General features: G+C 50.4%; 72 protein-coding genes, 1 rRNA gene and 1 other annotated feature (2 of these 74 cut by a window edge). Of the genes, 68 read left to right on the top strand and 5 right to left on the bottom strand.

Annotated elements, in window-relative coordinates:
• The 26 genes from HH215_RS19335 to tuf all read left to right on the top strand — a co-directional run.
• Positions 1-892, top strand: the 3' portion of a protein-coding gene (locus HH215_RS19335) for a PIN/TRAM domain-containing protein (RefSeq protein WP_375140452.1). The gene continues 194 nt to the left of window position 1, outside the view; the window shows 892 of its 1,086 coding nt (coding positions 195-1,086); its start codon lies off the left edge, out of view; its stop codon occupies positions 890-892.
• Positions 893-994: 102 nt separating this feature from the next.
• Positions 995-1,693, top strand: a complete 699-nt coding sequence (ispD, locus tag HH215_RS19330; RefSeq protein WP_169281376.1) for a 2-C-methyl-D-erythritol 4-phosphate cytidylyltransferase — start codon at positions 995-997, stop codon at positions 1,691-1,693.
• Positions 1,690-2,166, top strand: coding sequence for a 2-C-methyl-D-erythritol 2,4-cyclodiphosphate synthase (ispF, locus tag HH215_RS19325; RefSeq protein WP_169281375.1), 477 nt, complete (start codon positions 1,690-1,692; stop codon positions 2,164-2,166). Before ispD ends, ispF begins: the two co-directional genes overlap by 4 nt.
• Before the next feature lie 80 nt (positions 2,167-2,246).
• Positions 2,247-3,719, top strand: a complete 1,473-nt coding sequence (gene gltX / locus HH215_RS19320) for a glutamate--tRNA ligase (protein ID WP_169281374.1) — start codon at positions 2,247-2,249, stop codon at positions 3,717-3,719.
• 634 nt (positions 3,720-4,353) lie between these two features.
• A complete protein-coding gene (gene cysE / locus HH215_RS19315; protein ID WP_169284477.1) occupies positions 4,354-5,085 on the top strand; it encodes a serine O-acetyltransferase in 732 nt (243 codons plus the stop codon).
• 6 nt (positions 5,086-5,091) lie between these two features.
• Entirely contained in the window at positions 5,092-6,504 is a 1,413-nt protein-coding gene (gene cysS, locus HH215_RS19310; RefSeq protein WP_169281373.1) for a cysteine--tRNA ligase, read from the top strand.
• Positions 6,501-6,938, top strand: coding sequence for a Mini-ribonuclease 3 (locus tag HH215_RS19305; protein WP_169281372.1), 438 nt, complete (start codon positions 6,501-6,503; stop codon positions 6,936-6,938). The genes cysS and HH215_RS19305 overlap by 4 nt, the downstream gene beginning before the upstream one ends.
• A gap of 228 nt (positions 6,939-7,166) precedes the next feature.
• Entirely contained in the window at positions 7,167-7,961 is a 795-nt protein-coding gene (gene rlmB, locus HH215_RS19300) for a 23S rRNA (guanosine(2251)-2'-O)-methyltransferase RlmB (protein ID WP_256376743.1), read from the top strand.
• Positions 7,962-7,968: 7 nt separating this feature from the next.
• On the top strand, positions 7,969-8,502 hold the full coding sequence (locus HH215_RS19295) for an NYN domain-containing protein (protein WP_169284476.1): 534 nt from the start codon (positions 7,969-7,971) through the stop codon (positions 8,500-8,502).
• 165 nt (positions 8,503-8,667) lie between these two features.
• Positions 8,668-9,318: an RNA polymerase sporulation sigma factor SigH gene (gene sigH, locus HH215_RS19290; RefSeq protein WP_169281370.1), complete on the top strand. Its 651-nt coding sequence runs from the start codon at positions 8,668-8,670 to the stop codon at positions 9,316-9,318.
• Positions 9,319-9,760: 442 nt separating this feature from the next.
• A complete protein-coding gene (gene rpmG, locus HH215_RS19285; protein WP_115995294.1) occupies positions 9,761-9,910 on the top strand; it encodes a 50S ribosomal protein L33 in 150 nt (49 codons plus the stop codon).
• Between the two features lie 18 nt (positions 9,911-9,928).
• Positions 9,929-10,138 carry a preprotein translocase subunit SecE gene (secE, locus tag HH215_RS19280; RefSeq protein ID WP_169281369.1) on the top strand — a complete coding sequence of 70 codons (210 nt, stop codon included), beginning with the start codon at positions 9,929-9,931 and terminating at the stop codon, positions 10,136-10,138.
• A gap of 25 nt (positions 10,139-10,163) precedes the next feature.
• Positions 10,164-10,697: a transcription termination/antitermination protein NusG gene (nusG, locus tag HH215_RS19275; RefSeq protein WP_169281368.1), complete on the top strand. Its 534-nt coding sequence runs from the start codon at positions 10,164-10,166 to the stop codon at positions 10,695-10,697.
• A gap of 88 nt (positions 10,698-10,785) precedes the next feature.
• Positions 10,786-11,211: a 50S ribosomal protein L11 gene (gene rplK, locus HH215_RS19270; RefSeq protein ID WP_169281367.1), complete on the top strand. Its 426-nt coding sequence runs from the start codon at positions 10,786-10,788 to the stop codon at positions 11,209-11,211.
• 124 nt (positions 11,212-11,335) lie between these two features.
• Positions 11,336-12,031, top strand: coding sequence for a 50S ribosomal protein L1 (gene rplA / locus HH215_RS19265; RefSeq protein WP_169281366.1), 696 nt, complete (start codon positions 11,336-11,338; stop codon positions 12,029-12,031).
• A gap of 76 nt (positions 12,032-12,107) precedes the next feature.
• Positions 12,108-12,291 (top strand) — a sequence feature (ribosomal protein L10 leader region).
• A 53-nt stretch (positions 12,292-12,344) separates the two neighbouring features.
• A complete protein-coding gene (gene rplJ / locus HH215_RS19260) occupies positions 12,345-12,845 on the top strand; it encodes a 50S ribosomal protein L10 (RefSeq protein ID WP_169281365.1) in 501 nt (166 codons plus the stop codon).
• Between the two features lie 58 nt (positions 12,846-12,903).
• Positions 12,904-13,266 carry a 50S ribosomal protein L7/L12 gene (rplL, locus tag HH215_RS19255; protein ID WP_169281364.1) on the top strand — a complete coding sequence of 121 codons (363 nt, stop codon included), beginning with the start codon at positions 12,904-12,906 and terminating at the stop codon, positions 13,264-13,266.
• A gap of 137 nt (positions 13,267-13,403) precedes the next feature.
• On the top strand, positions 13,404-14,009 hold the full coding sequence (locus HH215_RS19250; protein WP_169281363.1) for a class I SAM-dependent methyltransferase: 606 nt from the start codon (positions 13,404-13,406) through the stop codon (positions 14,007-14,009).
• Positions 14,010-14,263: 254 nt separating this feature from the next.
• Positions 14,264-17,809 carry a DNA-directed RNA polymerase subunit beta gene (gene rpoB / locus HH215_RS19245; RefSeq protein WP_169281362.1) on the top strand — a complete coding sequence of 1,182 codons (3,546 nt, stop codon included), beginning with the start codon at positions 14,264-14,266 and terminating at the stop codon, positions 17,807-17,809.
• A 110-nt stretch (positions 17,810-17,919) separates the two neighbouring features.
• A complete protein-coding gene (gene rpoC, locus HH215_RS19240; protein ID WP_169281361.1) occupies positions 17,920-21,543 on the top strand; it encodes a DNA-directed RNA polymerase subunit beta' in 3,624 nt (1,207 codons plus the stop codon).
• 81 nt (positions 21,544-21,624) lie between these two features.
• Positions 21,625-22,518: an ATP-binding cassette domain-containing protein gene (locus HH215_RS19235; protein ID WP_169281360.1), complete on the top strand. Its 894-nt coding sequence runs from the start codon at positions 21,625-21,627 to the stop codon at positions 22,516-22,518.
• Positions 22,515-23,219, top strand: coding sequence for a hypothetical protein (locus HH215_RS19230; RefSeq protein WP_169281359.1), 705 nt, complete (start codon positions 22,515-22,517; stop codon positions 23,217-23,219). The genes HH215_RS19235 and HH215_RS19230 overlap by 4 nt, the downstream gene beginning before the upstream one ends.
• Before the next feature lie 352 nt (positions 23,220-23,571).
• Complete coding sequence (gene rpsL, locus HH215_RS19225) at positions 23,572-23,994, top strand: 30S ribosomal protein S12 (protein ID WP_169281358.1); 423 nt, start codon at positions 23,572-23,574, stop codon at positions 23,992-23,994.
• 63 nt (positions 23,995-24,057) lie between these two features.
• Positions 24,058-24,528 carry a 30S ribosomal protein S7 gene (gene rpsG / locus HH215_RS19220; protein ID WP_169281357.1) on the top strand — a complete coding sequence of 157 codons (471 nt, stop codon included), beginning with the start codon at positions 24,058-24,060 and terminating at the stop codon, positions 24,526-24,528.
• 39 nt (positions 24,529-24,567) lie between these two features.
• Positions 24,568-26,643: an elongation factor G gene (fusA, locus tag HH215_RS19215; RefSeq protein WP_169281356.1), complete on the top strand. Its 2,076-nt coding sequence runs from the start codon at positions 24,568-24,570 to the stop codon at positions 26,641-26,643.
• Positions 26,644-26,739: 96 nt separating this feature from the next.
• Positions 26,740-27,933: an elongation factor Tu gene (gene tuf / locus HH215_RS19210; protein WP_169281355.1), complete on the top strand. Its 1,194-nt coding sequence runs from the start codon at positions 26,740-26,742 to the stop codon at positions 27,931-27,933.
• An 85-nt stretch (positions 27,934-28,018) separates the two neighbouring features.
• Here the strand turns inward: tuf and HH215_RS19205 are convergent, their stop codons facing one another.
• A complete protein-coding gene (locus tag HH215_RS19205) occupies positions 28,019-28,606 on the bottom strand; it encodes a YitT family protein (RefSeq protein WP_169281354.1) in 588 nt (195 codons plus the stop codon).
• Between the two features lie 85 nt (positions 28,607-28,691).
• Positions 28,692-29,387, bottom strand: a complete 696-nt coding sequence (locus tag HH215_RS19200; RefSeq protein ID WP_169281353.1) for a DUF421 domain-containing protein — start codon at positions 29,385-29,387, stop codon at positions 28,692-28,694.
• 314 nt (positions 29,388-29,701) lie between these two features.
• On the opposite strand from HH215_RS19200, the gene rpsJ reads away from it, so the two are divergent.
• From rpsJ to infA, 26 genes are all read left to right on the top strand, one after another.
• Positions 29,702-30,010, top strand: a complete 309-nt coding sequence (gene rpsJ / locus HH215_RS19195) for a 30S ribosomal protein S10 (RefSeq protein ID WP_027087350.1) — start codon at positions 29,702-29,704, stop codon at positions 30,008-30,010.
• 45 nt (positions 30,011-30,055) lie between these two features.
• The gene (gene rplC / locus HH215_RS19190; protein WP_169281352.1) at positions 30,056-30,682 is read left to right on the top strand and encodes a 50S ribosomal protein L3; all 627 of its coding nucleotides are present in this window, start codon (positions 30,056-30,058) and stop codon (positions 30,680-30,682) included.
• Between the two features lie 31 nt (positions 30,683-30,713).
• Complete coding sequence (gene rplD, locus HH215_RS19185; protein ID WP_169281351.1) at positions 30,714-31,337, top strand: 50S ribosomal protein L4; 624 nt, start codon at positions 30,714-30,716, stop codon at positions 31,335-31,337.
• Positions 31,337-31,630 carry a 50S ribosomal protein L23 gene (gene rplW, locus HH215_RS19180; protein WP_169281350.1) on the top strand — a complete coding sequence of 98 codons (294 nt, stop codon included), beginning with the start codon at positions 31,337-31,339 and terminating at the stop codon, positions 31,628-31,630. Before rplD ends, rplW begins: the two co-directional genes overlap by 1 nt.
• A 29-nt stretch (positions 31,631-31,659) precedes the next feature.
• Positions 31,660-32,490 carry a 50S ribosomal protein L2 gene (rplB, locus tag HH215_RS19175; protein ID WP_169281349.1) on the top strand — a complete coding sequence of 277 codons (831 nt, stop codon included), beginning with the start codon at positions 31,660-31,662 and terminating at the stop codon, positions 32,488-32,490.
• A gap of 67 nt (positions 32,491-32,557) precedes the next feature.
• Positions 32,558-32,839, top strand: a complete 282-nt coding sequence (gene rpsS / locus HH215_RS19170) for a 30S ribosomal protein S19 (protein ID WP_135153599.1) — start codon at positions 32,558-32,560, stop codon at positions 32,837-32,839.
• 90 nt (positions 32,840-32,929) lie between these two features.
• A complete protein-coding gene (gene rplV, locus HH215_RS19165) occupies positions 32,930-33,268 on the top strand; it encodes a 50S ribosomal protein L22 (protein ID WP_169281348.1) in 339 nt (112 codons plus the stop codon).
• A gap of 13 nt (positions 33,269-33,281) precedes the next feature.
• Positions 33,282-33,944, top strand: a complete 663-nt coding sequence (gene rpsC, locus HH215_RS19160) for a 30S ribosomal protein S3 (RefSeq protein WP_169281347.1) — start codon at positions 33,282-33,284, stop codon at positions 33,942-33,944.
• Between the two features lie 2 nt (positions 33,945-33,946).
• Positions 33,947-34,384, top strand: coding sequence for a 50S ribosomal protein L16 (rplP, locus tag HH215_RS19155; RefSeq protein WP_169281346.1), 438 nt, complete (start codon positions 33,947-33,949; stop codon positions 34,382-34,384).
• Positions 34,371-34,568, top strand: coding sequence for a 50S ribosomal protein L29 (rpmC, locus tag HH215_RS19150; protein WP_041066918.1), 198 nt, complete (start codon positions 34,371-34,373; stop codon positions 34,566-34,568). Before rplP ends, rpmC begins: the two co-directional genes overlap by 14 nt.
• Positions 34,569-34,591: 23 nt before the next feature.
• Complete coding sequence (rpsQ, locus tag HH215_RS19145) at positions 34,592-34,858, top strand: 30S ribosomal protein S17 (RefSeq protein ID WP_169281345.1); 267 nt, start codon at positions 34,592-34,594, stop codon at positions 34,856-34,858.
• Between the two features lie 36 nt (positions 34,859-34,894).
• Positions 34,895-35,263, top strand: a complete 369-nt coding sequence (gene rplN / locus HH215_RS19140) for a 50S ribosomal protein L14 (RefSeq protein WP_169281344.1) — start codon at positions 34,895-34,897, stop codon at positions 35,261-35,263.
• Positions 35,264-35,308: 45 nt separating this feature from the next.
• Entirely contained in the window at positions 35,309-35,662 is a 354-nt protein-coding gene (rplX, locus tag HH215_RS19135; RefSeq protein ID WP_217362225.1) for a 50S ribosomal protein L24, read from the top strand.
• A gap of 35 nt (positions 35,663-35,697) precedes the next feature.
• Positions 35,698-36,240, top strand: a complete 543-nt coding sequence (gene rplE, locus HH215_RS19130) for a 50S ribosomal protein L5 (protein WP_169281343.1) — start codon at positions 35,698-35,700, stop codon at positions 36,238-36,240.
• Between the two features lie 51 nt (positions 36,241-36,291).
• Complete coding sequence (locus HH215_RS19125) at positions 36,292-36,477, top strand: type Z 30S ribosomal protein S14 (protein ID WP_169281342.1); 186 nt, start codon at positions 36,292-36,294, stop codon at positions 36,475-36,477.
• 30 nt (positions 36,478-36,507) lie between these two features.
• Positions 36,508-36,906 (top strand): 30S ribosomal protein S8, encoded by a 399-nt coding sequence (gene rpsH, locus HH215_RS19120; protein WP_169281341.1) that lies wholly within the window; start codon positions 36,508-36,510, stop codon positions 36,904-36,906.
• A gap of 30 nt (positions 36,907-36,936) precedes the next feature.
• On the top strand, positions 36,937-37,479 hold the full coding sequence (gene rplF / locus HH215_RS19115; RefSeq protein WP_169281340.1) for a 50S ribosomal protein L6: 543 nt from the start codon (positions 36,937-36,939) through the stop codon (positions 37,477-37,479).
• A 102-nt stretch (positions 37,480-37,581) separates the two neighbouring features.
• Positions 37,582-37,947 carry a 50S ribosomal protein L18 gene (gene rplR, locus HH215_RS19110; RefSeq protein WP_169281339.1) on the top strand — a complete coding sequence of 122 codons (366 nt, stop codon included), beginning with the start codon at positions 37,582-37,584 and terminating at the stop codon, positions 37,945-37,947.
• A gap of 27 nt (positions 37,948-37,974) precedes the next feature.
• Positions 37,975-38,472, top strand: coding sequence for a 30S ribosomal protein S5 (gene rpsE / locus HH215_RS19105; RefSeq protein ID WP_094050613.1), 498 nt, complete (start codon positions 37,975-37,977; stop codon positions 38,470-38,472).
• Positions 38,473-38,485: 13 nt separating this feature from the next.
• Positions 38,486-38,665 (top strand): 50S ribosomal protein L30, encoded by a 180-nt coding sequence (gene rpmD, locus HH215_RS19100; protein WP_169281338.1) that lies wholly within the window; start codon positions 38,486-38,488, stop codon positions 38,663-38,665.
• A 38-nt stretch (positions 38,666-38,703) separates the two neighbouring features.
• Positions 38,704-39,147 carry a 50S ribosomal protein L15 gene (rplO, locus tag HH215_RS19095; protein ID WP_169281337.1) on the top strand — a complete coding sequence of 148 codons (444 nt, stop codon included), beginning with the start codon at positions 38,704-38,706 and terminating at the stop codon, positions 39,145-39,147.
• The gene (gene secY, locus HH215_RS19090) at positions 39,147-40,445 is read left to right on the top strand and encodes a preprotein translocase subunit SecY (protein WP_169281336.1); all 1,299 of its coding nucleotides are present in this window, start codon (positions 39,147-39,149) and stop codon (positions 40,443-40,445) included. The genes rplO and secY overlap by 1 nt, the downstream gene beginning before the upstream one ends.
• Before the next feature lie 27 nt (positions 40,446-40,472).
• Entirely contained in the window at positions 40,473-41,117 is a 645-nt protein-coding gene (locus HH215_RS19085) for an adenylate kinase (protein ID WP_169281335.1), read from the top strand.
• Positions 41,118-41,123: 6 nt separating this feature from the next.
• Positions 41,124-41,870 carry a type I methionyl aminopeptidase gene (gene map / locus HH215_RS19080; protein WP_169281334.1) on the top strand — a complete coding sequence of 249 codons (747 nt, stop codon included), beginning with the start codon at positions 41,124-41,126 and terminating at the stop codon, positions 41,868-41,870.
• A gap of 15 nt (positions 41,871-41,885) precedes the next feature.
• Positions 41,886-42,194: a KOW domain-containing RNA-binding protein gene (locus HH215_RS19075; RefSeq protein ID WP_169281333.1), complete on the top strand. Its 309-nt coding sequence runs from the start codon at positions 41,886-41,888 to the stop codon at positions 42,192-42,194.
• 2 nt (positions 42,195-42,196) lie between these two features.
• Positions 42,197-42,412 carry a translation initiation factor IF-1 gene (gene infA / locus HH215_RS19070; RefSeq protein WP_035121186.1) on the top strand — a complete coding sequence of 72 codons (216 nt, stop codon included), beginning with the start codon at positions 42,197-42,199 and terminating at the stop codon, positions 42,410-42,412.
• Positions 42,413-42,423: 11 nt separating this feature from the next.
• Here infA and HH215_RS36730 read toward each other — a convergent pair whose 3' ends face one another.
• On the bottom strand, positions 42,424-42,546 hold the full coding sequence (locus HH215_RS36730; RefSeq protein WP_256376615.1) for a hypothetical protein: 123 nt from the start codon (positions 42,544-42,546) through the stop codon (positions 42,424-42,426).
• Positions 42,547-42,643: 97 nt separating this feature from the next.
• On the opposite strand from HH215_RS36730, the gene rpmJ reads away from it, so the two are divergent.
• The 12 genes from rpmJ (at position 42,644) to salA (ending at position 51,309) form a co-directional block, all read left to right on the top strand.
• Positions 42,644-42,757: a 50S ribosomal protein L36 gene (gene rpmJ, locus HH215_RS19065; RefSeq protein ID WP_003333770.1), complete on the top strand. Its 114-nt coding sequence runs from the start codon at positions 42,644-42,646 to the stop codon at positions 42,755-42,757.
• 23 nt (positions 42,758-42,780) lie between these two features.
• Positions 42,781-43,149, top strand: coding sequence for a 30S ribosomal protein S13 (rpsM, locus tag HH215_RS19060; protein ID WP_135153613.1), 369 nt, complete (start codon positions 42,781-42,783; stop codon positions 43,147-43,149).
• Positions 43,150-43,167: 18 nt separating this feature from the next.
• Positions 43,168-43,566, top strand: coding sequence for a 30S ribosomal protein S11 (rpsK, locus tag HH215_RS19055; RefSeq protein ID WP_130615150.1), 399 nt, complete (start codon positions 43,168-43,170; stop codon positions 43,564-43,566).
• 169 nt (positions 43,567-43,735) lie between these two features.
• Positions 43,736-44,680, top strand: a complete 945-nt coding sequence (locus HH215_RS19050) for a DNA-directed RNA polymerase subunit alpha (protein ID WP_169281332.1) — start codon at positions 43,736-43,738, stop codon at positions 44,678-44,680.
• A gap of 87 nt (positions 44,681-44,767) precedes the next feature.
• Positions 44,768-45,133: a 50S ribosomal protein L17 gene (gene rplQ / locus HH215_RS19045; RefSeq protein ID WP_169281331.1), complete on the top strand. Its 366-nt coding sequence runs from the start codon at positions 44,768-44,770 to the stop codon at positions 45,131-45,133.
• Positions 45,134-45,253: 120 nt separating this feature from the next.
• Entirely contained in the window at positions 45,254-46,114 is an 861-nt protein-coding gene (gene truA / locus HH215_RS19040; RefSeq protein ID WP_169284474.1) for a tRNA pseudouridine(38-40) synthase TruA, read from the top strand.
• A 228-nt stretch (positions 46,115-46,342) separates the two neighbouring features.
• Complete coding sequence (rplM, locus tag HH215_RS19035; protein ID WP_169281330.1) at positions 46,343-46,780, top strand: 50S ribosomal protein L13; 438 nt, start codon at positions 46,343-46,345, stop codon at positions 46,778-46,780.
• Between the two features lie 18 nt (positions 46,781-46,798).
• Entirely contained in the window at positions 46,799-47,191 is a 393-nt protein-coding gene (rpsI, locus tag HH215_RS19030; RefSeq protein ID WP_169281329.1) for a 30S ribosomal protein S9, read from the top strand.
• Positions 47,192-47,366: 175 nt separating this feature from the next.
• The gene (locus HH215_RS19025) at positions 47,367-48,059 is read left to right on the top strand and encodes a phosphoadenylyl-sulfate reductase (RefSeq protein WP_169281328.1); all 693 of its coding nucleotides are present in this window, start codon (positions 47,367-47,369) and stop codon (positions 48,057-48,059) included.
• A 49-nt stretch (positions 48,060-48,108) separates the two neighbouring features.
• The gene (sat, locus tag HH215_RS19020) at positions 48,109-49,287 is read left to right on the top strand and encodes a sulfate adenylyltransferase (RefSeq protein ID WP_169281327.1); all 1,179 of its coding nucleotides are present in this window, start codon (positions 48,109-48,111) and stop codon (positions 49,285-49,287) included.
• A gap of 100 nt (positions 49,288-49,387) precedes the next feature.
• Positions 49,388-50,143, top strand: a complete 756-nt coding sequence (gene cwlD, locus HH215_RS19015; protein ID WP_169284473.1) for an N-acetylmuramoyl-L-alanine amidase CwlD — start codon at positions 49,388-49,390, stop codon at positions 50,141-50,143.
• Between the two features lie 35 nt (positions 50,144-50,178).
• Positions 50,179-51,309: an iron-sulfur carrier protein/transcriptional regulator SalA gene (gene salA / locus HH215_RS19010; protein WP_254450149.1), complete on the top strand. Its 1,131-nt coding sequence runs from the start codon at positions 50,179-50,181 to the stop codon at positions 51,307-51,309.
• A gap of 56 nt (positions 51,310-51,365) precedes the next feature.
• On the opposite strand, the gene gerD is transcribed toward salA, so the two are convergent.
• Positions 51,366-52,058 (bottom strand): spore germination lipoprotein GerD, encoded by a 693-nt coding sequence (gene gerD / locus HH215_RS19005; protein ID WP_169281325.1) that lies wholly within the window; start codon positions 52,056-52,058, stop codon positions 51,366-51,368.
• Between the two features lie 134 nt (positions 52,059-52,192).
• Here gerD and HH215_RS19000 point away from each other — a divergent pair, with 134 nt between their 5' ends.
• Positions 52,193-52,813: a KinB-signaling pathway activation protein gene (locus HH215_RS19000; protein ID WP_169281324.1), complete on the top strand. Its 621-nt coding sequence runs from the start codon at positions 52,193-52,195 to the stop codon at positions 52,811-52,813.
• On the opposite strand, the gene pdaB is transcribed toward HH215_RS19000, so the two are convergent.
• Positions 52,806-53,606, bottom strand: a complete 801-nt coding sequence (pdaB, locus tag HH215_RS18995; protein ID WP_169281323.1) for a polysaccharide deacetylase family sporulation protein PdaB — start codon at positions 53,604-53,606, stop codon at positions 52,806-52,808. The two genes, HH215_RS19000 and pdaB, sit on opposite strands and share 8 nt — an antisense overlap.
• Before the next feature lie 173 nt (positions 53,607-53,779).
• Here pdaB and HH215_RS18990 point away from each other — a divergent pair, with 173 nt between their 5' ends.
• From HH215_RS18990 to HH215_RS18980, 3 genes are all read left to right on the top strand, one after another.
• Complete coding sequence (locus HH215_RS18990) at positions 53,780-54,388, top strand: stage II sporulation protein M (protein ID WP_169281322.1); 609 nt, start codon at positions 53,780-53,782, stop codon at positions 54,386-54,388.
• Positions 54,389-54,524: 136 nt separating this feature from the next.
• On the top strand, positions 54,525-54,746 hold the full coding sequence (locus HH215_RS18985) for a hypothetical protein (protein WP_169281321.1): 222 nt from the start codon (positions 54,525-54,527) through the stop codon (positions 54,744-54,746).
• 367 nt (positions 54,747-55,113) lie between these two features.
• A 16S ribosomal RNA gene (locus HH215_RS18980) occupies positions 55,114-55,222 on the top strand (it continues 1,445 nt past the right edge of the window).

Raw genomic sequence — 55,222 nt, 5'->3', positions numbered from 1 at the left:
GTTATCCCGTTCTTTGCAACGGGGAATCGATAAGTTATCCAGTTATCCCATGTCGGAGTTATTGTCCGGCGTAGTCGGCCTCACTTTCGGACTCGCACTTTCTTCATTTCTGTATCCTTATGTGACGGATATTCCGTATGTGGGACAAGTATTGGCGGCGGGAACGGCGCTTGCGCTCGGATATGCGGGACTGCGGATCGGTACGCAGAAGAAGGACGAATTCGGCGATTGGATCCGTACGCGTCCGACGTCGGAGGCGCCTCGTAAAGACGGGCCTAGATTCGAGGAACATAAAATACTGGATACGAGCGTGATCATCGACGGTCGGATCGCGGACATTTGCAAGACGGGTTTTATCGAAGGGACGTTGGTCATACCTGAATTCGTACTGGAGGAGCTTCAGCATATCGCGGATTCTTCCGACTTGCTTAAGCGCAATCGGGGACGGAGGGGATTGGATATCCTTAATAAAATTCAGAAGGAATTAGACGTCAGGGTACTTATATACGAAGATGCGAACGAAGAACCCGGGGAAGTCGACAGCAAGCTCGTTAAGCTCGCCAAGGCGATGCAGGGCAAAGTGGTCACGAACGATTTCAACCTGAACAAGGTGTGCGAGCTGCAAGGCGTATCCGTACTTAATATCAATGACTTGGCCAACGCGGTGAAGCCGGTCGTTCTTCCGGGCGAAGAAATCGTCGTGCAGGTGATCAAGGACGGCAAGGAGCACGGCCAAGGCGTGGCTTATCTGGACGACGGTACGATGATCGTGGTCGAAGGCGGAAGGGAATTCATCGGAACGACGATGGAAGTACTCGTCACGAGCGTCCTTCAGACGTCCGCGGGCCGGATGATCTTCGCCAAGCCGAAGCTATTGGAAAAAGCGCTCTAACAAGGTATGATAATAGAATTACGGGCGGGACGCGCTCTAGTGTCCCGTCTTTCGTTTGTAATCATGCCAACCTACGTTGCGCTCATAAGGGGAATACGTTCAATGGAATGGGGAGCTGTCGTGGTAGCGGCGGGGCGCGGCACTCGCATGGGAGCCGCGGATAACAAGCCCTACCTGAAGCTGGCGGGACGCGCGGTGCTGGCACATACGCTCGAGGCTTTCGAACGAAGCGATTCCGTGAAGTCGATCGTCTTGGTCGTTACGTCCGGCGAGCAGAAGAAAGCGGCCGAGATTATCGGGAACGAAGGATTCGGCAAGGTAAAGCTCATTATACCTGGCGGGGCCGAGCGGCAGGATAGCGTATATGCCGGGTTAACCGCATTGGATACGGAAGGCGTGCTCGTGCATGACGCGGCAAGACCGCTGATTACCTCGGCGCAGATCGAAGCTTGCTGCAGGGCGGCGGAAGAGCATGGCTCATCCGCGATCGCCGTTCCGGTTAAAGATACGATCAAGGTTTCGGACGGCAACGGATTTATCGTTGCGACGCCGGAACGGAGAACGCTGTGGAGCGTGCAAACTCCTCAGGCTTTTTTGCGTACGGAGCTGATGCAGGCGCACCGGCAAGCGCAAGAGGAGGGGGCGATAGCAACGGACGACGCCATGCTTCTTGAACGGCTGGGACGCAAGGTCGCGATTGTCGAAGGGGATTACGCGAACTTGAAGATTACGACGCCCGAGGATCTGCCGATCGCGGAGTTGCTGTTGGCAAGACGTAAAGAGAAGGGGGAACCGAATTGATTAGAGTAGGACAAGGATTCGACGTACATCAACTGGTGGAGGGACGGCCTTGCATTATCGGAGGCGTTACCATCCCTTACGAGAAAGGGCTATTGGGGCATTCCGACGCGGATGTGCTGTTACATACGATCAGCGATGCGATTCTCGGCGCACTCGCTCTCGGAGATATCGGCAAGCACTTTCCCGATACCGATCCGGCATTCAAGGATGCCGACAGCGTGGTGCTGCTGGAGCGCGTGTGGGGGCTAGCTAAGGAACGCGGCTACAAGATAGGCAACGCGGATGCGACGATCATCGCCCAAGCGCCTAAAATGGCGCCTTACATCCCTGCGATGGTTTCGGTCATCGCGCGGGTGCTGGAGTGCGAGGAGTCCCAGGTTAACGTCAAGGCGACCACGACCGAGCGTCTGGGATTCCCAGGACGCGGAGAAGGTATCGCTTCGCAGGCGGTCGTTCTATTGGTTCGCGGTTAAGACGCGGTAATAGCTACAGAGCTACAGAGCTACAGAGTTACAGAGTTGCAGAGTTGCTGAGTTACTAAGGAGGAAGAAATATGTCGACGAAAGTCCGCGTACGTTATGCGCCAAGCCCTACGGGCCATCTGCATATCGGCAACGCACGAACCGCTATTTTCAACTATTTATTCGCACGCCACCACGGCGGCGACTTTATCATTCGGATCGAAGACACGGACGTTAAACGCAATGTAGCCGGGGGAGAAGAGAGCCAGCTCACTTATCTGAAATGGCTTGGCGTCGACTGGGACGAAAGCGTAGACCGCCCTGGGGAGTACGGCCCTTATCGACAAACTGAACGATTGGATATCTATAGCTCGCACACGCAGCAATTGCTGGATCGTCAGCTTGCTTATCCTTGTTATTGCAACGAGGAGGAGCTGGAGCGGGAACGCGAGGAGCAATCCGCACGCGGCGAAACTCCGAAATATTCCGGTAAATGCCGTCATCTTAACGCGGAGGAACGGGCAAAACTCGCGGCGGAAGGCCGGGTTCCGAGCGTTCGTTTTACCGTTCCCGCGGATCGCGTATACACGTTTAACGATACGGTGAAGGGCGAAATCTCTTTCCGCTCCGACGATTTCGGAGATTTCGTTATCGTGAAGAAAGACGGGATACCTACGTATAACTATGCCGTAGCCGTCGATGACCATCTGATGGAGATTTCCCACGTGCTGCGCGGGGAAGACCATATCACGAACACGCCGCGACAGCTCATGATCTATGAAGCGTTCGATTGGGCTCCGCCCGAATTCGGACATATGACGCTGATCGTGAACGATCAACGCAAGAAGCTGTCCAAACGCGACGAGTCCATCGTGCAATTCATCCAACAGTACGACGAACTCGGTTATTTGCCCGAGGCGTTGTTTAACTTCATTACGCTGCTCGGCTGGTCTCCGGAAGGCGAAGAGGAAGTATACGGTCGCGAGCAACTGATCGAAATCTTCAACGCGAGCCGGTTATCCAAAAGTCCGGCGGTGTTCGATACCGCGAAGCTTAGCTGGCTAAACCAGCATTATCTGAAGCAAGCCGAACCGGAACGCGTCATCGAGCTATGCCTGCCCCACTTGAAGTCGTCGGGCCGTCTTCCGGCGGAGCCGAACGCGCAAGAGCTGGAGTGGGCAACCGCGTTGGTGACTTTGTTCCGCGACCATCTGCGTTTCGGCGCGGAGATCGTGTCGTTGTCGGATCTCTTTTTCCAAGAGTCGCTTGAGTTCAACGACGAGGCGACGGCCGTGTTGGCTGAAGAGACGGTTCCGGCCGTATTGGCTTCTTTCCTCGCGGGATTGGAAGAAGCGGGCGAAGCGGGCTTCACGATCGAGAACATGAAGAGCTTGATCAAAGGCGTTCAGACGGCTACCGGCGTTAAAGGCAAAGGGTTGTTCATGCCGATTCGCGTAGCGCTTACCGGACAGACGCACGGACCGGACTTGAACGGCACCATCTGGCTTCTAGGACGCGATCAAGTGCTTAAGCGTCTCCGGCATCAGCTGGCCACCCGGGGATAAACCTAGGCGCTGCGCAAGGGCAGGGCAATGTCTCTTGTCACCCGCGTAGGGTTGGGATATACTTGGAGCATATCGAAAATGTGCGACGAACAGGAAAGTACGTTTTGTTAGACGAATGTCCAGAGAAGGCGGTCTAGGCTGGGAGCCGCCCATTCGCGCGAAACCGAAATGCGCCTGGGAGCTGTGCCGCTGATCGGACAACCGACAGTACTGCGATGATCTTATCGCATACTCCTTGGCTTGAACCGGGTGAGCGGTGCCGGGGGGATCTCGTTATCGATCCAATGAGGAGCGGGGTTCTTTCGGGAGTCAAGCTCAAGCAGAGTGGGACCACGTCATGACGTCTCTGCAGCGATAAGCTGCAGGGGCTTTTTTTATTTCCGCGGGCCGCGCGGCAGGGCTGCCTCCTTGGAACCTGCAGAATAACTGTAGAAATCCATTTATTTAACCTAATTGCGATGTTCTCGGCGGAAATAACTGTACATATCCAGTTATTTCGAGAAATTGGGCAGAACGAGCGCAACAAGATCTTAGCTAGGTGCCGAAGCAGATTTACATGCGTCGCGCTTGGCCGGGCGGAGTCGCAATGCATCAATATTATAGACAGAAGCACGAGGGGGGAACGGAAATGGGGATGTGGCGGACTGTCAAATCGGATATCGATGCGGTATTCGAAAATGATCCTGCGGCCCGAAGCTGGTTTGAGGTGGTTTTTACTTATGCGGGGTTACACGCGATTTGGGCTCATCGCTTCGCGCATTTCTTTTTCCGCCGTCGGTGGTATTCCGTTGCCCGCATGATCTCGCAGATCAGCCGATTTTTTACGGGAATCGAAATTCACCCCGGAGCACGGATCGGCAGTAAACTGTTTATAGACCACGGCATGGGAGTGGTCATAGGAGAAACGTGCGAGATCGGTGACGAGGTCGTCATTTACCAAGGGGTTACGCTGGGAGGAACGGGGAAAGAAAAAGGCAAACGACACCCTACGATCGGCAACCGGGTCGTTATCGCTTCCGGCGCGAAAGTGCTTGGATCGTTCACGGTCGGAGATCACTCTAATATCGGGGCGAATTCCGTCGTTCTTCGCGAAGTCCCGCCCCATAGCACGGTCGTCGGCATCCCCGGCAGAATCGTGAAACGAGACGGGAAGAAAATCGGCGATCGCCTGGATCATACGAACCTCCCCGACCCGCTCATCGAAACCTTCCGGTTCATGCAGAAAGAAATCAATGAGCTGAAGTCGGAAGTCGAACGTCTGAAAGCCGAGAGCGCAAAAGGGAACATTAAACCTATCGAATCCGAGGAATCGGCGGAAACCAAAGAGCCCGTAAACGTATCGGCATTCGATCATAAAAGGAGCTAAAGCAACGTGAACCTCAAAATATACGATAGCATGACAAGGGAACCTCAAACGTTCGTCCCGCGCGAGCCTGGGAAAGTGAACATGTACGTATGCGGGCCGACCGTATACGACTACATCCATATCGGCAACGCGCGTCCGGTCATTTTCTTCGATGTCGTACGCCGGTATCTGGAAGCGATCGGCTTGGAAGTCAACTACATCGTGAATTACACGGACGTCGACGACAAAATGATCCGGAAAGCCGCCGAACTGGGAATCACGGTACCCGAATTGGCCGAGAAATTCATTGCGGCATTCAAGGAGGACAGGGAGGCGTTAGGCGCGATTCCGCCTACCGTTGCGCCGCGGGTAACGGAAACGATCGTCGAAATCGTGGATTTCATCCAAGGTTTAGTCGATCAAGGGGCCGCTTACGAGAGCGCCGGGGACGTGTACTTCCGCACGAGCTCTTTTCCGGATTACGGCAAGCTATCCCATAAAAATCTCGACGAACTACAATACGGAATCCGGATCGACGTGGACGAAAGGAAGGAAAACCCTCAGGATTTCGTGCTGTGGAAAGCCGCGAAACCAGGGGAGATCCACTGGCCGAGTCCATGGGGCGAAGGCCGTCCGGGCTGGCACATCGAGTGCTCCGCGATGGTGCGCAAATACGCGGGGGATACGCTGGACATTCACGGGGGCGGGCATGATCTGCAATTCCCCCACCATGAGTGCGAAATCGCCCAATCCGAATCTTTGACCGGACAGCCGTTGTCCAAGTACTGGATGCATAATGGCTTCGTGAACATCAATAACGAGAAAATGTCCAAATCTCTCGGCAATGGAATCAACGTTAGACAACTTCTCAAGATGACGAGCAAATACGCGATTCGATATTTGATGTTGGCGACCCATTACCGCAGTCCGCTTAACTTCAGCGACGAGACGATTCGCCAAGCGGCCAACAGCATCGAACGCTTGACCAATTGCCGGGATAACGCGAAGCATAGACTCTCTTCCGTCGCCAAAGGCAATCTTTCCTTGGCAAGCGACGAAATCTTAATAGCTCGGTTGAAGCAGCTTAACGAAGAGTTTCATTCCCGCATGCAGGACGACTTCAGCACGCCGGACGCGATCACGGCATGGTTCGGCCTCGTATCCGAAGTCAACGCGTATTTGCAAAGGGAAGTCGTAAGCGAAACGGATTTGCTATTTATTTTGTCGCAAATCGGCGAGATGAACGGCATTCTCGGTTTGTTGCCGGAGAGCGAGGAAGCGGGCTTACTGGACGAAGAGGTCGACGCCTTAATCGCCGAGCGGACGACGGCTCGGGCGAACCGTAATTTCGCCCGCGCGGACGAGATCCGCGATTTATTGGCGGAGCGGGGAATTCTACTGGAAGATACGCCGCAAGGCATTCGTTGGCGGCGCAAATGACGGAGCGGGTAAGTCGGCCTTTAGCTCCCGTCATTGCGCCGGTGGTCCCTGCCGACGTGCCGCCGCACTTGCTCTCGCCCGTAGTGCTGGCCTACATCGGAGATGCCGTATTCGAGATCTATATCAGACAGAAACTCATTGCTTGCTCTAGCCGTAAGCCTCATGAACTTCACCGCGCGGCAACGACATACGTATCCGCGGCAGCGCAAGCCAAGCTATTGCAAAGATGGATGCCGTTGCTTACGGAAGAGGAGGCGGACATCGTCCGCAGAGGCCGCAATACGAAATCCGGACAGCCGCCGAAGAACGCGGATCCCGCGGATTATCGCCATGCAACCGCATTGGAGTGTCTTGTCGGGCATCTGTACTATCATGGGGCGAAGGATCGCCTGGAACAGCTCGTGGAATTAGCGTTCGAATCTCAATCGCTATAGACGGTACGCAATAAACGATAAAGGAAGATGACAATGAGCAATCAATATCCGAAAGCTTCGGGGAACCGTCAAGCAGGCGGCGGCGCAAGGCCGTCCGGTCAAGGCGAGCGCAAGGGCGGATGGAATTCCGCCGGCGGCGGACGCAAGGAGAAGGATAAGCGTTATGCCGCAGCGCCGGCGAATAAGGAATCGACACAGGATAATGAGCAGTGGGTCGAGGAAAGCGCCTTGAAGGGTGACGACGAATATTTAGCTGGCAAGCATCCCGTGTTGGAGGCGATGAAGGCGGGGCGGTCGATCAATAAGATCTTCATGTCCAACCAAGCCCAACGGCACCTCATCCAGCCGATCATGGAGGAAGCCAAAGCGCGCGGCATCGTCGTTCAGCAAGTAGACAAGAGCAAGCTCGATCGATTAGTGCCGGATATGCAGCATCAAGGAGTCGTCGCCCAAGCGGCCGCGGTCGCTTACGCGGAAGTGGACGAGTTATTGGCTCGCGCCAAGGAACGCGGGGAAGCGCCACTGATCGTGTTGCTCGACGAAGTGGAAGATCCGCACAATCTCGGCTCTGTATTGCGGACAGCCGACTGCACGGGAGTGCATGGCGTTATCGTGCCGAAGCGCCGGAGCGCGGGATTAACCGCGGTGGTGGCCAAAACTTCGGCGGGCGCCGTAGAATACGTTCCCGTTGCGCGCGTGGCTAACTTAGTACAAACGATGGAGAAGCTGAAAGAAGCCGGTTTGTGGATCGCGGGAGCGGATGTCGGCGCCTCGGAGGGCTTCTACGAGACGAACCTGACCGGACCGCTCGCGATCGTGATCGGCAACGAGGGTCAGGGATTATCCCGACTCGTCAAGGAAAGATGCGATTTCATCCTTTCGCTTCCGATGGCCGGTCAAATTAATTCATTGAACGCGTCGGTCGCCGCGGGAGTCATCCTGTACGAAGTCGTGAGACAGCGCGCGGAAGCTCAGAAGAAGAGAGGCGTTACCCCGTCCAGTCCGGCATCCGATCATGCCTGAGAAACGCATGTTCCAACGCGAGGACATCCTCCTCGTGGATGGCTACAACATGATCGGCGCTTGGCCTGAGCTGGCCGTTCTTAAGAACGAGAAGCTGGAAGACGCGCGCGACCAACTCTTGGAGATGCTGTCGGATTACCAGAGCTATGCGGGACTCGTCGTGATCGTCGTCTTCGATGCGTTCCGCGTGCCGGGCGCCGGAGCGGAATACCGTCATCGCAAGAAAATGCGGGTCGTGTATACGCGTGAAAGGGAAACGGCCGACGAATGCATCGAGCGTTTGGTAGGGGAATGGACGTCCGTTCGGCGTAATATCTATGTCGCGACATCCGATCAAGTCGAGCAGCACGTGGCTTTCGGTTTGGGTGCTTTGCGGGTTTCGGCGCGCGAGCTGAGACTGGAAGTGCGGCAGAGCAGGACCGAAATACAAGCCGCCATTCGGAAGGATTCCCAGATTAAGAAAAATCCGTTGGACGGCGTACTGCCCGAAAACATCCAACGCAGATTGGAACGAATGAGACGCGGCTTAGGCGATAGTTAGCAGAGTCATTACTTTTATTTACAAATTTACCACGGTCGCCGAACGGCGATAAACGGCCAATCCATTGACGCTATGCACTTTTTCAAGTATATTGTTAATAGTTTGGTAGAGTCAGAGGTTCCAGTAAGAAGTTCCAGTACGCCAATGCAGACCGGAGGAATGTTCATGAGCGTCGACTTGGAGAGGCTGGCAACACGAGAGTACGACTTCAAGGCCGACGAGGACATCGTGGAATTCGTGCGACTGGGCGACAGCGAAGCGTTGGAGTACCTCATTCACAAATATCGGAATTTCGTGCGTGCTAAGGCGCGCTCTTACTTTCTAATAGGCGCGGAGCGGGAAGATATCGTACAAGAAGGGATGATCGGCCTCTATAAAGCGATTCGCGACTTCAAAGGCGACAAGTTGGCTTCGTTCAAAGCTTTCGCCGAGTTGTGCATCACCCGCCAGATCATCACCGCGATCAAAACCGCCACCCGTCAGAAACATATCCCCCTTAATTCGTACGTCTCCTTGGATAAACCTATTTACGACGAGGATTCCGATAGGACGCTCCTCGATGTTATCTGCGGTTCGAGAGTTTGCGATCCCGAGGAAATGATCATTAACCAAGAGGAATTTTACGGACTCGAAGATAAGATGTCCGAGATTCTAAGCGACTTGGAGCGCAAAGTTCTGATGCTGTATCTGGATGGTCGGTCTTATCAAGAGATCGCGGTCGACTTGGACCGTCACGTAAAGTCGATCGATAATGCCTTGCAACGGGTGAAACGAAAGCTGGAGCGTTATTTGGAAGTGCGCGACCTGGGAACCTAGCAATTATCGGATTTCATAACCCATCAATTCGACCACAAGAGCAGCCTTAATGGAGCTGCTTTTATTTACGTTCATAAGGGTTGTCCGGTTTCGTTGCCGCATGGCGGGAGGTAGTCTTGGCGTCTCTATAAAGGCTAATAAACCAGTAAAAGAGATTAAATGCAACGGTACTGATTAAACCTTGCGCAGAAATGGAAGAATAGTACCAGAGGGGGCCTGGCGACTTTTCGTTGACATCGATTACCCCCTGTGATAAATTATTTTAGTAACCTTAACGTGGTTTCTTATGCGCTGGCTCTGAATCATCGGCGAAACACCAGGAATTGTTGTCTTGATGACTCGTCATCAATTCCGGTTCCGAACTCGGCCTTGGTTCGCCAAGTTGGGGTTTCCGCTGAATGGTTGTATTTTTATGAAGTTATGATCCCGGGAGGTGGAAGGGATGCGCGTGATCATCACACTAGCTTGTACGAATTGCAAGCAACGGAATTACACGTCAAGCAAGAACAAACGGACACACGCCGATCGCATCGAGTTGAAGAAGTTCTGCAAATTTTGCAATGAACATCATCCTCATCGCGAAACGCGTTAACTCCTAGGAGGTATGAACGTGACTTTCCTGGCCAAGATGAAACAAAACTTTGGGTCCTTTTTTTCGTTTTTTGCTGACAGCTGGAACGAATTGAAGAAAGTCCGTTGGCCCAACCGGAAAGAACTCGTCAGCTACACGATCATCGTAATAGTGACTGTGCTGTTGGTAACGATCTACTTCTGGGCTTTGGACATCGGTATTTCATCCCTCGTCGATCTCATCATCTGACGCAGGAACCAAAGGTGGCTTTTCCATGGAGAAAAGATGGTACGTAGTGCACACGTATTCGGGTTATGAGAACAAGGTCAAGGCTAACCTGGAAAAACGCGTGGAATCTATGGGTATGCAAGACAAAATCTTCCGGGTGCTTGTTCCTATGGAAGAAGAGATCGTCAACAAGGACGGTAAGAAAAAGACGGTTATGCGTAAAGTATATCCGGGATACGTTCTTGTCGAGATGATCCAAACGGACGATTCTTGGTACGTGGTTCGCAATACTCCGGGCGTTACCGGGTTTGTAGGCTCCACGGGGTCCGGATCGAAGCCGACGGCATTGCTTCCCGATGAAGTAGAAGGAATTCTAAAACATATGGGAATGGAAGAGCCTAAGCCGGTCATCGATTTCGAACTCAAGGAAAACGTACGGGTCAAAGTCGGTCCTTTCGCTAACTTCGTCGGTTCCGTAGAAGAAATTCTCGTCGACAAGAGCAAGCTTAAGGTACATGTCAACATGTTTGGCAGGGAAACCCCGGTTGAGTTGGATTTCACTCAAGTGGAAAAAATATAAGAAATTTCGTGTATTTTGGGTTTCTTGAACGAGCGGGAGGGACGAGAGTCCCGTTAAACCGCATTACGGGTCAGGGAGGTGTGCAACAATGGCAAAAAAAGTCATCAAATTGGTAAAGTTGCAAGTTAACGCGGGTAAAGCTAACCCTGCGCCGCCAATCGGTCCTGCACTAGGTCAAGCTGGCGTTAACATCATGCAATTCTGTAAAGAGTTCAATGCTCGCACCGCGGATCAAGCCGGCTTGGTTATTCCGGTCGTCATTTCCGTATTCGAGGATCGCTCCTTTACGTTCGAAACAAAAACGCCACCGGCAGCGGTATTGCTCCGCGTAGCTGCAGGAATCCAAAAAGGTTCCGGCGAGCCGAACAAGAAAAAAGTAGCTACTGTTAAACGTGCTAAAGTTCGCGATATTGCAGAGCAAAAAATGCAAGATCTGAACGCGGCATCCGTTGAAGCGGCTATGCGTATGGTCGAAGGAACAGCCCGCAGCATGGGCGTCGTTATCGAAGACTAATCGCTTGATCTAGCGGTTCCACGCGTCCGCATGGACGCGTAAGTGGGAGGAGAAATCTTGCCGTTCCCGACTCGGGAGGGCGGATTGAAACAAACCGTTAAAACCACAAAAGGAGGAAAACAACTTGGCTAAACAAGGTAAGAAATATGTAGCGTCCGCTAAGCTGATCGACCGCGATGCAACCTACGAATCGTTGGAAGCAATCGAGCTCGTGAAGAAAGCGGCAACGGCCAAATTCGACGAAACCGTCGAAGCGGCTGTCCGTCTCGGCGTTGATCCGAGAAAACAAGATCAAGCAGTGCGCGGCGTAGTCGTTCTGCCTCACGGCACCGGCAAAACGCAACGCGTCCTCGTATTCGCAAAAGGTGACAAGCTGAAAGAAGCTGAAGCAGCCGGCGCGGATTACGTAGGCGATGCTGACCTCATCGCTAAAATCCAACAAGGATGGTTCGAGTTCGACGTCTGCGTCGCTACTCCGGACATGATGAGCGAAGTAGGTAAATTGGGCCGTATTCTCGGGGGTAAAGGTTTGATGCCTAACCCTAAAGCGGGCACTGTAACGAACGACGTTGCAAAAGCCATCGCCGAGATCAAAGCCGGTAAAATCGAATACCGTCTGGACAAAGCCGGACAAATTCACGCTCCGATCGGTAAAGTATCGTTCGACTCCGCGAAGCTCGACGAAAACTTGAAAGCACTGATGGACGCGCTGAACCGCGCTAAACCGGCGTCTTCCAAAGGCGTATACCTGAAGAACGTCTCGATTTCCTCGACGATGGGACCAGGCGCGCGCGTTAACGCAGCGGGATACCGACTGTAGTCAACTGCGGGAAGCCGAAAAACGGTAAGAACTGACTTTGACAATGGCTTGCCTTCCATGGTAAGCTGGTCAAGTTGATAATCGAATATGGATACCGTAGACCGTAGGTGCAGCGCGAATGAACTTTCGCGTGAGCTTAATTTCCTACCGAGGTGTGTGGATAGAGTTTTTCTTTTATGCAAAGTGCGTCGCATTTTGATCATAAGAGCGAGATCACGTCATGCCTCCGCGAAGTCTGCGGGGGCATTTCTTATGCCTCTGACTCGTTGGAAGACGATAATACGGTAATGCCAAGACTTAGGAGGTGTACACAATGGCAAATGCAAAAATCATTCAAGCGAAACAGCAAGAAGTGGATTCGATCGCAACGAAACTGCGCGAGAGCACGAGCACGGTAGTAGCGGATTACCGCGGACTTAACGTAGCTCAAGTCACTTTGCTTCGTAAGCAATTGCGTGAGGCCGGCGTTGAATTCCAAGTGTTGAAAAACTCTTTGGTAAGCCGTGCCGCTGCAAGCGCTGAGCTTAGCGAACTTGATGCCGTTCTTACAGGACCGACTGCTGTTGCGTTCGGTACCGATGCGGTAGCTCCAGCTAAAATTCTGAGCGATTTCGCGAAGAAGAACGACGCATTGAAAATCAAAGGCGGTATCGTAGACGGACGTTTCTACGATGCGGCTCAAGTGAAGGCACTTGCGGATCTTCCTTCCCGCGAAGGTTTGCTGTCCATGTTGCTTAGCGTTCTCCAAGCACCGGTTCGCAACTTCGCACTCGCCGTCAAAGCGGTTTCGGAGAAGAACGAAGCAAGCGCATAAGGTTAGAATCTATCAAAATAAGAAGATCATATGATCTCAAATAATGGAGGATATTCAAATGAGCAAAGAGCAAATCTTAGAAGCCATCAAAGCGATGACTGTTCTTGAATTGAACGACCTGGTTAAAGCAATCGAAGAAGAATTCGGTGTTACTGCTGCAGCTCCGGTTGCTGCTGGCGGCGCGGTTGCGGTTGCTGAAGTTGAAGAGCAATCCGAGTTCGACGTTATTCTTGTTGAAGCTGGCGCTTCGAAAATCAACGTTATCAAAGCCGTTCGCGAAATCACGGGCCTTGGCTTGAAAGAAGCAAAAGATCTCGTAGACAACGCTCCAAAAGCTATCAAAGAAAAAGTAGCCAAAGAAGAAGCTGACGCTGTTAAAGGCAAGCTTGAAGAAGCTGGCGCTAAAGTAGAAGTTAAGTAAGAAGCAGATCATCAAACCCCTTGAAGATTTTCTTCGAGGGGTTTGTTCATGTCGAAATTTGATCATGCTTAATGAGGAAGCTCAAAGTCGGCTTATTAGCATCGAGAAGTTCTATGCCGTAATGATGGAGGATCCAAGTGAACGATCATTACTACTCGAATAAACCTCAGTCCGCAAGCAACCGAAAGGCTTTCGAGTCGGAGTTGCGAGGCTTTAACCTTCGGTTAACGTCGGATGCTGGCGTGTTTTCGCGGGACGGGGTGGATTATGGCAGTCGGGTGCTTATCGAGAGCATGGAAATTCCGCGCGATGCCCAAGTGTTGGATATCGGCTGCGGGTATGGTCCGATCGGGTTGATTGCCGCCCGCCTTGCGCCGCAAGGACATGTCAAGATGATCGATATTAACGAACGTGCCGTTGAACTGGCTGAACTGAACGCGCAAGCGAACGGGATACATAACGTTTCCTTCGCTCAGAGCGATTTGTTCTCGGCGGTTAATGGCGAGACGTTCGACGTGATTTTGTCTAATCCGCCAATTCGGGCGGGGAAAGCCGTCGTGCATCAACTGTTCGTTGAATCTTGGAATCATCTCAATCCAGGCGGAACGATATGGGTCGTCATCCAGAACAAACAGGGAGCTCCTTCCGCAAGGGCTAAGCTTGAAGAAATTTACGGCGAGGATGAAGTCGCGGAAGTCGGCAAGGATAAGGGCTTCAGGCTATATCGCTGTATGCGCAAGTAAAAAATGAAAAATATTTGACTTGACATTTTCGCTGTGGTATTATTAAGAAATGTCAGTATTAGGATGGGCTAATTGTCTTCAACACAATAGACCTGTAAACTCTGATCCTTTCCCAGGAATAAATTCACGTTGCTCGACGTATAATGGGTTTGTTTTGGGGTAAAGGCAGTATGAGTTGCCATTGTGCCGCCAACCGGCGCATAAGGGCTTTTCTTTATTTATGTGTTGAAGCAGACTTAAGGGGTGAGGTTAAGTTGGCAGGACATCTTGTTCAGTATGGCCGCCGTTCACGGCGCAGCTACGCCCGCATTAATGAAGTGTTGGACGTTCCGAACCTGATCGAAATCCAGCAGCAATCGTACCAGAAGTTTTTGGACGAGGGTTTGCGTGAGATTTTCCAGGATATTTCGCCAATTTCGGATTTCACCGGTAATCTCGTGTTGGAGTTTATCGACTACAGCTTGGGCGAACCGAAGTATTCCGTTGACGAATCGAAAGAACGCGACGTAACCTATGCGGCTCCGCTTCGTGTTAAAGTTCGGTTGCTTAATAAGGAAACCGGCGAGGTTAAAGAACAGGAAGTATTTATGGGCGATTTCCCGCTCATGACCGAAACGGGTACGTTCATTATCAATGGTGCGGAACGTGTTATCGTCAGCCAATTGGTGCGCTCCCCGAGCGTCTACTTCAGTACGAAGGTAGATAAGAACGGCAAGAAAAACTACACGGCTACTGTCATTCCGAATCGTGGAGCATGGCTCGAACTTGAGACGGATGCTAAAGATATCATTTACGTGCGTATAGACCGCACTCGCAAAATTCCGGTAACGGTGCTTCTTCGTTCCTTAGGGTTCGGTACCGACGCGGAGATTTTGGATTTGCTCGGACAAGACGAGTACATTCGCAATACGCTTGAGAAGGATAACACGGATTCTACCGAGAAAGCGCTCATCGAGATTTACGAGCGTCTTCGTCCGGGGGAGCCGCCTACATTGGAGAATGCGCGCAGCTTGCTGATCGCTCGGTTCTTCGATCCTAAGCGTTACGATCTGGCGAATGTCGGTCGTTATAAAGTAAACAAAAAGCTGCACATTAAAAACCGGTTGTTCAATCAGCGTTTAGCGGAAACTCTAGTGGATCCGTCCACGGGCGAGATTATCGCCGAAGCTGGTCAAATGATAGACCGGAGATTGCTGGATCAAATTCTCCCTATGCTGGAGAAAAACGTCGGCTTCAAAAACTACCGAGTAACCGGCGGCGTGTATGAAGCTGAAGATATTCCATTGCAATCGATCAGCATTTTCTCCCCGATCGAAGACGGTAAAGTAGTTAAGGTCATCGCCAACGGCATCATCGACAAGTCGGTGAAGAATATTACGCCTGCGGACATCATCGCGTCCATCAACTACTTTATGAACCTTCTTCAATCCGTAGGGAACACGGACGATATCGACCATCTCGGTAACCGTCGTCTGCGCTCCGTCGGCGAATTGCTGCAAAACCAATTCCGTATCGGTCTATCCCGTATGGAACGCGTCGTGCGCGAGAGAATGTCCATCCAGGACCAGAACGCGATTACGCCTCAGGCGCTAATCAATATTCGTCCCGTTATCGCGGCGATCAAGGAGTTCTTCGGATCTTCCCAATTGTCGCAATTTATGGATCAGACGAACCCGCTTGCGGAACTTACGCATAAGCGTCGTCTATCCGCACTCGGACCCGGCGGTTTGACGCGGGAACGCGCGGGCTTCGAAGTCCGTGACGTCCATCACTCCCACTACGGCCGGATGTGTCCGATCGAGACTCCGGAGGGACCGAACATCGGGTTGATCAACTCCTTGTCTTCCTTCGCCCGGATTAACGAATACGGATTTATCGAAGCGCCTTACCGGAAAGTCGATCCTCATACGAACCGCGTCACGGACGAGATCGTCTATATGACCGCGGACGAAGAGGACAACTATATTATCGCGCAAGCGAACGCGAAAATTAATCCGGACGGATCTTTCATCGAGAAGGAAACGATTGTCCGTTATAACAAGCAAACGGATAATATCCTCACCATGCCGAGCGATCGCGTCGATTACATGGACGTATCCCCTAAGCAAGTCGTTTCGGTTGCGACCGCGATGATTCCGTTCCTCGAGAACGATGACTCCAACCGCGCCCTAATGGGATCGAACATGCAACGTCAAGCGGTACCGTTGCTTATTCCGGAAGCTCCTTTCGTCGGAACGGGTATGGAGCATAAGTCCGCGAAAGACTCCGGGGTATGTATTGTATCCAAATATGACGGATTCATCGAACGAGTTTCTGCCAATGAAATCCAATTGCGTCGGGTCGAGATGATCGAAGGCAAAGAAGTCAAAGGCGATATCGTTAAATACAAGCTTCAGAAGTTCATGCGTTCCAACCAAGGAACTTGCATTAACCAAAGACCGCTCGTTCGTCGCGGCGATGTCATCAAGAAGGGCGACATCATGGCTGACGGTCCTTCCACGGACACAGGCGAGTTGGCTCTTGGACGCAACGTCGTCGTTGCCTTCATGACTTGGGAAGGTTACAACTACGAGGATGCCATCTTGCTTTCCGAGAAATTGGTCCGCGAAGACGTCTACACTTCGATCCATATCGAGGAGTACGAGTCGGAAGCGCGCGATACGAAGCTCGGACCCGAAGAAATCACTCGCGATATTCCGAACGTCGGCGAGGATGCGCTTCGCAACCTTGACGAGCGCGGAATCATCCGCGTAGGCGCCGAGATCAGCGCCGGCGACATCCTGGTAGGTAAAGTTACTCCTAAGGGCGTAACGGAGCTTACGGCGGAAGAGCGCCTGTTGCACGCGATCTTCGGAGAGAAAGCACGCGAAGTGCGCGACACTTCCTTGCGCGTACCGCATGGTACCGACGGAATCGTCGTTGACGTTAAAGTATTTACCCGCGAGAACGGCGACGAGCTGCCTCCTGGCGTAAATCAATTGGTACGTGCCTATATCGCGCAAAAACGGAAAATATCCGAAGGCGATAAAATGGCCGGACGACATGGTAACAAAGGGGTTATCGCCCGCATCCTGCCGGAAGAAGATATGCCGTTCCTGCCGGACGGAACGCCTGTACAAGTCGTTCTGAATCCGCTAGGGGTACCATCCCGGATGAACATCGGCCAAGTGCTCGAAGTTCACTTAGGCATGGCGTGCAAACTGCTAGGCATTCACTCCGCTACGCCGGTATTCGACGGCGCGCGCGAAACGGACGTATTCGATGCCATGGAAGAAGCCGGCATGAAACGTAACGGGAAGTGGCAACTGCGCGACGGACGTTCAGGAGAATTGTTCGAACGCGAAGTTACGGTTGGCGTTATGTACATGATCAAACTGGCTCACATGGTCGACGATAAAATTCATGCCCGTTCCACGGGTCCTTACTCTCTCGTTACGCAACAGCCTCTGGGCGGTAAAGCCCAGTTCGGCGGACAACGATTCGGGGAGATGGAAGTTTGGGCGTTGGAGGCGTATGGCGCCGCTTATACGCTGCAAGAAATCTTGACCGTCAAATCCGATGACGTCGTCGGTCGCGTTAAAACCTACGAATCGATCGTCAAGGGCGAGAACGTACCGGAGCCGGGCGTTCCCGAGTCCTTCAAAGTATTGATCAAGGAGCTTCAAAGCTTAGGCATGGACGTGAAGATCTTGTCCGGCGACGAGCAAGAGATCGAAATGAAAGAAATGGACGACGAAGAAGATACCGCTGGAGATAAGCTAAACCTTAACCTAGAGGGCTCTGAAGTCGGTGTCGAATAACCGGAAAGGGGTAGCTATAGCAGCTACCCCTCCGATATCGCATGACGCCGGGCCTTCGGGGCCGTCGTTAAGATCTGAAATCTTAGCAACGATGAAGGAGGGCTTGCTCCTTGTTAGACGTCAATAACTTTGAGTTTATGAAGATCGGTTTGGCTTCACCGGACAAAATCCGGTCGTGGTCGAGAGGCGAAGTCAAAAAGCCGGAAACGATAAACTACCGGACCTTGAAGCCGGAAAAAGAAGGCCTGTTCTGCGAAAAGATTTTCGGGCCGACCAAGGACTGGGAATGTCATTGCGGTAAATACAAAAGAGTTCGTTACAAAGGCGTCGTCTGCGATCGTTGCGGCGTCGAAGTCACGCGCGCGAAAGTTCGCCGCGAACGGATGGGCCATATCGAATTGGCGGCTCCGGTTTCGCATATCTGGTATTTCAAAGGAATTCCAAGCCGTATGGGGCTTGCTCTCGATATGTCTCCGCGCTCCTTGGAAGAGATCATCTATTTCGCATCTTACGTCGTAACGGATCCGGGCGATACGCCTCTCGAGAAGAAGCAACTTCTTTCCGAGAAGGAATACCGGAGCTATCGCGATAAGTACGGTTACGCGTTCCATGCTGGCATGGGTGCGGAAGCCGTTAAGAGATTGCTGCAAGACATCGACCTTGATCGCGAGTTAGAGACGCTCAGGGAAGATCTTCGCACGGCGCAAGGTCAACGCCGTAACCGCGCGATTAAACGTCTGGAAGTCGTGGAATCGTTCCGTAACTCCGGCAACCTGCCGGATTGGATGATTCTAGACGTGTTGCCGGTCATTCCTCCCGAACTGCGTCCTATGGTTCAATTGGATGGCGGACGTTTCGCAACAAGCGACTTGAACGACCTGTACCGCCGCGTTATTAACCGGAACAACCGTTTGAAACGTTTGCTTGATCTGGGCGCGCCGGATATTATCGTTCAGAACGAGAAGCGGATGCTTCAAGAAGCGGTTGACGCGTTGATCGACAACGGTCGTCGCGGCCGTCCCGTTACGGGTCCGGGTAACCGTCCGTTGAAATCTCTCAGCCATATGCTGAAAGGTAAACAAGGACGTTTCCGTCAGAACTTGCTCGGTAAACGGGTCGACTATTCCGGACGTTCCGTTATCGTCGTAGGACCAAGCTTGAGAATGTACCAATGCGGTCTGCCTAAAGAGATGGCGTTGGAGTTGTTCAAGCCTTTCGTAATGAAAGAACTCGTGTTGAAGGGTCTAGCCCACAACATTAAGAGCGCGAAACGCAAAGTTGAACGGGTTAGCCCGGAAGTATGGGATGTCCTCGAGGAAGTCATCAAGGAACATCCAGTGCTGCTCAACCGTGCGCCAACGCTTCATAGACTCGGTATCCAAGCTTTCGAACCGATCTTGGTCGAAGGCCGCGCCATTAAGCTTCATCCGCTCGTATGTACGGCTTACAATGCCGACTTCGACGGTGACCAAATGGCCGTTCACGTTCCGTTGTCCGCCGAAGCTCAAGCCGAAGCGCGCTTGCTGATGCTTGCCGCAGGTAACATCTTGAACCCTAAAGACGGTAAGCCGGTCGTTACTCCTTCCCAGGATATGGTTCTCGGATGCTTCTACCTGACGATGGATAACAACAAATCTTACGGTACGGGTCTTCGTTTTGCGAACGTCAACGAAGCGGTCTCCGCTTATCAACGCGGAACTGCAGGCATTTCGTTGCATGCCCGTGTCATTATCCCGGTTAAAGAGTTGAAGAAAAAGACCTTTACTCCGGAACAGCAGGAAGCGCTGATCGTTACGACGATCGGAAAAATCATCTTCAACGAAATTTTCCCGGAAACGTTCCCTTACATCAACGAAGCGACCAAAGAAAACTTGGTCAAAGGAACGCCGGACAAATACTTCATCTACGACAAAGGCGCGGATCTCAACAAGTTTATCGATGATCCTGCCGTGCCGGGAGCCGTAGGTAAAGAGTACTTGGGTAATATCATCGGCGAATGCTTCCGAATTTACCATACGACGAAGACGTCCGTCATACTGGATAACATCAAGCAGCTCGGATTTACGTATTCGACTCGCGCGGGCATCACGATCGGCGTATCCGACGTTATCGTTCCTCAAGAGAAGGTACAGATTCTGGCGAAATCCGAAGAACGCGTATCCGTCGTCGCGACGCAATATCGCCGCGGTTTGATTACGAACGAAGAGCGTCGGGATCGCGTTATCGAGATCTGGAGCAAAACGAAGGACGAACTGACGGATATTCTGATGAAGTCCATGGATCGTTACAACAACATCATGTTGATGGTCGACTCCAAAGCGCGGGGTAACAAATCGCAAATCACCCAATTGGGCGGTATGCGGGGTCTGATGGCCAACCCGTCCGGTCGTATCATCGAGTTGCCGATCAAATCGAACTTCCGCGAAGGTCTGACCGTATTGGAGTACTTCATCTCCACTCACGGAGCGCGTAAAGGTCTTGCCGATACCGCCCTTCGTACAGCCGATTCCGGTTACTTGACTCGTCGTCTCGTAGACGTCGCGCAAGACGTAATCGTTCGCGAGGACAATTGCGGAACGGACAAAGGAATTACGGTTTCCCGCATCGAGGACGGCAAAGAGGTCATCGAGGACTTGTTCGACCGTATTGAAGGCAGATATGCTTTCGAAACGATTCGTCATCCGGAAACGAAAGAAGTTATCGTTAATCGTAACGATTTGATCGACACGCCTAAAGCGGAAGAGATCATACATGCAGGCATCAAGAAAGTTCAGATTCGTTCCGTTCTTAGCTGCCGCGCCCGTCATGGCGTATGTAAGCTTTGTTATGGACGTAACCTGGCGACGGGCAAGAAAGTCGAAATCGGGGAAGCGGTCGGGATTATCGCCGCGCAATCCATCGGGGAACCGGGAACGCAGCTCACAATGCGTACGTTCCATACCGGCGGTGTTGCAGGGGACGATATCACGCAAGGTTTGCCGCGGATTCAAGAGCTCTTCGAAGCTCGGAATCCGAAAGGTCAAGCTATTATCTCCGAGCTTGACGGCGTAGTTAAAGAAATTCGCGAAACGAAGGATCGTCGCGAAATCGAGCTTCAGGGCGGAGCGGAATCCAAAATCTACCCTGTCAGCTACGGTTCGCGCATTCGCGTCACTCAAGGACAGCAAGTAGAAGCAGGAGACGAGTTGACGGACGGTTCGATCGATCCGAAAGAAATGCTTCGCATCAAAGGTATTCGCGGCGTGCAGAACTACATTCTGCAAGAGGTACAACGCGTTTACCGTAACCAAGGCGTTGAAATCAACGATAAGCACGTCGAGGTTATGATCAAGCAGATGCTCCGTAAGATTCGGATCGTTGATCCGGGCGACACGCCATTGCTGCCGGGCGCATTCGTGGATCTCCACGAATACGAAGCGGCAAACCGCGAAGCGATCCTTTCCGACAAGGAACCGGCCGTTGCGCGTCCAGTGCTCCTCGGGATCACGAAAGCGTCGCTCGAAACCGATTCGTTCCTATCCGCGGCATCCTTCCAAGAGACCACTCGCGTTCTGACCGATGCGGCTATCAAAGGCAAAGTCGACAGATTGCTCGGACTCAAGGAGAACGTCATTATCGGGAAACTCATTCCGGCAGGGACAGGTATGGCGCGTTATCGCAACATCCGCGTCGTTTCGCCATTTGACGAACCGACCGATGAATCCGCCGAGCTTGAACCGGTTGGCGTAGAGTAACAACTTCAGACAGATGAACTGGCGGATACCTGCAAGGGTATCCGCTTTTTTACACCCATTTTTTCGCGCGGAGGTCGCTTTATGACACAACCTTTGATTAAGCTGGACGAAATCGTCTGCAGATACGGATCCAAAGAAGTTCTGAAGAGGTTATCTCTAACGGTCTGCGATTGCGAAGTGACGGCCATTGTCGGAAGCAACGGTTCCGGAAAGAGCACGTTGTTAAAAATGATAAGCGGATACGGGCAGTTTAATCAGGGGAGCAGGAAAGAAGTTACGGCGTTAAAAAAACTGTCGATCGGGTTCGTGCCGGACGGGTTTCCTCGAATGCGATTTACCGCGGAGGAGTATTTGCGCAGCATGGGTAAAATGAGAGGAATGGCAAATGAATCGTTAGAGCGAAGGATAGCCGAGCTATTGCTTCAATTCGGGTTGAATGTCACTTCTCGACAGCAGCTTCGCCATTACTCGAAAGGGATGCTCCAGAAGGTAAATCTGATGCAAGCCTTATTGGAAGAGCCGGATCTCTTACTGTTGGACGAGCCGTTATCGGGATTGGATATCCAGACGCAAGACGAACTCATCGGAGTGCTTCTTTTACTTAAGAAAAAAGGGATGGCTATCGTATTATCCACGCACGAGAGAGAGGTAATCGATCGGATAGCGGATCGGGTTGTCACCTTGAAAGACGGAGTCGTAGGTAACGACTATAGAATCGCTAGGCAGAAGCCGGTAAGCCAAAAAATGATCACTTTCGATCTCGATGAAGAGCAAACCCGGAAATGTATGGAGAAGTTTTCAACGATCATCGTTCGGAGTCACGCCAATCATAGATGGAGTATCGAGATCGATTCATCGTTGAGCGATCGGTTTCTGCAAGCGATTCTTAACGAGGGGGCTTCCGTCGTCTCCGTGGAAAATGATGAAATGGCGGTAAAACCATATGGTCAAACGAAGCAGGGGGTCGCGATATGAGGGCGGCGGTCGGATATTCATTCCGATATTATGCGAGATCCTATAGGTTTGTCGCTCCGCTGTTAATGTTCGGAATCATTCTATTGTTTATATATGGCGTTGTACCTAACCCTGTTATGTCGAGCTACTCGCTTACGTCTACAATGCTGTTCGTCGTTGCTGCTTGGCTCGGGTTTGGATATATCGATGCGGAGGATGAGACGCAGCAATTAATTACGGTCATGCATATCGGAAACGTGATCAAATATTATCTATACAAGCTAATGGTTATAATGCTTATCTGTATGGTTTTGTCGTTCATTTGCGTACTGTACCCGATTGCGTTCGATAAGTTCGACAGGCAGCCTTCGTTGTCGGAAAGCGTCATCGCGTATTTGAGCCACGGCTTTTTGGCTTTGCTTGGCCTATCGATATCCATCCTGTTTACGAATAAGCTTGTCGGGAAGCTGAGCTATGCGATATTAGGAATCTTCTTAACCATCGCAATAGCTCTTGCGGGCGCAGGGATAGCCAAGGCTTTGCCAGAGTATGCAAGCGGGCTGGCGTGGTTGCTGCCGCCTCTATTCCGAACGATGGAAACGTTGAATCGGTATGAAGAGGCAACGGCCTTGGACATCGCTTTGTCGGTGACGGCGCCTTTATTGTATAGCGGCATATTGCTTGGGATATTCCTTGTTAGCATGAAGAAGAGGCTATTCTAGTTCATAGGCATTTGAATGCTTATTATCCTTGACACACCCAAATTGAAGTGATAATATATCATAGTGTGTGCCAGACGTGCGTCATACTGACGTACATCGATACGGTGCGATCCTAAGTAAAAAGTGTGACATTGAGTCGGCGAGGCTACTGCCGCAGCCGTTGGGGAATAGAATTGATGGGTTTGATTCGGTCATGGATCACGGAAAAGCGATTTTCATGTGTGAAGCTGGTCGGTCGGGCCCTTTCTCGTCTCTCAAAATGAACCACCTGGATCTGTGGGCTTCGCAAAGGGGTATCGGTTGAGTCGTTTACTAATTATTTTTTTACCGATTACGGGAAGGGGGTGGCAGCATGCCAACAATTAACCAGCTAGTTCGTAAAGGCCGTCAATCGAAGGTCGTAAAATCGAAATCTCCTGCTCTTCAAAGAGGGTTCAACGCGTTGAAACGCGTAGAAACTGAATTGAGCGCGCCTCAAAAACGCGGAGTGTGCACTCGTGTAGGAACGATGACTCCGAAAAAACCGAACTCCGCACTTCGTAAATACGCAAGGGTCCGTTTGACCAACCGCGTTGAGGTGACCGCCTACATTGGGGGGATCGGCCATAACTTGCAAGAGCATAGCGTTGTTCTTGTTCGCGGAGGCCGGGTTAAAGACTTGCCGGGGGTTCGTTATCATATCGTTCGCGGAGCGTTGGATACCGCAGGCGTTAACAACCGGAAACAAGCTCGTTCCAAATACGGTACGAAAAGACCGAAAGTTAAAAAATCCTAATAAGCGGAAGGGCGACTTTATCGCCTGACGCGGAACAACATGAATGAGAAAGGAGGAACTTCGATGCCACGTAAAGGACCAGTTCCGAAACGGGATGTACTCCCGGATCCGCTGTACAACAGCAAACTTGTTACTCGTCTCGTAAACCGCATCATGATCGACGGAAAGAAGGGCGTAGCCCAACAACTTCTGTATGATGCGTTCACATTGATTCAAGAGCGCTCCGGTAAAGAACCAATGGAGGTTTTTGAAGCAGCAATCAAGAACATCATGCCGGTGCTTGAGGTTAAAGCTCGCCGCGTAGGTGGAGCAAACTATCAAGTTCCAATTGAAGTTAAGCCTGAACGCCGCACGTCCCTTGGACTGCGCTGGCTCGTTAACTACTCCCGCAACCGCGGAGAGAAGACGATGGAAGAGCGTTTAGCAGCTGAAATTCTGGATGCTTCCAATAACACTGGAGCAGCCGTTAAGAAGCGTGAGGATACTCACAAAATGGCGGAAGCGAACAAAGCATTCGCTCACTACCGTTGGTAGAATTCGCTTAAGCAACACAAATGAAGGGAGACTATATCGATGGCTAGAGAGTTCTCCTTGCAAAATACGCGTAATATCGGGATTATGGCGCATATTGATGCGGGTAAAACCACGACTACGGAACGGATTTTGTTCTACACCGGACGAGTTCATAAGATCGGCGAAGTGCACGAAGGCGCCGCTACGATGGACTGGATGGAGCAAGAGCAAGAGCGTGGCATCACGATTACATCGGCCGCTACGACCGCTCAATGGTCTGGACACCGTATCAATATTATCGACACCCCGGGTCACGTTGACTTCACGGTAGAAGTCGAGCGCTCCTTGCGCGTATTGGATGGGGCTGTTGGCGTGTTCAGCGCCAAAGAAGGCGTTGAACCACAGTCCGAAACGGTATGGCGTCAAGCCGACCGTTACGGCGTACCGCGTATCGCTTATGTTAATAAGATGGATATTATCGGTGCGGACTACCTTAACGTTATTACTTCCATGAAAGAACGCTTGAACGCGAACGCTGTAGCGATTCAATTGCCTATGGGCGCCGAAGATGTTTTTGTAGGGATGATCGACCTTGTTGAACGGGTTGCTTATAAATACAAAGACGATCAAGGTAAGGATCCAGAGAAAATTGCGATTCCTGCAGAGTATGAAGCTCAAGTGGAAGAACTACGCGCTATCTTGGTAGAGAAAGTTGCAGAACTGGATGAAGACTTGACGATGAAATTCTTGGAGGGTGAAGAACTCACGATCCCGGAAATCAAAGCAGCTCTTCGTAAAGGCGTCTGTGAAGTGAAAATCTTCCCGGTCGTATGCGGCTCCTCTTACCGTAACAAAGGCGTTCAGCCGATGTTGGATGCTGTAGTTGATTACCTGCCGTCTCCTCTAGACGTACCTTCTATCACAGGTCATTTAGAAGACGGTACGGAAACAGTTCGTAAGTCTTCGGACGCCGAACCTTTCGCTGCATTAGCGTTTAAGATTATGACTGACCCTTACGTTGGTCGTCTGACTTTCTTCCGCGTATACTCCGGCGTACTGAGCGCAGGCTCTTACGTTGTAAACGCGACGAAAGGCAAACGCGAACGCGTCGGCCGTATTCTGCAAATGCATGCGAACAGCCGTCAAGAAATCGCCGAAGTTTACTCCGGTGATATCGCGGCAGCCGTCGGTCTGAAAGATACGACGACTGGAGACACGCTGTGCGACGAGAAACATCCGGTAATCCTGGAATCGATGAACTTCCCTGAGCCGGTTATCCAACTTGCGGTTGAGCCTAAAACGAAAGCCGACCAAGATAAAATGGGTATCGCTCTGCAGAAGCTCGCTGAGGAAGATCCTACGTTCCGTGCTCACACGGACGAAGAAACCGGCCAAACGATCATCTCCGGTATGGGCGAGCTTCACTTGGAAATCCTTGTTGACCGTATGCTTCGCGAATTCAAAGTGGAGACGAATGTTGGTAAACCGCAAGTTGCTTACCGTGAAACATTCCGTGTCCCTGCGAAAGTCGAAGGTAAGTTCGTTCGCCAATCCGGTGGACGCGGTCAATACGGCCATTGCTGGATCGAGTTCGAACCGCGTGAGCCAGGCGAAGGCTTCTTGTTCGAGAACAAAGTCGTCGGCGGCGTAGTACCACGCGAGTTTATCGCGCCAGTACAAGCCGGTATCGAAGAATCAATGAAAAATGGCGTACTCGCAGGCTTCCCGCTTGTTGATATTAAAGCCACTATCGTTGACGGATCGTACCATGACGTCGACTCCTCGGAGATGGCGTTCAAAATTGCTGGATCGATGGCGCTTAAAGCGGCTAAGGACAAATGTAGCCCTTGCTTGCTTGAGCCGATCATGAAGGTTGAAGTAACGGTTCCCGAAGAGTACTTCGGCGATGTTATGGGCATGCTGAGTTCCCGTCGCGGTCGCATCGAAGGATCCGATATGCGTTTCGGCGCACAAATCGTTCGCGCGAAGGTGCCGTTGGCAGAGATGTTCGGATACTCCACAACGCTTCGTTCCGGTACGCAAGGCCGTGGGGTGTTCTCGATGGAACTGTCCCACTACGAAGAAGTACCGAAATCGATCTCCGAAGAGATCATTTCCAAGTACAAAGGCGTATAAGCAAGTTATTGAAAGTAGACGGTTAGGAGATGGCATAAGCCGTCTTCGCCCGTCATCAAAATAAATCCTTTTACTCATTAAGGAGGAACAGTATCCATGGCTAAGGCTAAATTCGAACGTAACAAACCACACATCAATATCGGAACTATCGGTCACGTTGACCACGGTAAAACTACAACTACGGCTGCAATCACTTCGGTATTGAACAAAAAATACGGCAGCGGTGCTGCAGTAGCGTTTGATCAAATCGACAAAGCTCCAGAAGAGCGCGAGCGTGGAATTACAATTTCCACAGCACACGTTGAGTACGAAACTCCTAACCGTCACTACGCACACGTTGACTGCCCAGGACATGCTGACTATGTTAAAAACATGATCACCGGTGCTGCTCAAATGGACGGAGCGATCCTGGTTGTATCCGCTGCTGACGGCCCTATGCCGCAAACGCGCGAGCACATCTTGCTTTCCAAGCAAGTAGGCGTTCCTTACATCGTCGTATTCTTGAACAAATGCGACATGGTTGAAGACGAAGAGTTGCTTGAACTCGTTGAGATGGAAGTTCGCGACCTTCTTAGCGAATATGAGTTCCCGGGCGATGATACTCCAATCATCCGCGGTGCTGCTCGTGAAGCTCTTGCTAACCCTGATGGTCCTTGGGCTGACAAAATCCTTGAGTTGTTCGAAGCGATCGACAGCTATATCCCAACTCCTGAGCGCGCAACTGACAAGCCTTTCTTGATGCCTGTTGAGGATGTGTTCACAATCACTGGTCGTGGTACTGTTGCTACAGGCCGTGTTGAGCGTGGTATCATCAAAGTTGGCGACGAGGCTGAAATCATCGGTTTGCAAGAAGAAACTCGCAAATCCGTTGTAACGGGCGTAGAAATGTTCCGCAAATTGCTTGATCAAGCTCAAGCCGGCGACAACATCGGAGCATTGCTTCGTGGTGTAGACCGTAAAGACATCGAGCGTGGCCAAGTAATCGCGAAGCCAGGTTCCGTTAAACCCCATACTGAGTTCACAGCTCAAATCTACGTTCTGACTTCCGGTGAGGGTGGCCGTCACAAGCCTTTCTTCACAGGTTACCGTCCGCAGTTCTACTTCCGGACAACAGACGTAACTGGTATCATCAACCTGCCTGAAGGCACTGAGATGGTTATGCCTGGCGATAACATCGAAGTTACTGTACAACTGATTTCGCCAATCGCCGTTGAAGAAGGTACTCGTTTCGCTATCCGCGAAGGCGGTCGTACTGTAGGCGCAGGCGCAGTTGCTTCTATCCAAAAATAAGCGACTTTCCAATAAAGAAGAGCTATCCAAGGCTTAATCGCCTAGATAGCTCTTCTTTTTCTTCTATATAATGTTCGTTACGTTATTAGTAGGAGAAATACTTTGTCGTGCATAAACTTGTCGCTAACCCGCCCGAGCTAATTGTGGCGACGGAAAGAAAGAATGTATCCACCGAAAATAAGAAACCTCCTATGCTAACGACAACCGCGTCCATAATAAGAATTAAAATCCCTACGTTAATACGCAATCTACCGGCAAGCAGTTTGGCTAATAGATCGATTCCGCCCGTGCTTGTGTCGAACCTGAGTAAAACACCGAAGCCGATGCCTATGCATAGTCCTCCGACGATCGATGCGATAAACGGATAATCATGTATTAATGATCCCAGCGGATTATAAGGATCGAACAGATCGATGAAGTAGGACAGGAAGATCATCCCGAATAAGCTGTGAAAGAAGATGGATTTGTCTTTGAACCAAGTGTAAACGAATACGGGCAAGCTGCAGAGGATGAGCAGGAGACCGACTTTGACTCCGAATAAATAGTTTCCTATGAGAGCAATGCCGATCAGTCCTCCGTCTAACACCTTGATGGGCATTAAGAAAAAATCAATGCCCATTGCGATCAATATGCTGCCTATGACGATAACAACGACTTTTTGGAGCGAAAGCAAGCACGATCAGTCCCTTCAATGCAACCTGTCTTATCTATATGGGAGATAAGGGCTGTCCATGACGAGGAACCGGGAATTTGTTATCTCAGTGAGCATTAATGGAATCTTCGTAAGGATCCAGGTAAAGCTTGTTCTGCGAATCGACCTGGGCGAAATAGATACGTTCCACTTTCGTACCCAGTTTCTCAAGCTTCGCATTAAGCCAGTTTTCATTCAAGCCAACCCGTTTCAAGGAATCCTCAAGAATTTTGCCGTCCATAATGACGGACATGCTGAATTTCTCGGGCGTGACGGGGAGATTAATGTCCGAAGGCGTCAACGGTTGATGCTCTTTCTTCAATAGAACGTTTAGTTCCCCGCTTGTATCCATTACGGCGAATTCGACTTGCGAGACATCGAAGACGTTTTTCATCCTTAACATCTCTAACAACTCGTCGGAAGTAATACGTTCCTTCTTCATGTTGTTCTCGAGAATTTTTCCATTTTGCATAATGATAGTCGGTTTGCCGTCGAGTATATCTCTGGCTTTCTTGCTCTTAAGCTGCAGAAATTCGATCCCTAATGAAACCGCAACCCAAACGGACATGGCCACGATCCCGATCACCCAATTCGAATCCGTGTCCAGGGATAGATAAGCGGCCAAGTTGCCGATCGATATTCCGGTTATATACTCGAAGAGCGATAGTTGAGAAATCTGCCTCTTCCCCAGAATGCGAGTTAGAATGAACAAGATAACAACGGCCATTAAAGTCCGTAGCGCAACCTCTAGCCAATCTGGCATTGTGTAACCTCCGTATTATCCATGTGGATTATCAGTGAACAACTCATCCGATACAGTGTTTCCCAACGATTACGACACCATGTAAAGCAAAAATATGCACGTAAAAGCCCCTATGGAATGTTTAGAAAAAAAATGTTGCAATCGGTTGGGCAGATCGCTATAATAGTGAATGTTGGTCTGTGACTGTGCGTTGATGTGAGAGGTTGCCGACACACCCGGCCCCTTTGCCATAAAGGAAGCCAACTGGTGATTGTCGGGTTATTCTCACGGAGTATGTCCGATTCCAAAATTGGGCGAATGAAGGAGGGAATTCTATGGCTAAGCAAAAGATCCGTATCCGTTTGAAAGCCTACGACCACCGTATCCTGGATCAATCCGCGGAGAAAATCGTAGAAACGGCAAAACGTACAGGTGCTGGTGTATCTGGACCGATTCCGTTGCCGACCGAAAAGCAGATCATTACGATCCTGCGTGCGGTGCACAAATACAAGGATTCGCGTGAGCAATTCGAAATGCGTACGCACAAGCGTTTGATTGATATCGTCAATCCTACGCCGCAAACAGTCGATGCGCTAATGCGCCTTGATCTGCCGTCCGGCGTTGATATCGAAATCAAGCTTTAAATGTAGCAAGAAGTAAATTAGATCCATCAGAAAAGAGGTGTCAACATGTCAGGAATCTTGGGACGTAAACTCGGAATGACGCAAATATTCGCAGCTGACGGCAATGTAGTGCCGGTTACTGTGGTAGAAGCAACTCCGAACGTCGTATTGCAAAAGAAATCCGCCGATAACGACGGATACGAAGCGGTACAGCTCGGCTTCGCGGATAAACGCGAGAAGCTAGCAACTAAACCAGCCATTGGCCATGCTAAGAAAGCAGGCACTGGACCCAAGCGCTTCATTCGCGAAGTTAGCGGACTTACACCGGCTGACTTGGAAGTTGGTCAAGAACTTAAAGTTGACCAGTTCTCCGAAGGCGATATCGTTGACGTAACTGGGGTTTCCAAAGGTAAAGGAACGACAGGCGCAATCAAACGTTGGGGCTTCCAACGCGGTAAGATGACGCACGGTTCCAAGTATCACCGCGGTAACGGTTCGCTCGCGACCATTCGTGACGCAAACCGCGTGCCAAAAGGTAAGAAAATGCACGGCCGTATGGGTAGCGAAACGATCACCGTACAAAACCTCGAAATCGTTAAAGTCGATCTTGAGCGTAACGTATTGCTGATCAAAGGCTCCGTACCGGGCGCTCGTAACAGTTTTCTCAAAATCCGCTCAGCGGTGAAGAAATAATTCGTAATGTATGAGGAAAGGAGGACCACTCATGCCGAAAGTATCCGTATTTAACGTTGACGGCAAAGAAGTTGGACAATTGGATCTGGCAGAAGGAGTATTCGGTTTAGAGCCGAACGTTCACGTATTGCACAGCGCCGTATTGCTTCAACAAGCTTCGCTTCGCTCGGGCACGCACGATACGAAAGGTCGTTCGGAAGTGCGCGGAGGCGGACGTAAGCCATGGAAACAAAAAGGAACTGGCCGCGCTCGTCAAGGTAGTATTCGTTCGCCGCAATGGAAAGGCGGCGGTATCGTATTCGGACCAACGCCACGCAGCTATGGCTTCAAATTGCCTCGCAAAGTACGTCGTTTGGCGATTAAATCCGCGTTGTCCAGCAAAGTTGTGGATAACCAAATCATCGTTCTTGATCAGCTGAGCTTGTCCCAACCGAAAACGAAGGACATTGCAAAGCTCTTGAACAACCTCAAAGTATCCCGTAAAGCTCTAGTAGTAACGGCTGACTTTGATAATAACGTGGCCCTGTCCGCGCGTAATATCCCAGGCGTTAAATTCGTTTCCGCCGAAGGAATCAACGTGCTTGACGTGATGAAACATGATCAATTGATCATCACGAAGGATGCAGTCGCTAAAGTTGAGGAGGTGTTCGCGTAATGAAAAACCCCCGCGATCTAATCAAACGGCCGGTTGTTACCGAACGCACAAGCGACTTTTTGGATCAACGCAAATACGTGTTTGAAGTTGACTTGAGAGCCAACAAAACCGAAATTAAACAAGCCATCGAGCAGATCTTCAAAGTGAAAGTCGTTGGCGTAAATACACTCAGAATGCCTGCGAAGCCTAAACGCTACGGCAGACATAGCGGCTATACTTCCGAATGGAAAAAAGCGATCGTGCAGCTTTCTGCAGATAGCAAACCGCTTGAGTTCTTCGAATCCTCTGTATAATAAGTCTCTAAAGTAAGGAGGGAATCCAATTGCCAGTCAAAAAGTTTAATCCGACAACGGCCAGTCGTCGTCAAATGACGATCGCAACGTTCGAAGAGATTACGGCAACAGAGCCGGAAAAATCCTTGCTCGCGCCGTTATTCAAACGCGCAGGCCGTAATAACCAAGGTAAAATTACCGTTCGTCATCACGGCGGCGGACATAAGCGTAAGTACCGGATTATCGATTTCAAGCGCACGAAGGACGGCATTCCCGGCCGCGTGGCTTCGATCGAATACGATCCGAACCGTACTTCCTACATCGCTCTGATCAACTATGCAGACGGTGAGAAAACTTACATCATCGCGCCTAAAGGCCTTAAAGTTAATGATGTAATCACGTCCGGTCCATCGGCTGACATCAAAGTAGGTAACGCGCTTCCGTTGGAAAACATTCCGGTCGGTACGGTTATCCACAACATCGAGCTTAAACCAGGCAAAGGCGGCCAATTGGTTCGCGCAGCCGGTACGAGCGCTCAATTGCTCGGTAAAGAAGAAACTTACGTTACCATTCGTTTGACATCCGGCGAGATTCGCCGCATTCTCAAAACTTGCCGCGCAACTATCGGTACTGTCGGTAACCAAGATCACGAATTGCTGAACATTGGTAAAGCAGGACGTAATCGTTGGTTAGGCAAACGCCCTACGGTTCGTGGAGTTGTAATGAACCCGAACGATCACCCACACGGTGGTGGTGAAGGCCGTGCGCCAATCGGACGTAAATCCCCGCTTTCTCCATGGGGCCAACCAACGCTTGGCTACAAAACGCGCAAGAAGAAAAAAGCTTCGAGCAAATATATCGTTCGTCGTCGCAGCAAGTAATTGTCCGGCGGCATGAACGAATGAGAAATGCAATGCGTGAAAACCGCGTTGAAGGGAGGAGCATTCCATGGGTCGCAGTTTGAAAAAAGGACCTTTCGTGGATGGCTATCTACTGAAAAAAGTGGAAGAACTGTCCGGTTCGAATAAAAAAGTCGTTATCAAAACTTGGTCTCGTCGCTCGACGATATTCCCACAGTTCGTGGGTCAAACGTTCGCTGTATACGATGGACGTAAGCACGTGCCTGTATACGTGTCGGAAGACATGGTAGGTCACAAGTTGGGCGAATTCGCGCCAACGCGTACATTCAAAGGACATACGGACGACGATAAGAAAACGGGCAAGCGATAATTTTAACCCTACGAAGTGCGATTAAGTAAAGTGCGCCAAGCCGTTACCATTTAATCGTCACGATACGTACGTAAGGGAGGAGGTACACCGATGTCTCAGCAAGCGAAAGCTGTTGTGAATAACATTCGCATTCCGGCTCGTAAAGTCCGCCTGGTCGTAGACCTGATCCGCGGTAAAAAAGTCGGCGATGCGGTTGCTATTCTGCGTCATACACCGCGTTCGGCATCTCCGGTTCTCGAGAAACTCTTGAACTCTGCCATTGCGAACGCTGAACACAACTACCAGCTCGACGTGAACAAATTGGTCGTGTCCGAAGCCTTCGTTAACGAAGGTCCGACGATGAAACGATTCCAACCACGTTCCCAAGGTCGCGCATTCAGTATTTTCAAGCGTTCCAGCCACATTACGCTGGTCGTATCTGAGAAATAAGGAGGGACAACGTGTGGGTCAAAAAGTAAATCCCGTCGGTCTTCGCATCGGCATTATCCGTGATTGGGAATCCAAATGGTATGCTGAAAAAGATTTCGGCACTCTTCTAATCGAAGATGTCAAAATCCGCGAATTCCTTAAGAAGAAGTTGAAGGAAGCCGCAGTATCCAAAATCGAAATCGAACGTGCCGCTAACCGCGTTAACGTTACGATTCACACTGCTAAGCCGGGTATCGTAATCGGTAAGGGCGGCGCTGAAGTAGAAGTGCTTCGCGGCCAACTTACGAAAATCACGAACGGCAAGAAAGTGCACATCAATATCTCCGAGATCAAAAACCCGGAAATGGACGCTATCCTGGTTGCCGAGAGCATCGCGCAACAACTGGAACGCCGCGTTTCATTCCGCCGCGCGATGAAACAAGCTATGCAACGTACGCAACGCGCTGGCGCGAAAGGAATCAAAACATCCGTTAGTGGTCGTCTGGGCGGAGCGGAAATTGCTCGTCAAGAAGGATACAGCGAAGGTACTGTGCCATTGCACACACTCCGCGCTGATATCGATTACGGAACGGCGGAAGCACATACGACTTATGGCCGCATCGGCGTAAAAGTATGGATCTACCGTGGCGAAGTCCTTCCGACGAAGAAAAGAGCTGCTGAGGAAGGAGGCAACTGATCATGTTGGTCCCTAAACGCGTAAAACACCGCAAAGTACACCGCGGTAAAATGAGAGGCCAAGCTAAAGGCGGCGCTGAAGTTCACTTCGGCGAATACGGTCTGCAAGCAATGGAGCCTTCTTGGATAACGAACCGTCAAATCGAGGCTGCGCGTATCGCGATGACTCGTTATATTAAACGGGGCGGTAAAGTTTGGATCAAAATTTTCCCTTCGAAACCGATCACCCAAAAACCTCTTGAGGTTCGGATGGGTAGCGGTAAAGGTAACGTAGAAGCATGGGTTGCCGTTGTGAAACCGGGCAAAGTATTGTTCGAGCTCGCAGGCGTATCCGAGGAGATCGCACGTGAAGCGATGCGTCTTGCTGCGCACAAGTTGCCGATCAAGACGAAGTTTGTGAAACGTGAAGAACTGGGTGGTGAAGCAAATGAAAGCCAGTGAATTTCGCAACCTGACATCGGCGGAACTCGAACAGAAGATCGCCGGCTTCAAGGATGAGCTGTTCAACCTCCGCTTCCAACTGGCTACTGGCCAACTGGATAACCCGCACCGCCTTGGCGATCTGCGGAAAGAAATTGCTCGGGCTAAAACCATTTTGCGCGAGCGTGAACTCGGCATCGGCTAAAACCCGGGAAAAGGAGGATTACCATGAGCGAACGCAACAACAATCGTAAAGTGCAGATTGGTAAGGTCGTCAGCGACAAAATGGATAAAACGATTGTGGTAGCTGTTGAAACGTACAAAAAACACAGCTTGTACCACAAACGGATTAAATACACGAAGAAATTCAAAGCGCATGACGAAACTAATGATGCAAAAATCGGCGACACAGTGAGAATCATGGAGACCCGCCCTTTGTCGAAAGACAAAACATGGCGCTTGGTCGAAATCGTCGAGAAAGCCGTATTGGCCTAAGAGACTCTCACCTGTAACTGAAAGGAGGACCTTGCGATGATTCAACCGTTTACGCGTCTGGCCGTTGCCGACAACTCCGGCGCGAAAGAATTGATGTGTATCCGCGTGCTTGGTGGCACAGGACGCCGCGTAGGACATATCGGTGATATGATCGTATGCTCCGTTAAACAAGCAACACCAGGCGGCGTTGTCAAAAAAGGCGACGTAGTCAAATGCGTTATCGTTCGTACGAAACGTTCGGTACGCCGTAAAGACGGATCTTACATCGCGTTCGACGAGAACGCTGCTGTAATCGTTAAAGAAGACAAGAGCCCGCGCGGTACCCGGATCTTCGGACCAGTTGCCCGTGAGCTTCGCGAACACGACTTCATGAAAATCATTTCCCTGGCACCGGAAGTTCTCTAACATTCCGGAACGCACCGATGGAGAAACACTCAAGGAGGTGTACCCATGCCCCGTCTGAAAAAAGTGCTTGAATCGCACAACAATAAACTGCACGTGAAAAAAGACGATAACATCATCGTCATCTCGGGCAAAGACAAAGGCAAGAAAGGCCGCATTATCGCAGCGTATCCGCGCGAAAATCGCGTACTTGTCGAGGGCGTCAATATGGTGAAACGCCATACGCGTCCAAACCCAACGAACCAACAAGGCGGTATCATCGAGCGCGAAGCGCCGATTCACGTGTCTAACGTGATGCATATCGATCCTAAAAGCGGCAAACCAACTCGCGTTGGCAGCAAAACGCTTGATAACGGCAAAAAAGTCCGGGTAGCTAAACGCTCCGGAGAACTGATCGACTAATCGCAGTAAGAACGGAAAGGAGGTCACTGTGACTCATGGCAGCAAGAATGAAGGAACGTTTCCTGAATGAAATCACTCCTGCTCTTATGCAGAAGTTTAGCTACAAATCCGTCATGCAAGTGCCGAAAATCGAGAAAGTCGTCCTGAACATGGGTGTCGGCGAAGCGGTTTCGAACTCCAAAATCATGGATTTCGCGGTAGAGGACATGCAGAAGATTGTTGGTCAAAAGCCGGTAATCACTCGCTCCAAAAAATCGATCGCGGGCTTCCGCTTGCGTGAGAACTTGCCGATCGGCGTTAAAGTAACGCTTCGTGGCGAACGGATGTATTACTTCCTGGATAAATTGTTCAACATTTCTCTTCCTCGCGTACGTGACTTTCACGGCGTATCGACCAAATCGTTCGATGGCCGCGGAAACTACACGCTCGGTTTGAAAGAACAATTGATTTTCCCGGAAATCGAGTATGACAAGATTGATAAAGTTCGCGGGATGGATATCGTCATCGTAACGACTGCACAATCGGACGAAGAAGCGCGTGAGCTGCTCACCCAATTGGGTATGCCGTTTGCGAAGTGACGATAGCCCGGTCAATGAGCAAAAGGTATTCTAATGGAGGTGTGAAAGCAAGTGGCAAAAACGTCGATGAAAATCAAGCAACAGCGTACGCCGAAGTTTAAAGTCCAGGCTTACACGCGTTGCGAACGTTGCGGACGTCCGCATTCCGTTTTGCAAAAATTCAAGATCTGCCGGATCTGTTTCCGTGAATTGGCATATAAAGGCCAGATTCCTGGCGTCAAAAAAGCGAGCTGGTAATCAGCCTAGTTCGGGAAGGAGGTTTACCCCATGGTTATGTCTGATCCTATTGCAGATATGTTGACGAGGATTCGCAACGCGAATCTCGTGCGTCATGAGTCGGTGGAATTGCCTGCGTCTACGGTTAAGAAGCAAATTGCTGAAATCCTGAAACGTGAAGGTTTTATCCGCGACGCTGAATATGTAGAAGATAACAAGCAAGGTTTGATCCGCATTTTCTTGAAATACGGTGCGAACAACGAGCGCGTTATCACGGGTCTTAAACGCATTAGCAAACCAGGTTTGCGCGTTTATACGAAATCTACTGAAGTACCGCGTGTGTTGGGTGGCCTCGGCATCGCGATCATTTCCACATCTAAAGGCATCATCACCGATAAGGAAGCCCGTCAAGGGAAGTCCGGCGGAGAAGTGCTTTGCTACGTTTGGTAATTTAACTGTCACACGATTGGAGGTGTACCTATGTCCCGTATTGGACGCAAACCGATTCAGGTGCCTAACGGCGTGAACGTGAACCTGGACAACAACGTAATTACGATTAAAGGACCTAAAGGAACTTTGTCCCGCGTACTTCACAGCGATATGAAGGTTTCCTACGAGTCCGATGTTATTACTGTTGAACGTCCTTCCGATAACAAACTTCACCGCTCGCTGCACGGCACGACTCGCAGCGTAGTTGCCAACATGGTAAACGGCGTAACCGAAGGTTACATCAGAAACCTTGATCTGGTAGGTGTAGGTTACCGTGCTAGTAAATCCGGCGAGAAGCTGGTATTGAACGTTGGTTACTCTCACCCGGTCGAAATCGTACCGGCTAGCGGCATTGAATTCGAAGTGCCGGCACAAAACAAAATCATCGTTAAAGGCATCGATAAAGAAGCCGTCGGTGAAATTGCTGCTAAGATCCGCGCTGTTCGTCCTCCGGAGCCGTATAAAGGTAAAGGAATCAAGTACGAAGGCGAACGCATTATTCGTAAAGAAGGTAAGGCCGGTAAGAAGAAGTAAGCTTAATGCGGCTTAATGCCGCACGTGACAACCGAACGCAACGAACGTTGCTTATAACGGTTGCACTTTAAGCAACGAACACGAAAGGAGTGAACCATGCGGATGATTACTAAAGCCGATAAGAATAAAGCTCGTCTCAAACGGCACCTTCGGGTACGTAAGAAAATCAGCGGGACTAACGAACGTCCACGTCTGTCCGTGTTCCGTTCTTCCAAGCATATCTATGCTCAACTGATCGATGACGTTAAAGGCGTAACGCTTGCTAGCGCATCTACGGTTGACAAAGAGCTTGCTGAAGTAGGTAACGGCGGCAACGTCGAGTCTGCTCGCAAAGTTGGCGAATTGATCGCTAAACGCGCAATTGATAAAGGATACAATAACGTCGTGTTCGATCGTGGCGGTTACTTGTATCACGGACGTATTCAAGCACTGGCGGACGCTGCACGCGAAGCCGGATTACAGTTTTAATTACTTTTTCACAAGGAGGTAAACGACTTGCGTGTAGATCCGAATACATTGGAACTAACCGAAAAAATGGTTCAAATCAATCGTGTCTCCAAAGTCGTCAAAGGCGGACGTCGCTTTAGTTTCAGCGCACTCGTCGTTGTCGGAGACGGCAAAGGATGGGTTGGCGCCGGAATCGGTAAAGCTTCCGAAGTTCCAGACGCAATCCGTAAGGGCGTCGATGACGCTAAGAAAAATCTTGTATTCGTACCACTCGTTGGAACGACAATTCCACACGCCGTTACGGGAAGTTTCGGCGCCGGCAAAGTGCTGCTGAAACCAGCATCCGAAGGTACGGGCGTTATCGCGGGCGGTCCTGTCCGCGCGGTGCTCGAACTTGCTGGAGTCGGCGATATTTTGACGAAATCGCTGGGTTCCTCCAACTCCATTAACATGGTCAATGCGACGTTGGAAGGTTTATCCCGCCTCAAACGCGCCGAAGACGTAGCGAAACTGCGCGGCAAAACCGTAGCAGAGCTATTCCGTTAAGGAGGGGAAACAGATGGCACAGCTTCAAATTACCCTCGTTCGTAGCTTGATCGGCCGTCCTGAGAATCAACGTGCAACGGTGAAATCTCTGGGCCTCGGCAAGTTGCATACGTCCGTAGTAAGAGAAGACAATGTCGCGACTCGCGGCATGATCAATACGGTTATCCATTTGGTAGAAGTCAAAGAAGTTTAAGTAAATCAAGCATAATTTTCAAGGAGGTGCGACGTACGATGAAATTGCATGAGCTATCTCCGAACGAAGGCTCGACGTTTACCCGTAAGCGGGTAGGACGCGGAGCCGGTAGCGGTCTCGGCAAAACGTCAGGTCGCGGTCACAAAGGGCAAAACGCTCGTTCCGGTGGCGGTGTACGTCCCGGTTTCGAGGGTGGACAAAACCCATTGTACCGTCGGGTACCGAAGCGCGGATTTAACAATGATCGTTTTGCAACGGTCTTTGCGATTGTCAATCTTGATCAGCTGAACCGTTTTGAAGCTGGTACAGAAGTGACTCCAGAATTGCTTCTTAACGAAGGGATTCTCAAAAATCCAAAAGACGGAATTAAAATTCTGGGCAATGGCGATCTGAACGTGCAGCTGACTGTTAAAGCTCATAAGTTCTCTCAGTCTGCAGCAGAAAAAATTCAGGCCGCCGGCGGTAAAACCGAGGTGATCTAATGTTCGCGACCATAACTAACATTTGGAAAGTCGAGGACCTTCGCAGAAGGATCCTGTTCACCCTTTTCATCCTGTTTGTATATCGAATCGGTTCCTTTATTCCGGTTCCGAACATTAACAAGGACGTTCTCACGATGGCCGACCAAACAGGCACTGACCTGTTCGGCCTTCTGAACACCTTCTCTGGCGGTGCTTTGTTCAACTTCTCCATTTTCGCTCTGGGGATTACGCCGTACATCACGGCTTCGATCATCGTTCAACTCCTTTCCATGGACGTTATTCCGAAGTTCTCGGAATGGCAGAAGGAAGGCGAGAACGGTAAACGCAAGCTCGCTCAGATCACTCGTTACGGAACGATTGTTTTGGGGCTTATCCAAGCTTTTGCAACGGCTATCGGCTTTAACCGGATGTATAACTACGATATGGTCATCGACGCGAATACGGCAACGTATCTTATGATTGCGATCGTATTGACCGCGGGTACCGCCTTCCTAATGTGGTTGGGGGAGCAAATCAACGAGAAGGGTATCGGTAACGGTATCTCGATCTTGATCTTCGCGGCAATCGTTGCGTCAATTCCGAAGCACGCTCGCGAAATCTATGCGGATCAATTTACGGATTCCAGTCAATTGTTCCTTAGCATCGTTAAGGTGGTTATTATCCTGCTCGTAATCGTTCTGATTATCGCGGGAGTTATCTTCATCCAACAGGGCGTACGTAAAATTCCAGTACAATACGCGAAACGGGTTGTCGGACAGAAAATGTACGGCGGCCAATCGACGCACATTCCTCTTAAAGTGAATGGCGCGGGCGTAATACCGGTAATTTTTGCGGTTTCGCTCTTGATGTTCCCGATCACGATCGCTCAGTTCTGGGCGAACAAAGATTGGGCGCAATGGGTTATCAACCATATGTACTATGACAAGCCGCTAGGCATGGTATTGTACATCTTGTTGATCATCGGATTCACTTTCTTCTATACGTTCGTTCAATTCAATCCGCAACAACTTGCGGATAACATGAAGAAGAACGGTGGCTATATTCCGGGTATTCGTCCCGGCAAGCCGACGGCTGGCTTCTTGATGCGCGTAATTACCCGCATTACGCTGGCAGGCGCGGTTTTCTTGGCTCTAATCTCGGTACTTCCGGTATTCTTCGGTTCGTTGGCAGGCTTGCCGAAATCCGTACAATTGGGCGGTACTTCGTTGTTGATCGTTATCGGCGTTGCTCTTGAGACGATGAAACAGATCGAGAGCCAACTGATCAAACGTCACTACAAAGGCTTTATCAACAAGTAATCACTGAGACGGGCAGGAGGAACAACAATGAACATTTTGTTTATGGGGCCTCCTGGCGCCGGTAAAGGAACGCAGGCAGAACGGATCGTCGAGCAATTCGGCATTCCGCACATCTCTACCGGTGATGCGTTTCGTTTAGCCATGAAGCAAGGCACGCCGCTCGGACAGAAGGCCAAGGAGTACGTCGACCAAGGCCTTCTCGTTCCGGATGAAGTGACGAACGGCATCGTTCGCGATCGTCTGGCTGCAGAAGATTGCGCCAACGGGTTTTTGTTGGACGGTTTTCCGCGGACAATCGCGCAAGCCGAAGCTCTTGATGGAATGCTAGCCGAAATGGGACGAAAGATTGATCATGTCATTAACCTCAAAGTGGATCGCGGTTTTCTGTTGGCCCGCTTAACGGGGAGAAGGATTTGCAAATCTTGCGGCTCGACGTATCACGTTATTTTCAACCCTCCTAAGCAGGAAGGCATCTGCGATAAAGACGGGGGAGAGCTGTATCAGCGTTCCGACGATACGGAAGAAAAAGTGGGCACTCGCCTTGATGAGTATACGAGCAAGACGGCACCGCTTCTAACGTATTACGGCGACAAAGGTTCGCTCCGTGAAGTAGACGGGGAGAAGGACATCGATGCGGTTACGACCGATATCGCTTCCCTTCTCAGAGGGTAATCGGCCATGATCGTAATCAAGTCTGATAAAGAGTTAAACTTGATGCGCGAGGCGGGACGGATTGTAGCAGAGACGCATCGCCTGATGAAACAGGCGGTCGTGCCTGGTGTAACTACCGCTGAATTGGATCGGATAGCCGATACTTTCATCCGCAGCCAAGGTGCTGTTCCTTCTTTCAAAGGTTATAACGGTTTTCCGGCCAGCATATGCGCTTCGACGAACGAGGAACTTGTTCATGGGTTCCCCGGACCGCGGAAGCTCGTAGAAGGCGACATCATCAGCATCGACATCGGCGCACAGTACCAAGGCTATCACGGCGATTCCGCATGGACATACGGAGTCGGTCGAATCTCCGAAGAAGCGCAACGCCTCCTGGACGTTACGGAAGCATCGTTATTCGCGGGATTGGAACTGGTTAAACCGGACGTGAGGCTGTTTACCGTTTCCCATGGCATTCAGAAAGTGATCGAAGAGGCGGGATTCGCCGTAGTGAGGGAATACGTCGGACACGGCGTAGGAGCCGATCTGCACGAGGAACCGCAAATTCCGAATTACGGTGCTCCCGACCGCGGACCGCGGTTGAAACCGGGAATGACACTCGCGATCGAACCGATGGTGATCGTGGGGGAACGATACGTGAAGACTTTGTCCGACAATTGGACGGTCGTCACGGTGGACGGATCGCTGTGCGCGCATTTCGAGCATACGATTGCCGTAACCGAAGACGGGTACGAAATTCTAACCCGTGCGTAAAGCTAGGTGAATGTTATGACGGTAAACGTTAAGTTGGAGCCCGGAGACATCGTGAGAAGCCGGCGTGGAAGAGATGAAGGGCAGTTAATCATCGTCGTTGGTCTCGTTGATGAGCGATTCGCGCTCGTGGCTGACGGTGATAAACGGCGCTTCGATCGGCCCAAACGCAAAAACGTGCTGCATCTCGAACCGATCGGGACCCGAAGCGAGGAAGTAGCGAATAGTATTCGCGAAACCGGTCGCGTTACGAACGCGAAGCTTAGGCACGCTATCGGACAAATCGAACAACGGCTCGAAACGCATGCTGTAGAGAAAGGAGAATGACGGTGGCCAAAGAGGACGTCATCGAGGTGGAAGGAACGGTTATTGAACCGCTACCGAATGCCATGTTCAAAGTGGAACTCGAGAACGGACATCAAATCCTTGCACATGTTTCCGGAAAGCTTCGGATGCATTTCATACGGATTCTTACGGGGGATAAAGTGGTAATCCAGTTGTCACCCTATGATCTAACGCGGGGCCGTATCACCTACCGCAAATAAGTTCGTTCGGTCTACCCATGCACGTGACGGTCGAACAGCTCTGAACAGACATATTCCAGTTCGATCGTATTCGTGTTAACCAACACGCGATCGCAAGGCGCCGCCACGTTGGATGCATTCGTGATGATTGACATGCGCCGCCAACGGCGCGCCATATCAGTCACACACGTGATGGCTGAACTGCGACGTCAGGACGCGCTATATCAGCCACACTTTAAGGAGGGTATTATCATGAAGGTGAGACCTTCGGTCAAACCGATTTGCGAAAAATGCAAAGTCATTCGCCGCAAAGGCAACGTGATGGTTATCTGTGAGAATCCAAAGCATAAACAAAAACAAGGCTAATATAGAAGGAGGTGCCCCTAACTATGGCACGTATATCTGGTGTTGACCTCCCGCGCGACAAGCGCGTGGAAATCGCCCTAACGTACATCTTCGGAATTGGTAAACCAACTTCCCAGAGGATTCTTGCATCCACGGGCGTCAATCCCGACACTCGCGTTCGTGATCTGACGGAGGATGAGCTCGCTCGTCTTCGCGAAACGATCGACAAAGAACAAAAGGTCGAGGGCGACCTGCGTCGCGAAATTGCACTAAACATCAAACGGCTGATTGAAATCGGCTGCTATCGAGGCATCCGTCACCGCCGCGGTCTGCCGGTTCGCGGACAACGTTCGAAGACCAACGCACGTACACGCAAAGGTCCACGTCGTACAGTAGCGAACAAGAAGAAGTAATAAGGGGGGATAACAAACATGGCACAAAAAGGCAAGAAAGTCGTTCGTACGAAGCGTCGTGATCGGAAGAACATCGATACCGGTGTTGCACATATCCGTTCCACGTTTAACAATACAATCGTGACGATTACGGATCCGCACGGTAACGCGGTTTCCTGGGCAAGCTCCGGTAACCTTGGTTTCAAGGGCTCCCGTAAGAGCACGCCGTTCGCTGCTCAAATGGCAGCCGAATCTGCAGCTCGCGCTGCGATGGAACACGGAATGCGTTTGGTTGAAGTTTCTGTTAAAGGTCCTGGCGCCGGCCGCGAAGCTGCGATTCGTTCGTTGCAAGCCGCAGGTCTTGAAGTCAGCATGATCAGAGACGTAACTCCAATCCCGCATAACGGTTGCCGTCCTCCGAAGCGCCGCCGCGTATAGCAACGTTGCATGTGTGGTATCAAACAAGAACAACTTGAGAATAATGGTTGTAACGGTTAGGCATACTACATGGTTTACCCCATAAACACTTCTCCTTATTAAAGGCTGAACCATTTAGCATGGGTGAACAAAGGGCAACGTCAGCGACGTTTTGAAGGAGGTTTTGGTTATGATAGTGATCGAAAAACCGAAAATCGATTCTGTGGAAATTCAGGATGATAAGAGATACGGCCGCTTCGTCGTAGAGCCGCTTGAACGCGGTTATGGGATGACGCTAGGTAACTCTCTACGTCGGATTCTGTTGTCGTCCTTACCGGGCGCAGCCGTTGTATCGGTACAGATTGACGGCGTACTTCACGAATTTTCAACGATTCCGGGAGTTATTGAGGATGTAACGCAAATTATCCTCAATCTGAAGCGTCTTTCGCTGAAGATTCATTCCGACGAGGAAAAAGTGCTTGAGATCGATGCGGAAGGCGATGGCGTAGTAACGGCCGGTGATATCCGCGCGGATAGCGACGTGGAAATCCTGAATCCGGACCTGCACATCGCTACGCTGGCTTCTGGAGCGCGTCTGCACATGCGCATATTCGCCAGAGTCGGACGTGGTTACGTCCCTTCGGATCGTAACAAGAAGGAAGATCAACCGATTGGAGTTATTCCGATCGACTCGATCTATACGCCGATTACCCGCGTGAACTATCAGGTCGAGAATACGCGCGTTGGTCAAGTAACGAACTACGACAAGCTTACGCTTGAAGTTTGGACCGATGGCAGCATTCGTCCCGAAGAAGCGGTTAGCTTGGGCGCGAAAATCCTAACTGATCACTTATCCTTGTTCGTAGGTCTTACGGATGAGGCAAAAGATACCGAAACGATGAAGGAAAAGGAAGAGGACAAAAAAGAAAAAGTGCTCGAGATGACTATCGAAGAGCTCGATCTTTCCGTCCGTTCCTACAACTGCTTGAAACGCGCCGGCATCAACACCGTTCAAGAGCTGATCACGAAAACCGAAGAAGACATGATGAAAGTCCGCAACTTGGGCCGCAAGTCTTTGGAAGAAGTTCAAGAGAAGCTTGAAGAACTCGGATTGGGTCTACGTTTCGAGGAGTAGCATCGTTATTAGCTAGCACTTTGTGACGACCGAACGCAGACGCTTTAGGCACTGCTTCATCGTTCGCACCAGAGGGAGGGAAAACAAATGGCTTATCAAAAACTGAGTCGCGACTCCAGCTCGCGGAAAGCTCTTTTCCGTGATCTGTGTACCGACCTGTTCCTGTACGAGCGTATTCAAACGACCGAAGCGAAAGCTAAGGAAGTGCGCTCTATCGCAGAGAAATTGATTACTCTCGCTAAACGCGGAGACCTGCACGCTCGTCGTCAGGTAGCAGCATTCGTGCGTCGCGAGAGCCTTGACGGTCAACAAGACGCCATCCAAAAACTGTTCTCCGAGTTGGCTCCGCGCTATGCGGAACGTCCGGGTGGATATACTCGCATCCTGAAGCTGGGACCTCGCCGTGGAGATTCAGCTCCTATGGTGTATCTTGAGCTCGTTGATCGCGCGTAAGAACGGAGCAAAGAAGGATGGACCGAATCACGCATTCGGATCATCCTTTTTTTGTGGGGTTCGGCAGGTAAGATTGAATTGGTTTTTGCTTGAAGAGCATGCGGTAAGGGGGATGAGATGATGCGTAATATCGCTCTCATCGTCAGTTATGACGGGACGGAGTATTCCGGATTTCAAAGTCAGCCGAAAGGCAATACGATTCAGGATAAGCTGGAAGAAGCAATCTTTCTCTTGTCCGGAGAACGCGTGAAGCTGACGGGCTCCGGACGAACGGACGCCGGAGTGCATGCAAGATGCCAGATCGTCAATTTTCCGACGTCCTCCTCCATTCCGATCGAACGGTGGACGATTGCTTTGAATACGAGGTTGCCGAACGATATCGTCGTACAGCGTGCGTTCAATGTTCCGGAAGATTTTCATTCCAGACGTCGCGCGCTAAGGAAGACGTACCGTTATACGATCAACTGCAACCGGATTCCCGATCTATTCCGTAGACGATATGAGTTCCATCATCCAACGCCGCTTGATTTCAATGCAATGAATTCCGGTCTTCAACATTTGTTAGGCAAGCATGATTTCTCCTCATTCACTTCTCCGCTATCTACTAAGCCGAGTCATATCCGAACAATCCTGGAAGTGAAGCTTGAAGTGGAAAAGGAATCAACTTCACAATTGACCTACTTGGCCAATGACGATAACCGGGAATGGGATGAGAGACATTATCCGGGGAAGCAGCGCGGGATTATCCATCTGTACGTCACGGGAACGGGCTTCTTATACAACATGGTAAGGATAATAGCCGGCACGTTGATTCAAGTCGGAGAAGGCAAGAGAACGGCGGAGGATATGGGATTTATTCTAGCGGCGCGTAACAGGGCGAAAGCCGGACCGACGGCCGTCCCGCAAGGACTTTCCCTATGGGATGTCGTATACGATGGACTGGATGTAGGCAGCATGCGCGAGCCTTTTCTGGATAATTAATTACTTGCATATTAGCCTGATTTCATGTACAATAAATTTTGTGCTTTCTGCGTGGCTACCCACGGCCCCAGCGTAGAAATGTCGCTCTTTTGGTGAGTTTGAAGGAAAGGACTTCTCATCCGAGTACCTTATCTCACTTCGTAATACCTAACTATCTAAGATGATGAAATGAACGTAATTGCTGTATCACATAAAAAAGCAGGGAAGTAACCCGAAGGAGGATGTTTCATGCGTACAACCTATATGGCTAAGCCTCTTGAAGTAGAGCGCAAATGGCATGTTATCGACGCCGAAGGCAAAACGCTTGGTCGTCTCGCTAGCGAAGCGGCTGCTCTGATCCGCGGTAAACACAAGCCTGAATTCACCCCACATATCGACACAGGTGATTTCGTTATCGTAATCAATGCAGAGAAAATCGTTCTTACAGGCAAGAAATTGCAACAGAAGAAATACTACACGCATTCCCACTACCCAGGCGGTCTGAAAACGACTACGGCGCAGGAAATGATCAACAAAAAACCTGCTCGTATTATCGAACTGGCTGTATACGGTATGCTTCCTAAAAACAAGCTCGGTCACCAGCTTCAAGGTAAACTGAACGTTTACGCTGGTCCGGAACATCCACATCAAGCCCAAAAGCCTGAAGTTTACGAACTTCGCGGATAAAAAAAGGAGGACTTTCGAATGGCTCAAGTGCAATATTTAGGAACGGGTCGCCGCAAGCACTCCGTTGCGCGGGTTCGACTCGTGCCGGGTGAAGGCCGCATCGTTATCAACAAACGTGAAATCAACGACTACTTCGACCTTGAAACGTTGAAGCTGATCGTTAAACAACCGCTGAACCTGACTGACACAGTCAGCAAATACGATATCCTCGTATTGGCTCATGGCGGCGGAACTTCCGGTCAAGCCGGCGCAATCCGTCACGGAATTTCCCGCGCGCTTCTGAAAGCAGATCCCGAGCTTCGTCCTGCTCTTAAGAAAGCTGGATTCCTGACTCGTGATCCACGTATGAAAGAACGTAAAAAATACGGATTGAAAGCCGCTCGTCGCGCTCCTCAATTCTCGAAACGTTAATATTATCGATCCAACAAACGATGCCTTTCTCCCATTACTTTCAATGGTGGGAGAGGCATTTTTTTGCAAATGAGCAACAATTGCAAGTCAAGAATAGATTGAACAATCGAGTCTCAGAGCGTATAATATAATGTATTCATACTTAAATAGTAGGATTTCACGGGAGGTCATTTTGATGAATTTAATCGAAAAAGAAAACCTCATTCGCCAAAAAGCGGAGGAGTTCGAGAATGCTTCGGCCGAAACGGTCATCGCTTGGGCGATCGAGACGTTTCCCAACATCACGTTCGCTTGCAGTTTCGGCGCTGAAGACGTCGTGCTTGTGGACATGATTCAGAAAATTAGCCCTTCGACGGATATTTTCTACTTAGATACGGATTTTCACTTTAAGGAAACTTATGAAACGCGTGATCGGATCGCCGAGAAATACAATTTAAAATTCGTTGAAGTCAAATCGAAGCTTACTCCGGAAGAGCAAGCCGAAAAACATGGGGAAGAGCTATGGAAGAGCGATCCGACCGGCTGTTGCAACTTGCGTAAAGTCGAACCTCTGACACGAATTCTTTCGCAATACGAAGCATGGATTACCGGCATTCGCCGCGACCAAGCGCCTACTCGCGCTAACGCGAAGAAGGTCGAATACGACACCAAATTCGGACTTGTTAAGTTCAATCCGATCGCTTCATGGACTTCGGAAGAAGTATGGGCCTACATTAAAGCTAACGACATTATTTATAATCCGCTGCACGATCAGAATTTTCCGAGTATCGGTTGCGAACACTGCACGAAGCCCGTAATGCCGGGTGAAGATCCGCGGGCGGGACGTTGGGCGGGCAATGAGAAAACCGAATGCGGATTACACAAATAAGCAATGCCGGAAACTTTAATATTAAAGCTTAGAAGGAGCTACTCAGATCATGAGCGCAATTCAACCGCATGGCGGACAATTGGTTAACAGGGTAGTAGAGGGGCAAGAACGCGATCTTTTGCTCGCTCAAGCTGCGAAGATGGTATCTATCCCGGTGAACACGTGGACGATATCGGACTTGGATCTCATCGGCGTCGGAGCGTTTAGCCCGCTGACCGGTTTTATGAACGAAGACGATTACCTTTCCGTCGTGAACAATATGCGTCTTGCGAGCGGTCCGATCTGGAGTATTCCGATCACTCTGGCCGTTACGAACGATCAAGCCTCCAATCTCTCCGTTGGACAACAAGCGGCTCTCGTCGGAGAGAACGACGGAATCGTGTACGCTGTCATTGATATTGCAAGCATCTATAAAGTGAATAAGCGTCATGAAGCCGTGCAAATCTTCAAAACCGACGATATGGAGCATCCAGGCGTCGTTAAACTGTTCGATCGTCCCGATAATTACGTCGGAGGATCGATTACCGTATTGAACCGGCCGGTACCGGAGAAATTCAACGAATTCTACTTTGACCCTTCGGAAACTCGGCGCATCTTCGCGGAGAAGGGCTGGAAAACCGTCGTTGGTTTCCAAACCCGCAACCCCGTGCACAGAGCGCATGAATATATTCAGAAAGCGGCTATGGAAATCGTGGACGGATTGTTCTTAAACCCGCTCGTGGGCGAGACGAAATCCGATGACGTGCCTGCCAACGTGCGCATGAAAAGCTACTTGGCGCTGCTCGAAAATTATTATCCGCAAGATCGCGCATTCCTAGGGGTTTTCCCTGCGGCTATGCGTTACGCCGGCCCACGCGAAGCGATCTTCCATGCTCTTGTTCGCAAGAACTATGGATGCACGCATTTCATCGTAGGCCGCGATCATGCCGGAGTAGGCGACTATTACGGCACATACGAAGCGCAAGATTTGCTTAAATCGTTTGCTGTAGAGGAGCTAGGTATTACGCCTCTATATTTCGAACATAGCTTCTACTGCACCAAGTGCGGTAATATGGCCTCAAGCAAAACCTGCCCGCATGATAAGGAACACCACTTAACGTTGTCGGGAACGAAGGTGCGAGCATTGCTGCGCGACGGAATTTGCCCGCCTCCGGAATTCTCCAGACCGGAAGTCGCGGCTATTCTGATCGAAGGCATGGCTGAAGCGAGCAAAACATACGCAATCTAAATCATAAATATCCATCTTGTCCCATATGATGTAGGGAGCTTTCCCTGGGACGAGGTGGATATTATTGTTTACTGGAATCGGATATCGGTTAAGGTCGTTAATGCGTCGGCGTAAGCGGTTGGTTATCTGGATGACCCGACGCGCATTGTTAAGAATCGGGATAGTCGTTTGTTTAATGCTGTTAACCGCGGTCGTATTCCTAAGCGAGATTCCTTCCGCGAGAACGTGGAGTCACTGGACGTTGCCTTTATCCGGCAAAGTTATTGCCCTCGATGCCGGGCACGGCGGGGCGGACGGGGGAGCGTCGAGTCGCGACGGGATCATCGAGAAAGACCTGAACCTTGCGATCGTGCTCTATTTGAGGGATTACCTGCAGCAAGCCGGAGCTCTAGTGTTGTTAACGCGCGAAGGGGACTACGATCTCGCCCTGCCGGAGACTAAGGGATATTCCAAGCGCAAGACGGAGGATCTGTTGCAACGGGCCGACAAGGTGCGCAACAAAAGAGCGGATCTGGCGATCAGCGTACATATGAACAGTATTCCGTCTCCAAGATGGTCCGGCGCTCAAACTTTTTATTCCACGAAAAACGCGGAAGGGAAGAGGTTAGCGGCGATCATTCAGTCGGAATTACGGGGGATGTTAGGCAACACGCAACGGATTGCGAAGAACGCCGATACGATTTACTTGCTGAAAACGTTGGAAATGCCGACGGCGCTCGTAGAGGTCGGATTTCTGTCACACCCAGAAGAATCGAATCTGTTGGCGGACGAACAGTACCAACGTAAAGTTGCCGCGTCCATCTACAGAGGGATTCTGAGATATACGTCCGGTGAAACGGATGAGCCTGTGCTATAATAGACAATGATAATATGAACATGGGGGTCGAAATCGTGGTCACCAGAGAAGCCGTACTCGAAATTTTACAGCCAGTCCTTGAACCTACGGTCAAACAAAGTTTAACCGCCCTCGGGTTGGTTCGGGACCTCGTTGTCAGGGATGCGAGCGTATCGATGTCGATCGTTCTTCATCCGGATAGCATGGAGCAAGTCGAATTAGTCGAACAAGGACTTATCCAAGCTTTGAATCGCTTAAGCATTAGCAACCCGCATTTCCGATTTCGCGCTATGACGGAGCATGAGAAATCGGACGTGAATTCGAAGCTTCAGCCGGCTTCCCAGAATAAGGCCGAACCTGCTAAACAGGAGACCAAGGCAGCTCCGATCAAAGGACATGGGGAAGGGTTGGAGAAACATACGATCCTTCATCCGGAGAGCGGCGTCGAGTTTATTGCGATCGCGAGCGGCAAGGGCGGCGTAGGCAAATCGACCGTTACCGTTAACCTGGCAGTCGCCTTAGCGCGGCAAGGCAAACGGGTAGGACTGATCGATAGCGATATTTACGGTTTTAGCGTTCCCGATATGATGGGCATAGAAGAGCGTCCGGAGCAGATCGGCGATAAAATAAAACCCGTGGAGCGGTTCGGAGTCAAAGTCATCTCGATGGGTTTCTTCGTAGAAGATAACAATCCGATCGTCTGGCGCGGACCGATGCTCGGCAAGATGCTGCGTAATTTCTTCGCTGAAGTCGATTGGGGCGAATTGGATTACTTGCTGCTGGATCTACCGCCGGGGACGGGAGACGTTGCCCTGGACGTGCATCAGATGATTCCGCAAAGCAAAGAGATTATCGTTACGACGCCGCATGCAACCGCGGCTTTCGTTGCGGCTCGCGCGGGTGCGATGGCAATCAAAACGAATCACGATATTATCGGCGTCGTGGAGAACATGTCCTACTTCGAGAGCAAAGAAACCGGGGCAAGAGAGTATGTATTCGGTCGCGGCGGCGGAGGGAAATTGGCCGAAACCTTGAACACGGAGCTGCTTGCGCAATTCCCGTTAGGCGCGCCGGATAACCACCCTTTGGAGTCCGATTACTCTCCATCCGTGTACAAAGCAGATACCGATATCGGCAAGGAATACTTGTCTTTGGCACAAGCGGTAATCGATCGATGCGGTAAATAACGAGCCATAACAATCAAAACGGTTGAACGAGTTGTCCTCGTTCAACCGTTTTGTCTTTAACCGGAGCTCTCGCCGCTGCTTTGGGCGCTTTCTTGCGATTCGCCGCCACCCTCGCCGCCTTTATCCTCGCTCTGACCCTCTTTCTTTTCTTCCTTCTTCTCGGCCTTAGGAGTAAGTTCTTCTTTAACGACGGATTGCAGCAATTTCATGATCTCAAGCTTGAACAGCGGATTTTCCATCGATTCCGTAACCGAGCTCATGATGACTTTACGAACATCGGGCGTTTTAATCGATTCGGAAAGAATTTTCATCATTTCCGGAGTCTTGAACATGTCGACGAGTTCTTTCTGATAAGACGGATCCTTCATTAAATCTTTGTGGATCTGCTTATTGTCCTTGCTAACGGCTTTGGCGAATTCTCCGGCGAATTTGGCGTCTTTCATAATCGCCTCTAGGACGGTTTTGTATTCCGGTGCCGTAAGGACGTCTTTAACGGCGATTCTGACTTGAGCTTGGTCTGAAGGCGTCATGCTTTTCATTTGCAGCGTACTTTCGCCATACTGGGCAGTCGAAGCTTTCTCCATCGCTTTCTGGGCTTCTTCGGAGCCGAGAATATCGATAACCATGGACTTTACTTCTTTATAACTCATTTGGCCTCCGCCGTTGTTGCCGCCGGATTCGGCTCCGCATGAAGTGAGGAGCAAAGACATGCCCAATATACATCCATACCGTCGCAATCGTGGTAGCATACCGATCAGCTCCCTTCCGTAGGGTGATGGCTGTAGTATGCTTCGACAACCTTGTGAATATAAGGCCTTATTCATGGCTTTTTATCTGGTTCATGGTAAAATGAAGGTTGATCATATAGAGGAGGTTTCCGGATTTGAATTTACGTAAATGGATGAAATTATTCGGCATCACCATTCTCATCGGTGCGGTCGTTACGGTAGTCGGCAGCGTATGCATCCAGTTGTTCAACCCCGATTTTCGCAATGTCGAGGCGAGTGGTTGGTTATCCTACGTACTTATGATGGCTTTGATCGGAATGACGTTCGGCGCATTCGCTCATATGGGCTTTTTCGCCTACATGATGCTGAATTATATTGCTCGCAGTATATTTAAGCGGCCTTATTCCTGGGTAGCCATTCAAGGGTTCATAGCCTTATTTGTATTGGCGGAGATCGCGTATTGGACGTATGATACGAACTTCCCGAGCTTAACGTATCTGCTTCTGCCGCTGGCGCTTATCGCCGGATCGGTGCTGGTTGCCTGGATGAAGGTGAGTCAAACGTCGACAGGAGCTTGGATACCGACGATCTTCTTCTTAGTGGCGATTACGGCTATGGAGTCCGTGCCCGTCTTCAAGACCGGAGATATCTCGTCGCTTCTGTATCAGATGGTTCCTTTGTTTATCTGTAATGCTTATCAGATTATGCAGTTGCATCGGATATTGGGGAAACCCGCGCAAGCAGGGGCGCCCGTGACGGCAGCCGCGGCTAAGTAAAGTACGGAGAAGTCAATTCGTTCCATGCGGATCTATCTTCCACGGTTTTGCCGTTCGTCTCGGTCTGACTAATCATTTGGGACACCGTTACGAATTCATATCCTTTGGCGCGCAATTGATCGATGATAATCGGTAACGCTTCATGCGTCTGCTTGCAGGAGTCGCTGGCGTGCAGAAGAATAATATCCCCCGGATGCGCTTTGTTTACGACGCGATTGACGATCGTATCCACGCCCGGATTTTTCCAATCCAATGAATCGGTATCCCACTGAATGACCTTATAATTAAGATCTTCGGCGATTCTAAGCACCCTTTTGTCGAAATCTCCGTTCGGCATCCGGATTAAATTCGGTGATTTGCCGGTCATATCTTTAAGGATTCCGTCGGCAACTGAAATTTGTTTACGGATTTCATCGTCGCTGTATTGGCTGTAGTTGTCGTGTTTGTGGCCATGACTGCCAACCTCGTAACCGGAATCCGTTATTTTCTTGACGATATCCGGATGGGTTTTGCTCCAAGGCGAGGATAAGAAAAAGGTGACGTTCTGCACGTTCTTCGCTTTGAGAATTTCCAGAATCGGTTCGGCGCGTTTCTCTCCCCAACTGATGTCGAACGTAAGGGCGACGACTTTGCGCTCCGTTGGTACGTTATACACCGCTGCGGGAGGGTGCGGAGCGAACACGCTCAGGTTGTTTTTCTCGACCCAGATCACAGCGATCGAGAGGATTGCTGCAACAGTAAGGAAGAAGATTCGTTTGATGCGTCGCCCGTTAAATACGAAAAAATGATTCATAGGTAAATCTGCTCCTTTCCATAGTAAGGGATTACGCCTATCTGCGTCCTAAGGACGGACAAGTCGTTGATCTTGGTTACTATCAATGTATGCTTGACCCATAGAGTTATTCATAAGGCTAGGAATCAAGCAATAAAGATAACATTATTCGGAACCGATGGGAGTCGTGGAACATGTTTTCGCGCCAAGGGCTATTGATGACGTGGAGAGAGATTCGTCCGTACTTTATTTTCTCGATCATCCTGTTCTTTGCCGGAATGGTGATCGGAGGGACGCCGAATGCGCCTCAAGAATTCGTGGAACAACAGTTAAAAGGAATCGAAGCGATTGCCAGAGACATCGACAAGTCGAGCAATCCCGAGCTTACGGCGTTCTATCGGATTACTTTGAACAATGTATTCAATGTGATCATGGTAATGGGATTGGGCTTGATAGCCGGCATTATGCCGATTGTTATGCTAGTTTCGAACGGGATGATCATGGGGTACCTATTGAACGAGTATGCGGTTAAGGGCGAAAATGTCTTTATGCTGGTCGTGAAAGGGATTTTGCCGCATGGAATATTCGAATTAAGCGCCGTTTTCTTGGCTTGCGCGTTCGGCATGCGATTCGGGGTTTCATTGTTTAAGGGAATCGTAGGATCCGCGTTGGGTAAATCACAAGCTTGGCAACCTTTCGTAAGAACGGCTACGGGATCTGTCCCGGCAATTATCCTCATTGTCGTATTCCTGCTTGTCGGAGCCGTTGTCGAAAGCACGGTCACCTTATGGTTAATGAGTTAAAGTTGTGCGTTAACGGATGAATTTGTCATAAAGAAGATTAAAAAAGAGCATAACAGTAGGACATGCCGAAGAAGCTCCCTTGCTATGCGGGAGATGACGGTAAATCGCTGCTTCTTCACGGGAGGGTCCGCACTCTATGCTCGGTATGATGTTCACGGAAAAGGAATGCAAGGAATTCGATTACCTTCTGCGTAAAGAGATGGATGAGATGTTGCTGGATATGAGCGATCGAAGATTGGATGGTCCGGTAAAGGAAGCGATCTCCAAGCGCTACAAGATCATCTTCCGCATGTACGCGCGCATCGCACCTCCTAGGGAGTTAACCCGTTACGCAGTGGGGTTAAAATCGCAAAGATAGAAAGTTTGCAATTAATGCTTGACCTGTAGGCCTCCTATATGTTAAATTATCATTCGCCCCACTTTTTGAGGGGACAAGCGGACGAAGGAAATAACGGACAACAACGGTAACTAAAAAATACCTGTTGCCAAGTACTAGTCAGCTGTGGTATATTATAAAAGTCGCCGTTAGCGCGGTGCACAACGAAAAACGAAACAAAATTGTTCTTTGAAAACTGAACATTGAGCGTAAGAAACAAACAAACGTCGGAAGATGACTTCGGTCATTGGAAGGCAAACCAGCAATACAGATTGAGCCTCAAAGGCTTCAATAACTATGAAGATTCGATTCTCGGGACTTCCTTTGGAAGCCCTGCCATCGAACTTCTATTATGGAGAGTTTGATCCTGGCTCAGGACGAACGCTGGCGGCGTGCCTAATACATGCAAGTCGAACGGATCTCTGATGGAGCTTGCTCCTGAAGAGGTTAGTGGCGGA

This window comes from Cohnella herbarum, assembly GCF_012849095.1.
GTDB lineage: Bacteria > Bacillota > Bacilli > Paenibacillales > Paenibacillaceae > Cohnella > Cohnella herbarum.
The sequence above is the reverse complement of the archived record's forward strand: the minus strand, read 5'-3'. Positions and strand labels throughout refer to the sequence as shown.

Coding starts and splice junctions, on each gene's coding strand:
- rplV (WP_169281348.1), top strand. CDS start 32,930: ATGTCTCAGCAAGCGAAAGCTGTTGTGAATAACATTCGCATTCCGGCT.
- tuf (WP_169281355.1), top strand. CDS start 26,740: ATGGCTAAGGCTAAATTCGAACGTAACAAACCACACATCAATATCGGA.
- HH215_RS19200 (WP_169281353.1), bottom strand. CDS start 29,387: ATGCCAGATTGGCTAGAGGTTGCGCTACGGACTTTAATGGCCGTTGTT.
- truA (WP_169284474.1), top strand. CDS start 45,254: ATGCGTAATATCGCTCTCATCGTCAGTTATGACGGGACGGAGTATTCC.
- rplQ (WP_169281331.1), top strand. CDS start 44,768: ATGGCTTATCAAAAACTGAGTCGCGACTCCAGCTCGCGGAAAGCTCTT.
- rplR (WP_169281339.1), top strand. CDS start 37,582: ATGATTACTAAAGCCGATAAGAATAAAGCTCGTCTCAAACGGCACCTT.
- rpsQ (WP_169281345.1), top strand. CDS start 34,592: ATGAGCGAACGCAACAACAATCGTAAAGTGCAGATTGGTAAGGTCGTC.
- HH215_RS36730 (WP_256376615.1), bottom strand. CDS start 42,546: ATGTCAATCATCACGAATGCATCCAACGTGGCGGCGCCTTGCGATCGC.
- HH215_RS18990 (WP_169281322.1), top strand. CDS start 53,780: ATGTTTTCGCGCCAAGGGCTATTGATGACGTGGAGAGAGATTCGTCCG.
- HH215_RS19050 (WP_169281332.1), top strand. CDS start 43,736: ATGATAGTGATCGAAAAACCGAAAATCGATTCTGTGGAAATTCAGGAT.
- HH215_RS19025 (WP_169281328.1), top strand. CDS start 47,367: ATGAATTTAATCGAAAAAGAAAACCTCATTCGCCAAAAAGCGGAGGAG.
- rplX (WP_217362225.1), top strand. CDS start 35,309: ATGCCCCGTCTGAAAAAAGTGCTTGAATCGCACAACAATAAACTGCAC.
- HH215_RS19075 (WP_169281333.1), top strand. CDS start 41,886: ATGACGGTAAACGTTAAGTTGGAGCCCGGAGACATCGTGAGAAGCCGG.
- rpsI (WP_169281329.1), top strand. CDS start 46,799: ATGGCTCAAGTGCAATATTTAGGAACGGGTCGCCGCAAGCACTCCGTT.
- HH215_RS19085 (WP_169281335.1), top strand. CDS start 40,473: ATGAACATTTTGTTTATGGGGCCTCCTGGCGCCGGTAAAGGAACGCAG.
- rpsH (WP_169281341.1), top strand. CDS start 36,508: ATGGTTATGTCTGATCCTATTGCAGATATGTTGACGAGGATTCGCAAC.
- rpmG (WP_115995294.1), top strand. CDS start 9,761: ATGCGCGTGATCATCACACTAGCTTGTACGAATTGCAAGCAACGGAAT.
- rplW (WP_169281350.1), top strand. CDS start 31,337: ATGAAAAACCCCCGCGATCTAATCAAACGGCCGGTTGTTACCGAACGC.
- gltX (WP_169281374.1), top strand. CDS start 2,247: ATGTCGACGAAAGTCCGCGTACGTTATGCGCCAAGCCCTACGGGCCAT.
- HH215_RS18985 (WP_169281321.1), top strand. CDS start 54,525: ATGCTCGGTATGATGTTCACGGAAAAGGAATGCAAGGAATTCGATTAC.
- rplK (WP_169281367.1), top strand. CDS start 10,786: ATGGCAAAAAAAGTCATCAAATTGGTAAAGTTGCAAGTTAACGCGGGT.
- fusA (WP_169281356.1), top strand. CDS start 24,568: ATGGCTAGAGAGTTCTCCTTGCAAAATACGCGTAATATCGGGATTATG.
- rpsS (WP_135153599.1), top strand. CDS start 32,558: ATGGGTCGCAGTTTGAAAAAAGGACCTTTCGTGGATGGCTATCTACTG.
- sat (WP_169281327.1), top strand. CDS start 48,109: ATGAGCGCAATTCAACCGCATGGCGGACAATTGGTTAACAGGGTAGTA.
- rplL (WP_169281364.1), top strand. CDS start 12,904: ATGAGCAAAGAGCAAATCTTAGAAGCCATCAAAGCGATGACTGTTCTT.
- cwlD (WP_169284473.1), top strand. CDS start 49,388: ATGCGTCGGCGTAAGCGGTTGGTTATCTGGATGACCCGACGCGCATTG.
- rplP (WP_169281346.1), top strand. CDS start 33,947: ATGTTGGTCCCTAAACGCGTAAAACACCGCAAAGTACACCGCGGTAAA.
- rplM (WP_169281330.1), top strand. CDS start 46,343: ATGCGTACAACCTATATGGCTAAGCCTCTTGAAGTAGAGCGCAAATGG.
- secY (WP_169281336.1), top strand. CDS start 39,147: ATGTTCGCGACCATAACTAACATTTGGAAAGTCGAGGACCTTCGCAGA.
- rpmJ (WP_003333770.1), top strand. CDS start 42,644: ATGAAGGTGAGACCTTCGGTCAAACCGATTTGCGAAAAATGCAAAGTC.
- sigH (WP_169281370.1), top strand. CDS start 8,668: ATGAGCGTCGACTTGGAGAGGCTGGCAACACGAGAGTACGACTTCAAG.
- gerD (WP_169281325.1), bottom strand. CDS start 52,058: ATGCTACCACGATTGCGACGGTATGGATGTATATTGGGCATGTCTTTG.
- rpsG (WP_169281357.1), top strand. CDS start 24,058: ATGCCACGTAAAGGACCAGTTCCGAAACGGGATGTACTCCCGGATCCG.
- rplF (WP_169281340.1), top strand. CDS start 36,937: ATGTCCCGTATTGGACGCAAACCGATTCAGGTGCCTAACGGCGTGAAC.
- rplN (WP_169281344.1), top strand. CDS start 34,895: ATGATTCAACCGTTTACGCGTCTGGCCGTTGCCGACAACTCCGGCGCG.
- rplO (WP_169281337.1), top strand. CDS start 38,704: ATGAAATTGCATGAGCTATCTCCGAACGAAGGCTCGACGTTTACCCGT.
- rplC (WP_169281352.1), top strand. CDS start 30,056: ATGTCAGGAATCTTGGGACGTAAACTCGGAATGACGCAAATATTCGCA.
- rplE (WP_169281343.1), top strand. CDS start 35,698: ATGGCAGCAAGAATGAAGGAACGTTTCCTGAATGAAATCACTCCTGCT.
- rpmC (WP_041066918.1), top strand. CDS start 34,371: ATGAAAGCCAGTGAATTTCGCAACCTGACATCGGCGGAACTCGAACAG.
- pdaB (WP_169281323.1), bottom strand. CDS start 53,606: ATGAATCATTTTTTCGTATTTAACGGGCGACGCATCAAACGAATCTTC.
- rplJ (WP_169281365.1), top strand. CDS start 12,345: ATGGCAAATGCAAAAATCATTCAAGCGAAACAGCAAGAAGTGGATTCG.
- ispD (WP_169281376.1), top strand. CDS start 995: ATGGAATGGGGAGCTGTCGTGGTAGCGGCGGGGCGCGGCACTCGCATG.
- HH215_RS19305 (WP_169281372.1), top strand. CDS start 6,501: ATGACGGAGCGGGTAAGTCGGCCTTTAGCTCCCGTCATTGCGCCGGTG.
- rpmD (WP_169281338.1), top strand. CDS start 38,486: ATGGCACAGCTTCAAATTACCCTCGTTCGTAGCTTGATCGGCCGTCCT.
- rpsL (WP_169281358.1), top strand. CDS start 23,572: ATGCCAACAATTAACCAGCTAGTTCGTAAAGGCCGTCAATCGAAGGTC.
- rpsJ (WP_027087350.1), top strand. CDS start 29,702: ATGGCTAAGCAAAAGATCCGTATCCGTTTGAAAGCCTACGACCACCGT.
- HH215_RS19230 (WP_169281359.1), top strand. CDS start 22,515: ATGAGGGCGGCGGTCGGATATTCATTCCGATATTATGCGAGATCCTAT.
- nusG (WP_169281368.1), top strand. CDS start 10,164: ATGGAGAAAAGATGGTACGTAGTGCACACGTATTCGGGTTATGAGAAC.
- rpsK (WP_130615150.1), top strand. CDS start 43,168: ATGGCACAAAAAGGCAAGAAAGTCGTTCGTACGAAGCGTCGTGATCGG.
- HH215_RS19235 (WP_169281360.1), top strand. CDS start 21,625: ATGACACAACCTTTGATTAAGCTGGACGAAATCGTCTGCAGATACGGA.
- HH215_RS19295 (WP_169284476.1), top strand. CDS start 7,969: ATGTTCCAACGCGAGGACATCCTCCTCGTGGATGGCTACAACATGATC.
- cysE (WP_169284477.1), top strand. CDS start 4,354: ATGTGGCGGACTGTCAAATCGGATATCGATGCGGTATTCGAAAATGAT.
- rplD (WP_169281351.1), top strand. CDS start 30,714: ATGCCGAAAGTATCCGTATTTAACGTTGACGGCAAAGAAGTTGGACAA.
- rpsM (WP_135153613.1), top strand. CDS start 42,781: ATGGCACGTATATCTGGTGTTGACCTCCCGCGCGACAAGCGCGTGGAA.
- map (WP_169281334.1), top strand. CDS start 41,124: ATGATCGTAATCAAGTCTGATAAAGAGTTAAACTTGATGCGCGAGGCG.